The organism is Gluconobacter sp. P1C6_b (assembly GCF_018811945.1).
Lineage (GTDB): Bacteria > Pseudomonadota > Alphaproteobacteria > Acetobacterales > Acetobacteraceae > Gluconobacter.
Window position 1 is genome coordinate 1 of sequence record NZ_JACRVU010000017.1, and the last position, 54,516, is coordinate 54,516.

Genomic DNA, 54,516 nt, shown 5'->3' on the forward strand with positions numbered 1-54,516 from the left:
CGTCTTCCCGGAAAAGGTCGCCGCCATCCCCTCGATCGCCTGCCGTTTCCACTGGGCGATCATCGTCTGATGTACCCCATGTTTCGAAGCCAGTTCCGCCAGCGTCAGTTCCCCACGGATCGCCTCCAGCGCAACCCGTGACTTGAACTCTGCCGCATACCGTTTCCGCGTAACCTTGCCCATAAAACCCGTCCTCGTTCAGGCCAGATGATAGCTTATCGCCCTGTCCGAAAAATGGGGACCACCTCTGACTTCGACGATGCACGACACAAGGAAGAGCATATCGCCAAGCTCGGCGAGACGACACATGCTCCTCCCGAGCAGATCGTATCCTCCGTCAATGCGCCCTACCTTTTGGGAGAGCAGCTTCGTGATCGTGAGACCACGCCGGAGATCCTGAGGGCTCCCGCTTCGATCCTTATCGCGCGCCCCATTGGGCTGCGTGACGCGGCCATTCTCGCCAGCCGTGTTACGCATATTCCGGTTAGCGTGGCACCGGACGCGGAAGACAGCGACGATGACGAAGGCGCGTCTCTGCCGAGCGCGAGCGGAAGCTTCAGTGGCCTAAACCTTCCTCCTCCTCCATCCCTGACCACGGCGGCGGCCTCATATCCGAGCCGCCATCGCAGCTCCTCCCCTGCGAATTGGCATGGGCCAAGCGCCTGGCTCAGCTATGACGGCACCCGGGAAGGACTGTTTCAGGCCATCGCGACGCGCTTCGGGATCTGGCAGCGTTTCGAGGATGGGCAGATACGGTTTTTCCGTAACGAGACGAAAACATTTGTCGTGCCAACCTTTCCCGGTTCGACAAACATCAACACGTCAATCACGGCCTACACTGGCGGCGGCGGCTCAGGCGGCGGCTCAGGCGGCGGAGGCGGAGGCTCGGGCGGCGGAGGAATGAGCGGTGGCGGAAGTGGCGGCTCCTCCGGCGGTAGCTCAAGTAGCGGCTCCTCCTCCGGAATGACGTCCATCTCCCGCGAAAGCAAAACAGACCGCTGGAAGAATTTGGAGAAGACCGCTCAAACCGTTGCCAATGGTGGACAGGTTATTGCCGACCAAGGCTTAGGGACGTTGTCTGTGACGGGTAATCCGGATCAGGTTGCCCGTGTATCGGACTGGATCCACGGCCTGTCAGAAAGCCTCATGCAGCAGGTCGCTATCGAGGTTCATGTCTATACCCTCAAAATCACCCATGAGACGAACTACGGTTTCAGTCCGCAGATAGCCCTGAAAAATTACGGCAAGGTTTACGGTCTCAGCATGGCACCTGCGGCCATTCCGGGTCTGCAGACCAATGATATTCCCTTCTCCTTTGGCGCGTCTATTCTCGATAGCGCGAAGGGCGCTGCCGGACAGTTCTCCGGTTCTCAGCTCGCGGTACAGGCGTTGTCAGAGCTCGGTAACGTCACCGAAATGTACAGCCGCTCCGCCGTTGCAACGAACGGAATGTCCGCGCCCTTCCAGAATGGAATCAATACGACGTACCTTGCGAGTTCCTCAACGGTGCTCGCATCCAACGCCGGCTCGTCGGCCACGCTGTCTCCAGGTGTGGTCATGAGCGGCTTCATGGGAGAAGTCACGCCACGCATCGTTGATCAGCGGATCATGTTGCACATCAATTTCCTGCTTCAGACCCTCCTGAGCATTCAGAATTTCAGTGCGAGCGGTTCCTCGATCCAGGAACCCAAAACGTCGAGCACCTCGCTTGACGATACCGTCGTCCTGCATTCCGGCTCCACGCTGATGCTGTCGGGTTATATCGATGACGCCTCATCACGCGACCGCACCGGCGCCGGTTCTCCTCTTCTCTGGCTGCTCGGAGGAGGCGGGGATGCCCAGACCCAGAAAACGCAGGTGATTGTTACGGTGGAGGCTCACACGCTATGAACGCGCCGTTCTTTCTCTATCCGTGCATGGCGGCCGCTATTGTGGTGGCCTCATCCTCGCTGGCGCAGGCCGACATCCCGGAGTGCGCGTATCATCTTGAGCGTGCTGCCCCGGGCCAGGTGCTAACGGCGGATCAGATCGATGCGAACAACAACTGTTTGAAGGAGCTTCAGCAGGAAAGCCTTGCTACTGAGTTCCGAGCCAAGATTGCTGACTCCGAGCGCAAAATGAAGGAAAAGCCGCCGGCCGCCCAAGCCGGCCCGACGGGTGGCATGCTTCCTCTTCCCGGCTTCCCGACGCTTACGCCGCCACCCTCGTTGTCTGCGCCATCTCAGCCGAGTGGCCCTCCGCCATACGTGCCGCCCCGGATTGCAATGATCGTGTCAGACGGGGGGAAGCTGACCGCAACCCTGAAGATGAATGACGGCGCCATGCTCGACGCAGTCAAAGGAACAACGCTGCCGGACGGCGCGGTAGTCATTAGTTTGCGGTCCGATGCGGTCTATGTCCGGCATGGCAAGGACATGATCCCTCTCTCTAATGATGATGGTTCGTCCGTGAGCGCGCCAGTTGCGACAGAGCAGTCTGCGTCCCGCTTCCCGGGAGTTCAGATGACAGGCTTGCCGGGCACGCGGCGATGAGCATCGATCTTCGTACCCGCGATCATCAATGGTGCCTGGATGCAAGCTGGAGTGCCTATGGTCGACGCCCTCCCGCGCGTGAGATCCACGCTCGTGCGCGAGCAATCGGGGCTACCAATTATATAATCGTTCCCGGCAACCCCGTGATGGTCGGCTTCTTTACCTTTGCCGACGGGTCACGCCGCAAGTCTCTTTCGCCTGCAGCTATTGCAGCAGCTCGGCACCTGGGACCGAATGCGTACGCAGAATACGAGCCCGAGCCGGGCAAGGTCTGGATTATCGCCACCGGCCCTGACGGGCTGCTGACACCCTTTGCCGATACCCTGATCAGCGCTGATGATCGCGAAGCATTCGAGCAGCGGCTGGATCCTGCGATGATCGCGCGGCGGCAGCGCTTCGACCTCGACAGGGTCGAAGATGAGTTCGCCACGTTTGCGCCGATATCGTTTCCCCTACGGGAAGTATCATCGCGGCGCACTATGGTCGTTCTTGGCGCCGCGGCGGCAATTCTCAGCCTCGGCGCGCTCGGTGCAGATGCGTGGCATGTCCACAACGCCCATGTTGCTGCCGCAGAACGCAAAAAAATGATGGAACAAGAAGCAGCGCGGAGACGCCTCGCGGAAGAGCGCAGAACCGTTGTCGCACCTGACGACTGGCTGGCGGCATGTATGAATACCGCCAAGGCTACACCCCTTTTTGTGGACGGGTGGGAGCTACAGGACTGGACATGTCATGAACAGACAATCGATCTGACTTGGACCCGGGCGGGTGGTACGCTCGCACAGGCACCAGCGGGCAAATATGACGACCAAGGCAATGTAATCCGCCAGGTAATGGCTCTGCAGCCAAAGCGGACACGACCAACGCTGGCGCCCAAAGGCGACGCCCGCCGGATGCTTCTCGCGCTCTTGCAGCGGGTCGGAGTGCAAAGCCAGCTTCACGCGGCACCGGTCGCCGTGAGTCCGGGCCAGCCGGTGGTTCCTTCAGGGGTTCTCGCCAGCACAAGCGCGATCTTTACCTGGCCCACAGATCCTCGCTCAACGCAATGGGGCCTCATTCCGACCCTCCATTTCATTCAACTCCACCATGAGACCGGCCTGACGCGCGATTCCAGTAGCAGCAACGAGAGTGCCGGGTCTTACGCCATCAACGTTCAAATCACGTCAGGAGATCCCGCGTGAGCTTCTTGTCACTAGGTCGCGGCAAGGCGCGGCCTAAGTCTTCCGGCGTCCGCCTGAGCCCTAATGACGCGCAGCATGCTGCGGTCGATGATCTGACGAAGACAATTTACATTGATCGGACGAAGCGCTCGAGTGATGTCTTTCAGGCATGGCTGAATAGTCATCTCAATACTACGGGCGTCGTCTATCACGTTGTTTGGGAAGCCTTCAGCGACATCACTCGGCGCCGGGAAGAGATCCGTCAACGCGGCGCAGCACACCATAAGCCGGGCGAAGCCTCAAACACTGCCCGTAACCAGGCGATCTCAGTTCTAAAAATTGCCGCAACATGCCGGGCGAGCGACGTGCACATCCTGCGCCGGCGCGAGCACACGGAGATTCAGTTTCGGATCAAGAAAAGTCTCATGGTGTACCGTGAGCTGAATAATACAGATGGCGACGCCCTCCTCGTCGCCTTGTATCGGCTGTGCTCCAGTCAGGACAACACCATCAAGCCGCAGGAAACGCAGGACGGCGGTATCACTGGCCATCTTCTCGATGGGACCGGCCTTGAGAACGTCCGCTTGGTGCGCGGGCCGGCCTATCCGGCAAATGATGGCGGCGGCCACATGGAGCTCCGTCTGCAATATCGGGAGAAAAGTGAGGGATCCGGCGCCCTCCCGAACAATGTACTCTTAACCCTACCGCGTCGACCGGATGGTCAGCTGAAACTTGTTCAATATGGTTTCACCGAAGATCAGGTCGACCGCCTGAAGTATATTGCAACGCAACCTTCAGGGGTTCTGATGCTAACCGGGCCGACGGGATCCGGAAAGACAACAACCATCTTCGAGCTCGCGAAATGGCAAGCCCGCACGGATCCCGGAAAGCGTCTTGTCGCGATTGAGCAGCCGGTCGAATATCCCATGCCCTGGGCTGTCCAGCTGGAAATCTCTAATGCCCTGGACGCTGCTGCAGCAGGCAAGAGGTTCCAGGACAATCTGCGCTACAGCCTTCGAATGGATCCAGACCGGCTGATCATCGGCGAAATCCGCGATGCCGAGGTCGCTCTCACCGCATTCGACGCTGCGCAAACCGGACATAGTGTCCTCACGACCCTTCATATCGAAGACCCCTTTGAGTTTGCCACACGCCTGCAGAACATGAACTTCGAGCGTCTTTCGTTTCGTGTCACCTGCAATAGTTCGGTCATCCGGGGGATCGTTGCCCAACGCCTGCTTCCGATCCTATGCGACAGCTGCAAGGAACCATGGACGCCCGGGGACGACCGTATGCCTCACCGCGCGGCAGCCGCGTTAGCGAGCTGGGGCGACACGTCAATGACATTCAAGATGCACGCTGGCGGTTGCGCGCACTGCCAGTTTACGGGCATCGGTTCCGTTACCTCCGTGGCAGAGGTGGTCGAAACCGACGAAGAGCTGATGAACGACCTCATCACGAAGGGCATCGCCATTGCGAGGCGTCGCTTCCGCTCCCGTCCAGACGTTGACACACCCATGGTAGAAAAGGCGATTGCACTCGCCCTGCAAGGGAAAGTCGATCCCTGGACGATCCTTCGCGAGGTCGACAAGATCCCGTCCAAAGAACAGGTTGATCGCGATCGCCGCATCGGCCGAGCGGAACGTGCACGGGCTGCCGAAGAAGCTGACCGCGTTAACAATGACGAGGAGGCAGCCTGATGCCTTTCGAGGTCATCTACCACGACGAGCGGCGCACCTATGGGCTCGAGGGTGCTTCTCCATTCCGCCTGCTTCTACATCGCCTGAACTTCGGCTGGGATGCGCGCGCAAAGCTCTACCAGATGATGATTCCCCGGCTCAGAGACGCTAACGGCTCAACCCCTGAGCGGCTCTTCCAGCAATATGTGCGTCGGCTCCGACGCCGCGGGATGCTCGCCCGCTCGACCGCAGAGGTGGTCGAGGTACTGCTTGAAGAGATGAGCGAACACGGCCGCAAGATGGCCCCCGCAATGAAGCCGCTGATCCCGGCCGACGAGTTTGCGATCATTGACGCGGGGGAAAAAGGTGGGGACCTAGCTCAGGCGCTCGAAAACCTCCTCGAGCAGCGCCGGCGAGCGGCGCATATCATCAAGGCAAACCGCAAAGTCGTGCTCCTGATCGTCTCGTTTTGCGCGATCCTGTCCGCCACGCTCTGGGTCATGGCGAAGTTTGCGATCCCGAAGCTCCTGCCTTTTGCTCAATCCATGTCGCACCGGCAGAGCGCTTCCGAAACAGTTATCCTTACGACGACAAACTGGATCACCGGGACAGGCCCGCTTTGGACCATCGCAGTGGTCGTTGCCATAGCGCTCGCAGTCGTCGCCAGCCTGAAGCGGCTGACTGGCCCGCTTAGGCTCTTTTTGGAAAAGATCCCGCCATGGTCCACCTACCGGGCGATCGAAGGCTATGTGTGGCTTTCGACCTATATCATCCTCGTGCGCGCTGGAACGCCCGAAACCCAGGTCCTTGAGGAACAGGCTAAGACCGCTTCACCCTGGTTGCGCGAGCGCCTTAACGGTCTTGCCGACCTCATGGGGCAGCACGCTCTCCTCTTCCCGCTCGCGCTCGAAGAAAGCGGCTTTCAGTTTCCGTCGCCAGATATGATCGATGACATCGCCAACTCCTGGGGCGGCTCAAAAGACGGTTACGACCGGCTGCTCGCCTCATCGAAGCTATGGGCAGACGACATTGAAATGGCAGCCGTGCAGCGCGCCGAGAGACTGCGCATCGCGGGCTTTGCCCTCATGTGGCTCATCACGGGCGCACTCACATTGGCCACTGATACATTCGTTCCGCTGGACAGCATGTAAGCCTCCAGCGCGGTGAACACTCCCATCTGAGTCTACGAAAGGACTGATTTCATGGAACGCCTTGTTGCCTATATCGCAGGCGCGATCATTGCGATGCTCGCCCTCGGGGGCGTCGGTATATACGCGATGCGTGCCTACCACGGCTCCGGCACAACTACGGCTATCGCGGAAGCAACGGACATCTGGCATTCGGCGCGTTCGGTATACGGCGCAACCGTGGCCGGTGGCATTGAAAACTACAGCGGAGTCAACAATTACAACAGCATTCGAGCGGGCGTTGTTCCAAGCGCCATGTCCAACGGCGACAGCCAGACCATTGCCGGTCCGTGGCAGGGTTCGACCGTAACGCTCTCCGGTACGAACAATACTTTCTATGAGGACTGGAACGGAATTCCGTCGTCATCCTGTGCTCAGTTTGCGCTGTCTCAGCCCACAAACTTCGTCATGGTCAACGGCACGGGCGTCTGGGTCGACAATTCAAACTCCAGCGTTGGCTCAAACATCGCCGCTGCCTGTAATCAGGGCAACACCAGCGTAAGTGAGATCAAGTTCAGCTACGTCGATACGGCCGGCCAATAAGATCTGATGGGCGCATTCCTCCTCTTCGGGCTTCTCATGGTCTCGCTTTTGACCGGCATGATTATGGAGCAGCGCGCCGTCAACAGCCAGCAGCCGGAGCGATCCTCTACAGCGGCCTCCGGCGCTGCGGCGTTCCTGTCCTACAAGCGAGCGGTGCAGGCGTACGTGTATGCCCATCCGTCTGTCTCTGGTTCAATCGACATCGCGTCGCTTCCGGCAACAGAAACGCAAACTGCAACTTCGGCCATGAAGAACGTCGTCCTGCGCACTGGCTCAGGCTCAGAAGTCGTAACGTGGTGGGATGTGAACAGCGGGGCGCTTAACGACGTTCTTTCCCTGGCTGACGGCGACCGTGCGATAGGCGTGTCTACCGGACAGCACTGGACCACACCGGCTGGCGGCGACATGGGACCACTCCCTGTCACTGTGCCGTCAGGTGATGTCGTCTCCTTCGTGATATTTACAGGATCCGGCTACTGAAATGGAAACTCTGCTCTCGATCCTCGCGGGTACTGCGATTGCTGCGATCCTCATCCCGACGGTCGGTCTCATGATCCAAAAAGGCCAGGACCGGCAGGTCCAGGCCATAACAGCAGGGGAGTTCCAAGATCTTCTCTCTGCGTCGCGTAATTACGTCGATGGCCACTACAGCGATTTGGCCTCAACTGTAGCCGTCGGCGGTGCGCTCGAAATCCCTCTAAATGTTCTTCCTCTTCTCCCAAACTTTAGTCAGCAAAACCCTTACGGACAAACCTGGCACGTCTACGTCGAGCAGACGTCGTCTAACGAACTTAATGCAGTAGTGACCTCATGGGGAGGGCAGTCCCTTGGCTTATCGACGCTCACGCGCATAGCGGCACTGGGTGGCAGTCATGCGGGCTTCATTGGAGCTGACAATATTGTTCCAAACGTCAATAGCCAAACAGCCATCGGCGCAAATGGTGGATGGAGAATGGCTCTCGGTGGCACCCCCGTTAACCCAGGCGCAGGACACTTGTTCGGCCTCGCAAGCGGTACTGCTGGCTCTCAATACAACAGCGACACGCTGTATCGGGACAATGTTCCGAACCATCCTGAGCTGAACACAATGAACGCAAACCTAAATATGGGCGGAAACGACATAACCAATACGAATGCAATCCACGCCACGACCGGCCGTTTTGCGGACAGAGTCGGCACCAACGGCCTTGATCCAAATTCTGGATATCCAAGTGGATGGTACGGCGGCGTTCATGCGAATGATGTTTACGCAAATGCAAATATCGGAGCTGGCCCCGTAAATGGGCCTGCCGCAGCCTGGATGAACGCAAACGGGGATGCCGGGTTCGGGAACAACGTTACCGTCGGTCAAACAGTAACAGCAAACAAAGTATTACTTCCATCAGGAAACTCGCTTCAAATCGGTGGTCAATACTTTTACGGAGATGGTTCCAATGCTGCGCTGCGCACGCCAGGCGCTTTCTATCTACAGCATTCGGATGGCTCCGCTGCTGATGAGCATCTTGCAACTTTATATACTGAGCAAGGCGTTCGCCTTAGCGGAACGGGAGCGCCTGGCGGTGCATGCGTAACCGGATCTATTACCGCGCAGAATGACGGGAGCGGCGCACTTCTAAGCTGCGTGAACGGAATCTGGAAGTCCACGACCCGCCCGCCCATCGGATATTATGTCCCGAAAACCAGCGATGGGAATGACGAATACGACGTCATTAATCCCTATACGGGCGGCTTTTCATGTCAGGCGGGAAGCACCGACATGCAATCGGCGACCCTCTGGTACGGCAACTACGGCTACTCAGCTCTACATCTTTGTATCGCACAATGAGTGAACTGCGTCTCCTGGCGCGCCGCGCCGCGCCGCAAAGCGGCATCAAACCTGGAACCTACGATTTTACGCCGGAGTTTCTCATTTCCTTACGTATTAACTTGCGTCGCTACAAACATCGACGCTCCTCCAAAATGCCGAATTACGGTGTCAGAACGATCGGGGGGCACCGGGTGAAGCATGTGATTCCTCTGGGAACACACTGTCTGCCAGCAACCATTCTCCGGAACGCAGACCTGCGCATGGGCGCGCTGCCTTTCGACTGGGTCCATGCGACCCCGGGAATGATCCAACACTGCCTCGAGACGGACTTTTCGGATTTCCTCCCGAAACCTGGCGAAAACGGCCACGCTGCGTTCCGTGATCGCTTTGGGGTGAAGGATATGTTCCCCCATAAGGATCCGCAGACCCCTGAACATCGCCACTACTATACACGGTGTATCGACCGGCACCGACGTTTGATGAAATCCAGGAGCGGCAAGCTATTTGTCATGGTCTCCCGGCCTTCCAATCCCATTGGCTGGCATTTCAGCGAGCTGGTTGACCTCATCAACCGCCTCACGCCCAACGCCGAGCTTCTGGCGATTCAACTCCTGCCGCAGCGCGACAACGGCGAGAGCGTTGGACTTGAACTCTCTCAGGAACGGAATGGATCGAGGCTGTATGACTTCAGGCCCGTGTCCGACGAAGGCGCTCTTGGCTATTTCCCGGACGTCCTAGACGAACTCATGATCCTACGACTGATCTATCAGTATCACCTCCATCCGGTCGCTCTCCCATGACCGCGCTTCCGCCCTGTGTTGCACTGGCCGCCCAAGCCTATAGCGTGCCCGTCGCATCCATTGAGCGTGTCATAGATCATGCATCGGGGCCGGGCCTTGGTGTGATGAAAATCGACCTTCGGTGGTTACCGATCCTCCAACGCGCCGGATTTGATCCTGAGGAGGTCAGGTCCAACGCCTGCATGAACATTGCGGCCGGAGCATGGATCCTTGCATGGGCTGGCGCAGCCCGCTCGTCGCCCAGGGGGCCGGAGCAGGACAAGCCGGTGTCACCCCCTGCCACCGGTTTTACGGGCTCTCTTGGGGCCTGCGTGGCGCATGCTGCCAGGCAGTATCATCTGCCCGAACTCCTCTACCGGGCCATTCTGCTCACTGAGGGTGGTCGGATCGGACATATCAGCCGGAACACAAACGGCACCTATGACATGGGTCCTGCCCAGGTCAATTCGATGCACCTGCCAGAACTCGCCCGCATGGGGATTACGCGCGAGCAGATCATCAACGATGGTTGCCTGAATATTCATATTGGCGCCTGGGTTCTCGCTGGCGCTCTTGGGGGGCACACCCCAGACAACGCCGCAGAATTCTGGAGGCGGGTCGGCAATTACAATTCCAGTACCCCCAAGTACAACGTCGCTTATCAACGTAAGGTTTGGAAAAACGTCCAGATCGCTGCGCACTCACAAACGTCTCCGCCATCATAGGCGACATGTGGCAAATCCCTCTCTGCCGACCCTTCGGCCTTACCCTTCTGCTGCTGTCAGGACTCTGTGCCTGCAGCGAACAGACCCAGCCGCCTGTGCATCCATACGATCAGGACATGAATCACATTCTGTCCGCACTCGACCAGATTGGTGCCGTCCGTTTTCCTTTGGTACGGGCGGGCTCTGTTCTTCCGGCCGAGATGAACCGACCCGTCAGATGGCACTGGCAGGGACCACTCGATGAAGGCGTCCGGCTGGTCGCTACACAGGTCGGCTACCAGACCGATATCCCGCCATGCGCTTCACCGCCGATCATAGAAGTGGATCAGAAGACGACCACGCTCGGTCGCCTTCTGGACGAGATGGCTGCCGCATCATCCGGTCATGCCGACATCTGGGTTGATATCCCTCACCACGTCATAAGGATTTCCTGGAATGCGTAAGCCTCGGCACTCTGCCTGTCGGGCAGCCCTTCTTGCGGCATCACTCTGTGCGTACAACGCCTCTGCACACGCCGAGCCCCCTCAGGATCTTCCTGTCCCGGAGATACCCGACGGCAACCCGGAAGCGGGCAATGCAATCGACACGCCTGTCACCGGTGCAGCCGAAGCCCCGGACATCCCTGACGTGGACAGGCCGTCATCGCTCGAAGCGATGATGACCGTGCGTCCCGGCTACTCTCCCAAACAGGAAAGCGGGAATGGGCGCGACAGTGCCGTGCGCAGTGCGGCGTGGGCCTATGGCGCCCAGGGCGGACGGGCCGCAGAGTCCTACGCGATCAATGAACTCCTGCGCCGATATTCCCATGTTCTGGACCAAAAGGTGGATTTCCGCACTCTGGTGCTTCCCGCCGGCAACGGTCAGACCCTTATCCGGCCGCCCGTTGTCACAGAGGCGCAAATGGCGGTCGCTCTCGATCCAAGTGGCCAGACAGCTCGTGAAACAGGCACGATTTATCAGATTACGCGCCGCGCGCAGCTTGTGACGGCAGTACCGCAATGGCGCACATGGCTTGTACGCACTGTCTCCCCCCCTTCCCCGCCAGCCGACGCGGTCCGGCCACGCACACCGCATGAAGTTGAGGTGTGGAGATCCGGGGTGGCTTATGGCTGGGCAGCCGGACAACGGCAGGCAGTCGAGATCTTTCTCGATGATCTGTCGCGCATGGAACGCGATGTCATGGGCATGGCCCGTTACAGGGTTCTGTTAAGGGCCGGAAAGGTGGCAGCCCCGGAGGTTTCCCAGCTGCACCGCGACGTACAGGGCGGAGCAGATCTGATGCGTCTTGATGACCGGGAGCTTCGCATCCGCAGTCAGCCTGGTCTCGATGCGAACCGCGCGCACTGGCACGTTTCAGAAGGAGGCCAGTAATGCCAGTTAACCCGGCTCCCAACACGCGATCCCACGATCCCGAGCGCATTGCCAGCCTGCTGATCGGCGTCTGCGTCGGAATCGCTCTGTTTTCGTTCCTGCTCTGGTTGAAGTTCCATACCCAGATCGTCGAAGCCGTCCTCTTCGTGCAGGGCTATGAGCTGAGGCTGATTGGACTGTTCACGCACCGTTATGATGCGGTTCTTGTCAATCTTGGGGACGCCGTCCCTGAGCGTGTCTCTGCATCGACACTTTGGGAACTCTGCACGCTGACAGGGTCAGTGCTCCGATGGCCCGCTCTTGTTCTGCTTGTCATTCTCGCCGCCCTCTGTCTGACCCGCGCGCCGCTGGAACGTCACCGCAAACGGTTCGGTCTCGAGGGCATGCAGAAAGCACTCGCGGAGATCCATCCCTTGGGCGCAGCGTGGCTTGGCAAAGGACTAAAGCTGGTGCGCCCCTCACCTCCGGAAGCGCCATTGGCACCTCTCGATCCTGCGCTGAACCTTGAAGAATGGCGCGCACGATACGTGCGAGGCAACTCTCCTGAAGAACTGCGAGATGCTGCGTTTCAAGCCCTGGAGGCGCAGCTTGGCAACACGTGGGATGGCCCCACAAATGCCACGCCAGCAGAAAAGTGTCTCTTTGTGGCCTTTTCTCTTTTTATACAAAGGAAGAAAAATCAAGCTCAGGCTGTTCTGGAAGAGCTGTCGCTGGAACTTAAAGGCACCCTGAAAAATGGTCCTCCCACGTCTTCAAAACGTGTCTCAGCCCGGTTCCTGCGAAAGCTGGATCGACAGCTAAGCCGCAGCGATTTCAACGCGACGTTGCAGTTGACGGGTCGGCATGCATTCAGTCGACCAGCACTCCTTACGCTATTGCAGGAAGCACGGCTCAAAGCCGGCGTCGTCAACCCAGGGCTTTTCGCAGCCATCCAGTTCCTGGACCGCGACCTCTGGCTCGTTCTCTCCGCAGCGTCCTATCCGCGTGACGGACTCCCACCTTATGTCATGGCGATTGCCGCCTGCCCGGAAGCGGCAGCAGCACTGGCACACTGGAAAGCAGAGTGCCTTGCCGGACGCCCGCTGACGACACCCCAGATCTCCAGCCTTCTCAAGACCTTCGGCACACCATGACTGATTCCGTAATTTTTAGCCTTATGCCTGATTTCATCCGTGCGCGCATTGCGGCTTACACCCTCCGGGACTGGGTCGCAGAGCATTATGCCGTACCAGCCCTTCAGCTCGATCGTGCGATGACACTGACGCTTGTCCAGCTCGAACATGCAGCGTCTCGCAAGACCTTTTACGGGTATGACGTGTCCACGGCTCCTGTGTCCCTTCTTGAACCAATTTCGCGTTACATGGACGCGCTGCTGGGTGGGGTGTCACCCGGAGAAGACCGCGAGCGCTTTCCCAAGGATCTGGTCCGGACCCACCAGAGAGTGATCCATGAGTTCGAAACACTGAACCGTCTTGGGAACAAGGCACGATGAGCATGTTCTGGCCGCACGATGGTGAGCCTTTACGGGGCAATACGCTGGACCAGTTCCTGATCTGGTGTTCCGAAGCCGAATGCTCCCGGGTCGAAATCCAGTCAGACATGCCCGTCATGGTGCGCATCCACGGTGAAAACCATCAGGTCACACGTGATGCCAGTCTGCCGGGGGAAGTCGAGGACGCCGTCAACTATATCTTTCGCTCCGCGACGGGAGTGACCAACCTCAAAAACGGCGATCCGATCGATGTCGGGCATACAATCTGGCCTGATCGCAAAAAAAGACGTTACCCCTTTCGCCTGAATGCACTCAGTTCTCAGGTCGGTGCGGATTCAGGCATTTCGGTGACCTTCCGACCTCTGGTTGATATCCCGCGCCCATTAGAGGATCAGCAGGTCGAGCCGCAACTCCTGGACGCGCTCCATGGAGAGTACGGCATTTTCCTGATCTGTGGCGCCACAGGCTCGGGAAAATCGACGCTGATTGGCGGCATTAACAGGGCCCGGCTTGAAAACCCGGATATTCACTGCAACCTGATCGAAGCTTCAGCCCCCCTTGAGATCCTCTATGATCGCGTCGAACGACGCAATTCCGCGGTCACGCAACTTGAGATTCCCCGCAACCTCCGGAGTTTTTCCGAATTTGTCCGCGCGTCCATGCGTCGGGAGCCAACCGACATCGTCGTGGGCGAGTGCCGGGACCCCGAAACCATGGAGGCCTCGATCCAGGCCGGGATCTCCGGCCATCGCCTCCTGAGTTCTATTCATACGAACAGCTGCTCTTCCACTGTCCGACGTGTTCAGGCGCTCTGCCCCGCTGATCAGCGGGACAGCCTGACAATTTCGTTCGTCGAGAACCTCCGTCTTCTGGTGAACCAGAGGCTGCTGAAGTCGACCGACGGCAAAAGGACACCCATTCGGGAGTTCCTGCCTGTGACCCGTGCCATTCGCACCCGCCTTCTGGACGCACCCCGGGATCGCTGGCCAAACATCACGCAGGCCGCTGTCGAAGAGCACGGACAGACTTTCGCTCAATCCATCGCTGCGGCTGTGAAGCAGGGCAGAATCACAGAAGCTGTCGCCGCCGCTGCCATGAAGGAAGAAAACTGATGTGGCGCTTTACCGCAGACCCGGTCCGCCTTCTCATTATCGACGCCCGTGCGCTTGCGCCATTCGCTCTATGGATCGCTCACATGCGCGAATGGACGTTTATCCTCGCCATTATCGGGGTTCTGTTCTTCAGCGTGCTGGCATGGCTCGGACTGACGCTTCCCGTAGCCGTGCGCATGCTCCGGGTCATCCTGTGTGGCCCGGTTCGCCCTCGTCTTCCCTCCTGGAAAAAGCGTGATTACGCATGAGCGATCTTGATGACCTGGTGCGGTGCTGCACGACCCTGATTGAGACGCAGGGATACCGCTTCGAGACGGGCATCCCAGGTGTGGGTGCTCTGCCGGCGTGGCGTGTTGCCCAGACAAACGTGCTTCTGCCGGTATTGCTCCGGCTCGCTGAGGAGTTCTGGAGATCTGAAGCAAGAGGAGCCGGCTTCGGCCTCAAGCTCGAGCCAGACACACTAAGCGTGACGGGCTACACACTGACCGGGCTCTACCATGTCCCGCTGTCGATCACTCTTCTGGCACTCAACGCTGTGCTCAGAACCATTGCCGATGCTGAAGGACGCATCACCCTCGAAGCTCTGACGACCTACACACAAACGGTCACGGGCTGATCCGCACTCACAAACGCCTGTCAGATACTGCACAGGCGTCTAACTTGCTGAGGTCCGCGATGATCATTTCCGTTCCACCTGAGACACAGTCTGTTTCTATTCGTCGTGAAGGGGAACGGACCATCATCGTTCTCGACCACGACACGCTTTCAGAGGGGGCTGACAGTCCGCGCCCCCTCCCGGCAGAAGAGATCGCCACTGAACGGCAACCACAAAGAGCCAGACGCATCCCCCTCCCGATGATCGCTGGCGTCTGTCTGATTGTTGTCGGTACCGTCGTTGGCCACCGGCTGTGGTCGCCCGCGAAAAGCAGTGGTCCCCATACAGCCGACACCTTGCAGATGCCGCTACTCCGCGCCCCTGAATCCGCGGCACGCCGTTCCATCCCCGCCGCGCCTGAAGCCGCCCCGGTACCCAACACAGCGTTCGGGCTGGAATAATCATGGCGACGATCAGACGCCGTATAGACGGTCCGCAGGATTTTCACGAACAAAAGGGTGGGCTGGCATTCCGCGACACCCGAAGCGTCCCTCACAAGGTCGCGGAAATCCTGCGATCCGGGTTCTCGTCCATCGGGCTCGTTGCAATAGCCGGCGTGGCCGTCACTGTTCCCGCACTGACAACCGCCATCGTACCATTGGCCGTCGCCTATGCCGGCTATGTCCTGACCCGGCCGGTGACGTTGCCTCTGCGCTTGCCGGCCAACGCGAAGGGAAAGGACTACGGCAATCCTCAGCCGGACCCAAAGCGGCCTGGCGTCGAAATCCCGGGCAACCCTTCTGGAGACTGGCTGATAGGCTGGGATGAAGTCACGGCCCAACAGGTCTGGCTGTCCGGCAATGATATGACGATGCATGCCATTCTGCCCGGCTCAACCGGGTCCGGCAAAACGCAGTTCATTTATAGTCTTCTGTGCAATGCCCTGGCACAGGGCGGCGGGTTTACGATTGTCGACGGCAAAGCCTCAAACAACCTTGCCTTCTCCGTTGCAGCCATGGCGAGACGGTGGGGCCGAGAGGCAGACCTGCGCTTCATCAATATGATGGTGTCAGCCGGCGACAGGAAGACCAACACCTGGAACCCCTTTTCCTCTGTCAATGCTGAGGGCATGACCGAGCTTCTGCTCACGCTCTTTCTGCCGGAAGACAAAAAAGGCGGAGGGGGTAACTCCGCGCATTTCCGCGACAGGGCCGAAGCGCTTATTCGCGGCATGTCCTATGTCTTCGTCTGGGTCCGGGACAACCTTGGCATTCCGATCATGTCCGAGACGATCCGCACGATGTTCTCTGACATCGTGAAACTGCGCGATCTCTACCAGGATCAGATCTTCACCTACTATGATGCGGATGCAGCTGAGACGCGAACAATCGAGCTTCCGCCAGAATTTGACCGGACCCTGCTGAACCCGGTCCGCGACTACGTGACGGAGACGGGCGGCTTTTCGAACACCAAAAGCGTGGGAGACCAGGACAAGGTTCGCGAGCAGCATTCCTATGTGGTGGGTGGCTTCGGCAAAACCTTTACCCAGATGAGTTCCACGCTGGGGCATATCTTCCGGTGCAATATCGGTGATGTGGACTTCCGGGACGTCATCTTCAATCGGCGCATCCTGGTCGTTCTTCTCCCCTCGCTCGAAAACCACCCGGACACGAACGCCGCCCTGGGCAAGGCCGTCATCACGGCGCTGCGTTACGCGCTGGCAGCAGCACTCGGCACCTCGATTGAGGGCGACTATGAGGACCGCGTCGTGAATCGCGCGTCGTCCTCGACGGTGCCTTATCCTCTGGTTCTGGACGAAGTCGGTCAGTTCGCGACACGCGGGATCGACGCAATGATGGCGTTGGGTCGCGAGCTGAACATTTCCCTGCTGATCTCGTTTCAGGAAGTGGGCACTCTCTACGCCACGCTCGGTAAGGATTTGACCGTTCCGCTTCTTGGCAACCCCAAGCTGAAGATCTTTGAAAATATCGAGGATTCTGGTCCAACCCGGGAGTGGATCGAACAGTCAGGTGGAACGATGCCTGTCAGCGTCCTCCCCGGCTTCGACAGTTCCAACCCTCTGGGCGTCTATGCAGACCAGCAGCGCGCAGACATCCGGGACGTGAAGCGGATCTCCTGGAGCGATGTGCAGAACCTTCGACAGGGGCAGGCCATCATTCTCTTCCGAGGAAAGCGCATCTACACGCGATTGTTCTATGCCGGCATCAAGCCAGAGGGCGTGAACAGGGTGTTCCCCACAGTTTCGGCGGCTCCCGCTCTTGAAGCCCCTGTATCGAAGGAACCGGCTACAGAAGCAGATGACGTGGCTCGGCGTCTTCAGGAAGGGCGCGATCGGATCGAAAAGGGTGATCTCCGGCCGTTAACCGGAGTCTTGGGAGAGCTGTATCAGCGGCTCGGCGTCGTTCTCAATACGGAAGGCACGCCCCTACAGGACGCCCAGGAACTCCTGAACCTGCTCTTCCCCAATGAGACATCGGCAGAAGAAAAGCCGTTCGCAAAGCTGTTTGAGACCCTCGTTCCTCCGTCCGCTCAGTTGCCCCGTACAACGGAACCGCTTCATGCGGATCTGGACAAAGCACTCCTGACCGAGCTGGTGACGTTCGAGACGGCCCTTGGACTGGATGAGCGTGCGGCCGTCGAGGCAGTCACGCACGCCCTGAATCTCTATGCGCGTGGCAAAGAACTCGCATAGCACCTGAGGCGGCATGTCCCATGCCGCCTCCGTCTTCGAACCTACATCCCGCGTCCTGTGCCACGAACCCGCGTGCGATCGCGCTCCCGCTCTTCTGCCTGTGCAGCCGCGCGAGCTTGCTGCAGCCGGTCTTCGGCCTGCTGCGCCCGCCGCCGTTCCTGCAGGTCCTCAACCCTCCGCGCTGCATTCAGGGCATCCTGCGCGGCATAGCCGGCCTTGCGCAGTTTGCGACTGACATCATCCCACTGCGCACGCGGGACATCCCGGATCGGGGCTTCCTCAATATGTCGGCGCACCTGACCACCCGGTGACTGCCCCTTCTGCCGGTTGCGCTCATTGACGTGGTTCTGCCGGATCCAGCGCGTATTGGCTTCTTCGTGCGCCAGGCGGGCTTTTGCCAGATCGACGGCCAGCGACTTGTAGGGATGTCGCCCCATGTCAGATGCCAGACGGTCATACAGATCGTTGACCGTCACCGGCCGGATATCACCCAAAGCCCGCGAAAACGTCTCGGCCTCCCGGAGAGATCCTTCCGACACAGCTGTCCAACACCGATGAACATGCCGGCTTTCAGCGACATAGGACGTAAAGCCGGTCATGGCCGAAGATCCACGCGGCATGGCGTTGATATGCTCATCGGACGTCACACCCTGCGCCGCATCGACCGTCATGGCATGACCAAAGCCCAGTCGAACGCGTCCGGTCTTCGGGTCGGCCAGCCGGGTCCAGGGTACGAGCCCTTCCCGTCCCTTCGCATTCTGTAACACCAGCCCCTCATCGGACCAGCCTTTGACGGTCGTGAAGTCGCCATTCGAACCCAGATCACGCCAGCGACGCCCATGCGCAGTCTCCACCCGGACGCTGGTTTTCGAAAACAACCGAACCCGGTCGCCAACAGCGAGAGGCAGCTCATAGGTGACGCCACGCTGATCGATGGCCGCCTTGACGATCTCCGCCTGCCCGATCTCGCCACGCTTGCGCAGCCGGTCGCGAACGGCACGGCTGAGATCCATGACGTCTTCGTTTGTCGGCGCGGACATGGTGATACCCCGCTCCGATCCGGCCTGCGTCAGCATGTCGCGACGTCGAAGATACAGGTCAGCGATCTGCTCAACGACCTGGTCATGGTCGCCCCCCACAAGTCGGATCGTGCCGTCCTTGCGCTTCATGTCGATGGCTTCACGCGCCCGGGCAATGTCGGCTTTCTTCTGTTCGTCCTCGGTCTGGCTCAGGTCGCGGCCGGGACTGCGGAACATGCTGGCGATCTGCCGACCACGCGCGGACTTCTGGCGGATCGTGCTCAACAGCTCCGGGCGCGCTTCTTTGGGCATAACCCGCAAAAGCAGTTCCACAGCGTCACCAGCCTCAATCGCCTGGGCCTGTTCCCGGTCGCCCACCACCCGAAGGGCAAAACCTTTTTCCTGCTGAAGCTGAAGGATCTCAAGCAGCTGACGCGGGGAGACCTGACTGACTTCATCAAGGACAAGAACAGACTGGCGATCGAGGACAATCTTTCCCTGCGCCAGACCGTCCAGAAGGGGAGTCATCGCGTAGGTCTGGGAAATGCCCGCATCCTTCAGCGCATCGGCCTGACGCCAGGCAATGGCCGCGCCAATGACGGTGCGACCATCCTCCTGCCAGGCGTCGACCAGAGGCTTCAGAAGTGTCGTTTTGCCGGAGCCAGCAACACCGATCAGAAAGCCCAGACCGCCCGCCTGACCAAGCGCGTTGATAGCCGCAAGCTGCGCCGCGCCGTGTGCGGGCTCGCGCGTGAAGTCGAGACCCGACCGGGCGACGGCTGCGGCGATCTGCTCGTCACTGAGCGCGCCGTCTCGCGTTCGCGACGACAACCCGGCAAGACGGGCCATGTCCTTTTCGAGCGCGATCTGGGCGCTTGTCGCGACCCGGAGGCGGCCGTCCTGCTCGCGCTCCAGAAAGCGGACCTGTTGACCGTCGATCTCAATGCCACGCTCCTGGATCAGATCGGCGATCCGCTCGACGTCCTGCGTGCCTTCAATGCCAGCCGCAATGAGACCCCGTGCGGCATGGGTCCGGAACGTGTCCCGGTCGAGAACAGCAGCTGTCCGAAATTCCTCAGCCAATTTCTTCGCCGCAATCGCATAAGCCAGTTCGTAGCGCTCAGCGCGCCCTAATGGCTGGACCTTCTCATTGGTCAGGACAGTATCGTGATACCACCCGATGTCGTGAGCCTGCTCAAGCCAGAACTCCCTGTCGTTGCTGCCATTGTACTTCTTTGAGCGGTAAGCGAGATTTGCGTTGTGAAGGATTGAAAACTTCCGCTCGGCCGACAGATCGTTCCAGTCCAGGCCCTGCCGTTTGGCATAGGCTTTTCCCATTTTCTCCGCCTGGGAATGCCGCTTTGAAAAAAGCTCACAGGCTTCTCGCGGCACACTATCAATCGCGATTGCGCGGCCGCTCTCGTCGACATGCACCGCGATACCGAGCTTGCGAAGTTCGCTTGCAAGTTCCGCCTGGAAATACGCCCCGAACATGAAAGACGTCGCACTGGTAATGCGAGCACTGTCCAGCGAACCCAAATGGCCGCTTTCGGTCGCTACGGCATTCAAAAGCAGATTGTGAATATGCGCCTGTGGATCCCCCGGCACCGGAACTTCCACCGCCGCCGTGGGGCCTTTTGCGCCATCCTGAATCTTCATGACCGGTCGTGCCGTGTAGTGCCGGAACGATACCCACGCGACTTCCCCCCGTTCCAGCGTGGCTGTCTTTCCTGACCCTCTGCGCGCCACGCCAACCTCTTTGGCAATAAACGCCATAGCCTTGTCGTTGGCCTTGTGAATTGCGCTCCAGATGAGAGCCCGCTCGGCAGCCGTCGACGCAAATTCAGCGGCAAGCGTCACTGATTTATCGGGGGACGCTGTGAAGTCGATGGCTGAGTGCTCACGTTTCCGGCCGGTGTTGGCCCATTTCTCACCCGTGTCAGCACGCTTCGCTTCGAACAGATTGGCCAGCGCCTGGTCTGTCGGCACCTTCATGACGTCAATGCCTAGCGCATCAGCGATCCGGGGGCCCATATCTGGCGACCACATTCCCCGCCCATCACGTCCGGTATAGTAGGTTGTCAGCCTGTCACCTGTATCACGGGTCGGATCACTCCGCTCCCGTTCAAAGCGGGCATCCTTCTCCGGCTCGGACTGATTCTCTCTCAGATAGGCGACGATCAGCTTGCCGGCACCTGCCGCAGAAATCTTCCGGTAAGTGATCATCTTCCAACCGGCGCAGAGAAGGTGGAAGCTTCAAGCCGGCCAAGCTGCGCCGAGATTGTCTCAAGGGCGGCACCCTGCTGTTCCATGGCCTGGGCCATGCGCGCGACGACCTCGACCAGGCCCTCGCCTTCTTCTGCTTTCTCTGGAGGGCTGACCATCTGGTGGATTTGGGCGAGCGTCTCCCCGATCTGATCCAGCCGTTGCAAAACGAGGAGCTGAAACGGCGCTTCGCGATCTACCGGTTGCGGGAGGTCAAATACGTTTTCGTCTGGCATGCATCGTCTCCGTGGGCAAAGGAGACATTTTGCTCGAGGTGGTTGTGAGTGCTCGCCGACAAAAACTGTCGCTCTGAGCCCACATCGTCTCAGAGACTATCTGCCTAGCCGTCGCATCCCACCAGAAGCGCAATCTGACGTCTGATGGCAGCAAGCTGATCGGATCTCACCTTGCTGCCTGTCACGGTGACACGTTGCTTGGATGTGGTGGTAAGCAGAGCACTGACTGCCCAACAAGGTTTGGTGCAGCCGTTATCAGCTGTTGGGTCGATCCGTACCGCCAGATCCGGAATGACGAGGTTCTCATCGTCGGTCAGCGGCACGAGCATCACGTTCGGCCACTCAGGCGGAAAGAGGTCGTCTTCGACAACAACAGCCGGCCGACGCTTGTTGGGCTCCTTCGGCAGCGCATCTCCGCGCCAGTCCGCCAGAACAATGTCTCCAGGCGAGAAAATCGCTGCCATAGCGACCGGCCGATCAGGCGCCATGGGTTCCGCCAGCCTCTTCAAAAAGTGCTTGGGCGGAAGGCGTTGCAGCGACGTAGCGGGCAACACGCGCACTGTCCCTGCGGATACGGTCTCGGCGCGCACTCTTTGCCCCTGTCTCCAGAAGATCACGAATGAGCTGGCTCAGAGGGATACCGCGCGCCGTTGCTTCCTGCTCCAGGTCAGTGCGCAGCCGCTCGTCCAGACGGATCGAAAGGGGGGATGCCATGACACACTCCATACATTCAGAACGTCGTTAACGTAGCGCAGTTCTGTAGTGCAAAACAACATATTTGGCAGGGCAGAATGCGCCGAGATGTCTTCGGCTTCGGCCCGCCCCGGCTCCGCCGGATGTAACACCCGCAGGGTGGCGCGAAGCGCAAACTGAAAGTTTGCATTTGTGTATGGAAAAAGAAAAAGACTGATACTCTTGTGATACTCTCTTGATACCGACGCGATAGCGAAGCGATATCTGTTGATACCGAGGCGATATCGTTCTAGAGTGCAACTCAGACGCCAGTAGAAGCGTCAGCAAGCCCCTGTGAGGACACACATGACTGCCGCCAGCATCGGAATTGAGGGAGCACTCGGAGCGCTTGAAAGCGCGTCTGGTGCGACGTCTCTGCGTGTCTGGATGGAAGCGCACCGCGATGAGCTTCTGACGACTCTCGATGGTCGGCGTCTGAACTGGAAGGCTCTATGCACGTGGTTTGCCGAAGTCGGCCTGACGAACGCGAAGGGTGAAGCGCCGTCTGTAGGATGCGCCAAGTTGCTCTGGAACCGGGTCGGCAAGACGCTCGAGGCCCGCAGACAGCGTCATGCCGATGCAGCCGCGGCCGCAGAGCGACTGGCTGACGAAAAGAAAGCAGCCCGCGAGGCTGCGAAGGCGAGCCGGGATGCCGAAGCGGTTGAGGCTGGAGCATTGTCCCAGAGGATGCAGGAGGCAGACCGGGCTCAGAGCTATGCCACAGCCCAACGGATTGAAGTGCAGGAGGCTCATGCCAGGGCGGCAGTCCAGCGTCAGGAGCGCGCCCAGCAACTCGCCGCGAGCGCACAGCAGAGCGAGATTGAGCCCTCTGATCCATCAGAGTTCATCACGCTGGACCTTCCGGTGCTCGAAGGCGTTTCGCGTCGTGCTTACCTGCCAGTCGATCCCAAGCTTCCGCCTGTTCGCAAAGGGGATATCAATCGTGCGACAGGCAATGCATGGCAGTATGGCGGCGATCTGCCGGGATATCCCAGCAAGCGAAACTACGAATACGAGAAAAACTGGCTGCGGGACGTGGGCCTTCTTCTGCGTCATCGTCATCCGACAAACCTGACGATGACGCCGGAAGAAAAGTTCGTCATGCGTGGCGCCAAAAGCTGCATTCCGAACCTGTACTGATCCGGATGAACCGCACTCACATAGACCTGTGAGACTCTTCTGGGACGGGAGACTTCCCCGCAACATCAGGAGACACAGGCACCATGGCAGAAAAGCCCACAACGCCACCGGTTAAGAAAGAGCCCCCACGGCGGCGCGCCGTCTGGCGTATCGCTCGGGGCCGAAGCGGTGGGAGCCTCGCGCTCGCCATTTTCATCTTTTGGGCCATTCAGGCAGGCCGGGACGTTTTGGCAGCGGATGGCGATCCGAATAACCCGATGCTGTCCAAGCTGTTTCCACCCGAAGGCAAGCACGGCGTCAAACGCCCGGCCAACGCGGAACTGGAAGGGAGCAAGCTCTGGCTGGCCAACACACTCGCGCAGGCACTCGAACACAATGCTTCCCTCGCGATCGATATGGGCGGCGGTGACCGGGTCAGTGAAGAGCTGGCAGCAGAATCCCATCTGGCGGACTTTCTGAAAGCCAATGGCGTCAATCCGACTTTCGCATATTTCACCGGTCCGGAGCGGGACGATTTCGATCACGTCTATCGCATCTGGGAGTCTGGGGCTTTCAGGGGCGGCGATTCAATCCTCTTCCTGAACGAGGGTCTTTTCCGTTCGTCGTCCCGATCTATCGATCCCTTTCTGTGGCTCAAAGAAGATCCGCGACTGGCAGAAATGGAGGCAGCAGGTGTGCGCCCGATCGTCTTCCCTGCTCTGACATGCATGAAGTATCTGGAGGGTGATGACATGAACGTCTTTGACGTGGTGGCGGACAAGCCGAAGGCTGACGGCACCATGGTCAATCCGCTCTGGAAGCACATGACCGTCAAATGGCTTGAAGCATTCGAGCACAATATCAAGGAAGAAGGCGTGGCCGAATGGCTGCCGTAAGCAGCCTCCCCCCCTCGACCACACAGGAGGCGCGTGAGCGCCTTCTGGCAAGCCTGCATGATGCGGGGATAGAGCCCTCCAGCCCTCTGGGTCTGATCATGATTTCCCAGTCTGAGGGCATCAGTCTGGCCAGTGCACGGTTCGACCGGGCGGCTGAGGCACTGTCTGCGGCCTCGCGGACTGCTGAGACGGGACTGGCGGACCTCCGGGAGCAGCTGACACGCGGGGTCGAACAGGTTGAAAGCCTCAAGGCGTCTGGAGAGAGCCGGATCCGCACACAGGAAATTTTCCTCGAGCGGGAACAGACGGCGGCCGTGGCGCAGATTGTCAAAAACATCGAGCAGGCGCTGACGAAGAATGTCGTGGCGCAGCAAGAGGATCTGTTCAAGGCTCTCAAGAAGCGCCTTCCTGAGAACGAGGAACTGTTCTACCGCCAGATCCGCTGGAACCGGATTTTCATGGCCTTTGTTATCGCGGCCGGTCTGGTGACACTGGGCTACTGGAGCGGGAGCCGCGTTTCCTCGGAGGAGACCGTGAGAGGTCATTTCTGCTCCGAGCACCTTCAATATGACAAGCCGACCGGGATGCAGTGGTGCCCCCTGACGCTGCCCTCTCAGGGCACCGGGACCAGTCGGTCATGACGTTCGGGCGCGTCTGGAAAGGCTTTGCGTCATTCAGGGGTCATGCGATCGGCGCGATCCGCTTGCGGATTGCGCCGATCGCACGATTTGTTTCCGGGTCGAACGCGTTGCGGGAGATTTACGCCAGCCCGCTCCGGTTGGTGCTCTGGGGAAGTGGGTGCCTCTCAATCCTCGGCGGCGCGTGTGCCCATATGATTTTCAGTTCATCACTGGGCTTTGCTGCGTTTCCTGTTGGCGCTTTTGGAGTGCTGCCCATTTCCTGCGTCGGCCTTTATCTTTTCGTGTACTTTGAGGCCCATGCGGGCTTGTTTTGGTCTGTCGTAGGATTGACCGTTCTGGCGATCTTCGTGCCGCTAGCCGAACCATTGTTTTTTGGGCGGTGACCTATCGTGCTGGCACCGCCAGGGCGAAGCCCTGACGCAATATACTTCACAGCCGCGCTTGCGCGGTTGTGTCCATTTTGGCGCGGTCTGACCGAACAACAAAAAAGGCGGCTCCCAGGGGAACCGCCTTTTGCGTGTGTGGACCTGGCCGAGGCCGATCAGGCGAGGCCGTTCGAGGCGGCCCGGATCTCCTCGGGGGTGGCACCTGCGGCGCGCGCGTCTTCTGCGGCCTTCTCGATGCTGGAATCGAAGCGGGTATTTTCCAGAAAGGTCATGAGGGCGTCCGCGATGGCAAAGCCACGCGCAAGGTGCTCCAGCCTTCTCAGGGGGAGGCTCTTGGCGCTGGCGTCGGGGACATATTGGGCGAGTTCGTGAGACATGGGAGAGGCTCCACGACCGGGCGGGGCCGGTCGCTCTTCGAAGTGCAGAGAGACAGGAAGAGGCCGCGCCCTGTGGGCGCGGCGGGCTTGACTTAGAAGCCCATGGCGTCGGCCTGAACGGCGGCGACGTCACGGGAGAGGCTGCGGCCATTGTCGCGGGTGTAGGGCTTCCAAGCCTGACCCATGAGTTCTTCATAGGCGGCACATGCGCCAGAAGCGACGCAGGACAGCGCGTAAGCCTTCGCGCCGTTTTCGGCGGCGATGCGGCGCAAGCCGTCTACGCGGTTTTCGCCACCGTCCACGCCCATGCGGTCTTCGTCACGGTCGCCGTTTGCGAAACTGTCTGCGGCATCCTTGGCGATTGTGCGGCGGTTCTCATAGAAGTTTGCGGCGCCGTAGGCGGAACGGATCAGACCATCCACCACGCGGTCGAGGTGCATCCGCAGACCGTTGAAATTCTGCTCGCCCCGGATGCGGGTCACGAGGATGGGAAACATCAGGTCGTATTGCTCGCGCACCATGTTGGACCCTGCCCCGGTCAGTTCGTCAACGTCACCGGCTTCGACACCGAACGCGAGCACGATCTTGGACATCTGGTCATCAGAAGGAACGAGACGGAGAATGTCTGCGAGACCCGGAGAGGCAAGAGCCTTGGTGCGGCGCTGTGCTTCACTGAAGCGGCGAACAGCGGCGGGGGAATAGTTGCCCTGAGAAGCGTTCTGGGACATGGTGTTGGATGCGTCGGACATGAAAATTACCTTTCTAGTCTAGCGAAGTCCCGTTCGGTGGTCGAAACACCGTTCGGGGCGCTTTGTCTTGAGGGCCAATCCCTCTCGACAAGTAAAAGATAGCCTTTTCGGCCTTTCGTGACAAGAGAAAAAGCGCARAAAACCGCCATAAAGCGCGATTTATTTTTGTTCGGCAAGTAAAAAGATTTCTTGATTACTTTATGAATACCTGTCGTTTTCCTAGACCCATCCTGCCCGTGCGGCGAGCACACTGACGGCGACGAGAGTGGAACGACTGTGGCGTTTTCCTGAGCCCATCCTGCCATCGGCCAAGACGGTCGACGGGACAGGCCGTCAAGCCCGGAGCGTCCTGAGCAAGGGTGGCTGGTCTGCGGCTGATGCGGGGTCGCGTGCGGCCCTGCAGCAGATGCGGGCCTGACACCTGCCGCCGAGGGTCGCGGAGAGGCTTTACGGACTGGCACGGCGACTGTCAGACTGAATGCTGGATGCGAGGACGCTGTCGTGGAACGGCCCTCCCGGGCGGTCCTTCAGGACCGTTCGGGAGGGACGAGGAGCCGTCTCACGCACCGAGCACCCAGTCCGGGACCATTCGTTCAGAGGAAAGAATGCGGGTGAACCGTTACCCGGAAGGGCCGAGCCACAGGGTCCAGACGCCCGGTTGAGGGCGGCTGGACCCTGTGGCTCGGTCGAACTTGGCGACGCAGGAGCCTAGTGAGATAGAGTGAGCGAACCCTTCAGGGCCGCCCCGATCTCTCTTTTGCTTTTTTTACCTATGACCCTGATTTTTGCCCGAAGACTCCCGCGTGAGCAAAAACGCTACAAACCCGACGGCAAGCACGAGCAGACCTCCCCGGGTGGGATGCAGAAAGCCCTTCCAGATCATGATGAGAATGGCTGCCTGAAAGACCAGAGCCCCAATGCGGATAACGGTTTGTCGTGACATGGGGGTAGTCTAGCCTTCTTCGCTGTCCTGGCGCAGCCCCCCTGTGGGGGGCGAGCAGTCGGGGGCATCAAAACTCGCGCCGACGAGGCGCGTCCGCCTGAGTAAACTGGACGAGCGAACAAAAAAGCGGCTCGGAGGCCGCTGGATGTTTCAGAGAGAGGCGCTTTAGGAGGCCGGAAAAACTCAGGCGATATTGCGATCCTCCTGAACGCTCTATCTGGTGGCCTTAAAAGATGAGCCCCGGAGTGCGGACCAGATAGAAAACCCCGTATCCACCTGCTCCGAGCGCGAGAGCGACAGCGGCCGCGCTCGCAGCAGTCACGTAACCCTTGCTTATGGCATACAGAAGAAAGCCTGCAACAAAATACACCAAAAGGAGGCCTGCGGTCTCCCCGGCAAGGACCAGATGGCGGCTGGCGTGAAACGCGGCGGGCACGGCTGGCGGATAGCTGGCCAGTGAGGCGTAAAGACCGATAGTCAGACCGGTCATCAGGAGCACGAAAAGAAAGATGATAGCGGTGCGGTCCACTGTGATGCCTCCTGAATCAGTAAGGAGATGAATACCAGAGGTTAACGGAGTAACGGAAGGACAGGGCGGCGCAATCGGCTCCCTGTCCTTCCCGGCGCGCTCTAGAACGGGATTTCGTTATCGAGGTCGTCCCCGCCCGGTGCGTCCCAGCCCGCATTGCGGTTTGCGTTGCCAGACGATCCCCCGGACCGGCCGCCACTGCTACCACCACCAAAGCCGCCCTCGCCCCGGTTGCTGTCGATCAGCACCAGCTCGCCCCGGAAACGGTCAATAACTACCTCTGTAGTGTAGTGCTCCTGACCGCCCTGATCTGTCCATTTACGGGTGCGGAGTTCGCCTTCGATATAGACTTTGCGGCCTTTGCGGAGGAAGCGCTCTGCGACGTCACCAGCCCGCTCATTGAAGATGACGACACGGTGCCATTCGGTGCGCTCACGGCGTTCGCCGCTCTGGCGGTCGTTCCATGTGTCAGACGTGGCGAGGGTAAAGCTCACGATCTTGGACCCGGACTGCGTATGACGAACTTCCGGGTCTATACCAAGGTTTCCAACGAGAATGACTTTGTTAACGGAACCAGCCATGAGAGCCTCCAAGACTTAGGGAACGTATCGACTGGACTTGTTCGGCGTCATTGCCTCTGTCCATGAATAGATATTAGGTTTTTACTTGGTGAACGTCAACGAAAAACGGCAGAAAACTGCCGTTTTCAAAGAAATAAAGCCGTAAAAATGTGATAGTTACTTGTTGATTACTGAAATTATATTTGATGTTTTCCTAGACCTATCCTGCCCGTGCGGCGAGCACACTGACGACGACGAGAGTGGAAGGGAGGTGGCGTTTTCCTGAGCCCATCCTGCCACCGGCCAAGACGGTCGACGGGACAGGCCGTCAAGCCCGGAGCGTCCTGAGCAAAGGAGGCGGTCTGCGACTGATGCGGGGTCGCGTGCGGCCCTGCAGCAGATGCGGGCCTGACACCTGCCGCCGAGGGTCGCGGAGAGGCTTTACGGACTGGCACGGCGACTGTCAGACTGAACGCTGGATGCGAGGCCGCCTCCCTGTAACGTGCCTCCCCGGGCGGTCCGCAGGACTGGCCGGGGAGGTTGAGAAGCCGTCGCACGAACAGATCCCCCAGACCAGGACCGTTCGTTCAGGGAAAAGAACGCGGGTGAACCGTTACCCGGAAGGGCCGAGACGCAGAGGCCAGACGCCCGACCGAGGGCGGCTGGATCCTGTGGCTCGGTCGAACTTGGCGACGCAGGAGCCTCGTGAGATAGGGTGAACGACCCCTTCAGGGCCGCCCCGATCCTGCTTTTCTTCTGCCCTTCAAACCACCCACGGGTCAGTATCGAAAAGATGGAAAAGACTGGCCTTTCCCTCCTTGCTCGCCTTCCTTTTCAAAACCCTGCGTTCCTGACGGGCCTTGCGCCTTTTCTTCTCGTCAGCCTTCCAGCACTCTCGCAGGACAGCACGCAGTTCGGGACACTGTGCGCTTATCTGTCCATAAGCTTGACGCCTAAACAGGGCCACGCCGCCGAAACGGTCGATACCTGTCAGCAGGGTGCTCCTTCCGATCCCCGGATAGAAGATCACGCCGAGGCCATCCTGCGCATCGGGTGGTGAGGGCAGCCGGAGGAAATGAGTGGCGAAGCCATCTGAGGTCTGAACCCATCCGGGCGCTGGCCCTGCCAGTTGCCGCAATGGCATCAGGTCAAAGTCCGGACAGTTCTCAGCTATGGCCGCCGAGAGAGGCTGAGACCTGTGCCAGAAGCTGGCGCTACAGCCCGCCCAGTCTCTCGAAGGATCCGTTGGAAACAGGATTGAGAAAACGGTGATGAGTTCTGCCTCATAGACAAGCTGGCCGCCCTGCCATTTGGCGAAGCTCGGATCATCGAAGCAGTCGAAATATTCCATCCCCCGGATACTGACGTCGGGATACTCGTCTGACAGTCCGTCTCCATGATGAAGGAAGGGCGTGCCGGTGCCGTTTTCGAGGGTCATCACCAGTGTGGTGTCGTCTTCCCAAGTCATCTGATCCGCTGCGCAGGTCCGGTAAGCGCGCTCTTCGGCGATCTGGCGCAGACGATCCTGCGGCCCGGTGAGCGTGAAGACTGTTGTGACGGAAGTAGCCACGGAAAACATCCTTTTATCTTTTCAGATGCTTTCCCGCAGGCGCAGACGGCTGGACGGGACAATGGCGCGCCCTCCAGGGCGCGGGCCGCGTGCGGCCGAACCATTGTGGCGGCCGGACGGCCTGTGGCTGACCCTGTCTCTCTCCTGTCCCACGCTCTACTCTTCACGTCCCGACCCGCCCCCGGCTTCTCTCGTGCCAGCTTGCTGCGCGGTTGTCAGAAGGCACGCAGATGCTGGCCACCCCACGGCCCGCTCTCACATCGCGCGATGACAGAGTGCAGGGATCCATTGTCATGACCCGGGATAGCCATGCACCATCGCATTTCCAAGTCAGCCCGTTCTGGCTGTCATCCCCACGACGAGCTTCGGCTGATCGTCTGCCTGCTTTTTGAAGATGGAACCGTCTTTGTCGGACAGAGCCTTGTCCGCACGTTGCAAACCTACCTCAAGCGCACGGGGACCCTTTTCCGCTCCGTAGGATCGTTTCAGCGTTACGACCTGCACGCCTTCACGATCGGGGATGCGCCCCCGAATGATATGGTTTTTCTCTGGGCCTACCACCTGTCCCGACACGGCGTGCGCCTTCGAACCCTGAGCGACCCCGAAGCCATCGTTGATCCGCTTGCGCCGCTGGCGTTACAGAAGCGCGAATGGAGCAGTTACAGCGCCCGTACCCGGAAAGTGCTGTTCCCTGCCGTCCTGAAGCAGGCTCTCGCTTTGCGGGGAGAATGGCGCGGCACCCGTATTGTTGCCTATTGCTGCATCCTGTCTCAGGGCGCATTCGTCCTTGGCAGTACACCTCTTCTCGATGAGGAATCTTTCAGACTGAACGACTGGCTTCCCGGGGTTGGAACCCATCATCTGTGGAGCCACGTTTATGAGGCGGAGGTCAACAGTCAGGCGGCATATCAGGAGGCGGAGGCCGCTTTGGGCCTCTGGCGTGAAACACTCGAAAACATGGGCGGCCGGGAGACGTGGTACCGTGAGCACATGTTTTATACCGGCTTTCCGGAAACGGGAGAGCTTCACCTTCCAGATACCGAACTGCTTCTGTCCCTGCCACCCTCTCTGCTGGCGGGGATCTCATTCTGCCTTGAGCACTGGCCCATGGGTCTCAAAGACACACGACTGCCGCTCGACAACCAGTCTGCACCCCTCGTCTTCCCAGGATTCCTCAAGTGCGAAAACGAGAACCCGAGTGACTGGGAGAGTGTGGCCCGCTCCCAGCAGGATACTCTGGAACTCATACAGACATATGTCGAGGATATGGGGGCGATGTTTGAAGGGACACTCGCCAGACAAAAGGCGCTTCATGACCAGATGAAAGTGTTATCCAGAACTGTTCTCGAGGCCACAGCGCTGATGGTCAAGCTCCACGCGGCCTCCCGCCCTGATGATATCTGATCAGCCATCCCGCACGAAGAAATTGACCTTCCCCAGCCACGCGCTACTCGAAAAGCGTGGCGAGGAGACGTTTTCAGGCGCGCGTGTTGGGCCTCTCTCCTTTTGAGAGGTTATACCCGACTTCCTCCTGTCTCACGCGCATCCCCCTCCTTTTGCCTCTCACTGCCTCCAAGAGCAGCATCTGCCTGAAGATAAAGGGCCTCAACCACACACAGCCCCTCTTCTCTCCGGTTTTCTGTAAAAAGCCTGTCTGCGACGTCGGCCAGAAGCTTCATAGGGGAAGTCTCAGACAGGGCGGCATGGGCTGCGGGCGGGAGCGGGAGAGGCATCATGGCAGAGTGTTCCGAAGATTAAGGTTACGGGATGTCATGGGTGACCGGCCGGGCATGGGCTGATATCCCTGAACCGGCTGCGCAACGGTGCGGCGAATGGCGAGCAGATCATCAAAATAGGTGATCGCGTGCCGCACCAGGTCAGGATCAAACGCGCCACCCGCCTGCTCCTGAAGACAGGCTTTCACCTGCCGCGGAGACCGCCCTGTTTTATAGGCCCGGGCGGAGAGCAAGGCGTCGATCACGTCGGCGAGGCCGATGATGCGGGCGGCCAGGGGAATGGCCTGACCCTTCATTCCGAACGGATAGCCGTCACCGTCATAGCGTTCGTGATGCAGAAGCACGGCCTCATAAACGAGGGTCGGGATATCGGCTGACAGATGAAACAGCGCTCCGAGACCAAGCGACGGATGCTGTCGCATCACCAGCATCTGACGGGCGTTAAACCGACCCGGATAATTCAGGAGACTGTCGGGCAGGAGCAGTTTGCCTGCATCGTGCAATCGGCCCGCCAGTTCAAGCGCGCTCGACGATAATCCGCTCCCCGTCAGATGGCCGAGCAGGCCGGCGAGGCGCCCGACCCTCTGGCCGTGTCCGTCATCTCCTTGGGCAATCTGTGCCAGGAGAGAAACAAGAGGCGGGCCCTGCCGCCGATAGGACGCAGGCAGTTTCACCACCTCTTTCAGGAGTGTCTGCAGTTCAGGCATCTTTCCTCTACCGGTTGTGTAAGATCACTCTAAGCGCGGCCAATGTGAGTCCGGTTATCCCGGATGGATCAGACCGCGGGCGAGGCCGCCAAGAGCCAGAGCGACGCAGGTGAAGAGGAACTTGATCCCGGTCGCGCGGCGCGGCCCACGTCCGGACAGGATCCCGGCCGTCCTTTCGGCGAGTTTCACAAGACCCAGGGTGACGCAGGCCAGAAGCATCCATTGCCAGAGCGACAGCGTGACGACCGGCTGGCCCAGTCCGGACAGATGCCAGTCCCCCTGCCCTGCAAACTGGTCCAGACCGAGAAATCCATCCGCCGCATTCGTCAGAAGAAACAGACTGACCCCAGCCAGACACCTGGCGCCACAGACCCGACGCGGCACCGTCCCAACAGCGCGAGCCGGTCCCAGAGTGGAGATGTAACGGACACTGGTGACGCACGTTGGGGTCCAGTCCGTAAACAACGGTACGGGCACGATCAGAACCGATCCAGCAAAAGTCTGGAGAGAGAAAGCAGGCAGAGCACCAGACCGAGACTGGCAAAGACCACTCCCCGCCTCCGCTCAAGCCCGTAGTCGCGTCCATCCTCGCCGATATCGGGAACACCCGGTCCCATCATGGTTGCAACGCAGCCACCGAACATAAAAACGGGTCCCATGACAGCGCCAAGCCGGGGAACCACAAAGGCAAACAGAAGCAGGCCCACACTTGGCCAGCAGACCAGAATCTCTCCTGCGGCTTCGGCGACGCGGCGGCGCGGTGGGGCATCTTGCATCAGGTCACATTCCCAGGGCACGGCGGTAGATCTGCAACAGGGTTTCCTGAGCCTCGAGCTCTCCGGGCTCCTGCTTGCGCAGGCGGATGATCGTTCGGATGACCTTGACGTCAAACCCGGCCGACCTGGCTTCGGCAAAGATGTCCTTGATGTCACCACTCAGCGCCTTGCGCTCTTCTTCCAGGCGCTCGACCCGCTCGATAATGGAGCGCAGCCGGTCGGCGGCGATGCCGCCTGCGACGACAGCCTGATTGTCCTGAGAGTGCTCAGGAGGCGAAACGCGTTGCAACATGGGTCAACCTTTCAGGGATCGGATGAGTAACAGATGGGTGAAAGGGGGCGGGGCAGATCGCGATGACCGTCTGCCAGCGCTTCGAGCCAGCGGGACTGCCTTTCCGGAAGATGTCCCTGTTCTTCGATAAGGCGGCGAAGGGCGGTCCGGTGTTCGCCGAGGCGCTCTGCAAGCGTGCGTTCAGACCAGCCAATGGTCATGAGAGCACTGGTCATCGCGTAACCATTCAGTGGAGGCCGGTTGCCCGCGGGAGGCACAGCCCGGGCCAGTGGGTGGCTCAGTCGACGATGCAACATCCCAAGGGCCGCAAGCCACCTGAGGAAGTCCGGATCAGGAATGCTATGCCCCGATTGCCAGCGCAGGATCCGGTCCTTTGAAACGCCGGATCGGCGGGACGCCTGACGCACGCCCCAGCCGATAGCGGAGAGCTCGCCTGCGATGGACAGCGCCGCGCGCCTGTGCCCTGGACGAACGGACCGTGAATCCACATGTCCTGCCTTCGGTTGCCCACAGTGCTGTCCACTGCTTTGGGGGATAACCCGAAAACGCAACGCCTCAGCCATGCCGGGCGATGTCAGTAAAGGTCCGGTCCTGTGCACCCCGGCGAATGTGTTTGGCCATATGAGGCGAGACAATCCGGTAACGGTTGGGGCGACGCGGATCCAGTCGCTCCTCGATCAGCCCCGCCCGCTCCAGAGCCGCAAGTGACTCACGCACCTCACCGACGGAGAGGCCGAGCCATGTCGCGATTTCGCTGGCGGTTTCATGTTCGGTCAGGGACGCAAAGACAAGATCCTCGATGGGCGAGGTTTTCACCGTTCGCGTGGCCGGCATCCACGGCACCCGGGCATAAACACTATGACCCAAAGCCGCGATTTCGCCAGCCTGGGCGAGCGTCGTCAAAGCCATCGGCAGAGCACCCGCCTGCTCGGGCGTCAGGTTCGCGCGGAGTTCAAGGACATTATACGGCCCGCGGTTCAGACAGGTCCGGACGTGCTGGAGAACCGACTGATAGACTTCACGCTGCATCTCTGCCTTGAGCTTGCGAAAGACCCGCGCTTTCGGTTGATGACCGCCAAATTTCACTGTGATGCCCCGTCGTCTGTAGCCGTCGGGATATTCTGCCGGAGACTGTTGTGAGTGCAGTCACGCAACGTCACCATTGGCCTGCCGCCTTCATGCAGTCATAGGCGTTCCGGAGGTTGAACAGGCCGACAGCCACCCAGACCGGAACGAAGACAAGGACATGCCAGCGCGGCATGAAGGCTTTCGTCTTCCACACGCGCATGACGTCCATCACAAGAACGGAGATAGCCAGAGAGAAAAGGATCGCCTGTGCAAGCATGGTCCAGACCATCCGGACGTCCAGCGGGAAAAAGAGCCAGCCGAACCCGAGGAGCATGGTCGCCGAAAGAACCATGCTGCCAAGCATCCAAGAGGAAGACAGTGGGAGAGAAAGTGTTGATTCGGGCAGATCTGGCTGCCCAAGAGAAAGAGAGTGCTCGGTCATACCCGGCAGTATGACGACAGCGTTTGTGAGTGCAGTTCAGCGAAGGGACCGGATGAGGTTGAAACAACAGACCCTACTGGCAGGCCTCAGACCTCCAGTCCGAGACCTGACGCTTTGTAACGCTGTGTTGGAAGAAGCCGCACCACAGCATTTCCCTCAGCATCCGAAAGTTACAGAAAGTTTCGGACGACAAAGCCACAGACGCCGTAATGGCACTGCCGGTTCCAAATCCCAAAGCCATGCTGGCCAACCGGCGCTATGACAGCGACAGCTTCCGCCTCATGTCAGACATTGGGTGGCTAGAAGAGCTTCCCAGAAGCCGACATAAAAAATCGAGCACTCAAATGGAAACTCCTGATGGCCAACTTCCGCACGCACACTTACTAGCTCGAGATTCGAAACTCATCAGGTGATGAGCGGGTAACGGCAGTGGCGTTCGCTTCCGTACTGCTTCCCTGAGTGCTCACACTGTTAAGTTTCTCTCTGAACGTGTCTGTAAAACGCATCAGAATAAGGGGCGAGAGAAAGCGGCGTACCTCCTTGATTCGGGGCAAGATTTCATCCCAAATCGCCACAATTTTTTGGAGATATTGCATATTTGCTGGACTGGATTGACCGCCTCGCAGCGTGAAGCTAACGTCGAAGTCGTCGCCATTGGTCCATGACCAATACATAGTGGTCGAAAAAACAGCCTTTGTGCAAAGCACTTCAAGTAGCTCTTGATTGAAAGAGTGACCTGTCTCCGTCTCCACCATACCCAAATACTCGCAGATTTGGGATAAAAGAAGTTCCAGTCGGGTCAAGGGCTTCGGATGAGAGCCTTCAACAGCCGCTATCGGAACAATAGGCTTACTTCCGTTGAAACGGAAAAAGACCAAAGAGAGGCCGCACACCATTAGGTAAAGTGTCCCGCATAAAACTTCGGGCTGCTCCTCAGCGTCGGCGAAGCTGGGATCCTCTATATGTCGAAGCAAATCCGTGGCGTAGAAGATCGTCGCCGCGAAGTCGGCGGCAAGTTCCGTACCATGAGAGACCAGTGCTTCTCGATCATTGATAGGTTTATGATGTGAAACCTCGAAATCGTGGACGTCAGTCGTTTGCATGGCTTCATTTCCCCTCGGCCCGAACTCGTGGCGTATGATGCCATGCTCTTGCAGGAGGTGGCCGAGCTCATGGAAATACACCCACGTGATCGCCGCGATGAACATGTTCCTGACGTGTTGGTCTTCGTTAAAGCATTCAGGGAGTTTCGTGCGATTGTCATAAATCTCGTAGGGGGTAAAATCTCCTTCTGGCCTGCTTCGCAGGAACTCGCAAAAATTTTCGATGTCACGCCACACCTGTCGCACAAACTCGTAGTATATCGTGATGCTGTGCTGCGGCGGTTTGTCGCTTTGACTTAGAGAGGACGCGTAGGCGCCATAAATTTCCCTCTCACTCCAATAAATCGATAATTTTCCGCCCAGAGGGGCGTATATTATGTCATTTGTTTCATTAGTGATGCGGCCTAAAATATCACCTGCCAACTCATAGATCTCGGCATCCTCCATCGCGCACGTTCCTATTTCTTAGAGGCTGTTTCTTAACTCTGTTGTAATGGAGATAGCTGGCTGTGACGAGATCTGCCTCTCGCAATCTTACGAGACGGAGTTGGAGCATTAGCGCTGGGACTCATATCCGATTACTTTATACTGCTGGCTATGAGTAAATGCTCAAAGAATGATTTGCCCGATCCGTTCACTTTGTGTCTATTCTGGCAGTTCTTATCTTATAAGCAGACTTTCCACTTTCCCCCCCTAAACCGCCTGTTCGCTCAATATGAGCGGACAGGCGGCACTCGCCTACATAAGGGAAATAAAATTGCCAAATGCTGCAATTCTCAGATGGCGATAGACCTCTTAATATTAGGGCTCGCTTCGTCCGCACGTACTCATTCTAGATCTTATTATGGTTCAAAATTAGCGTTCCAAAGACAACTAGACTCCGGAAAAGTCATCGTAACGATCAAGGCCTCGCCGAGGAAACACCGTCTCTAATTGGCCTGGATCGAATGGCACTTTAATTAGCTCGAACCCGTGAGGCGGCATGGTAATTTCTGAGAACTCGATTTTCCTACTGCGCGTTTTCAGCACCGTACAGATCGCATAACGAACGTGGTCCGGGCAGCGATGGCCGAAAACAATCTCCTCTAACTCTAAAGGGCTGCCTTGTTCCCCTGCTGGACCGAGAATTCGCCACTCATTCTCATATTTCCACGCTTCAGCCTTGGCTTGATAAGCTGTCTGGTCCACCTTATTTTTCGCATTTATATCACCGGAAAGCATTTTTTGAATGATACTGGTGCTTAGAAGACGTGAACCGCCGTAATCCATTGGCACAAGTTTAAAGCGGCAATCTTCGGGGAAAGTGTCAGGTATTGAATATCCAAGAGCTACTCCCTGATGTTGATTTCCGTAATGGCTCCACATTAAGATAGAAACTGAACAGAAAGTGAGCGAAAATACTCCTCGATCTTCTCGAATTAAAAGTTCCTGCTGAATGGCCTGTTCTAGAGCTTTTATGTGGGAGTGTTCCGACGTTTCTCCCACATCACGATTATAATTAGCATAGTCAAGAAGGCCTCGTACTTTCCGGCTGACTTCTTTTTCGAAGTCTCCTACTGATGCCATTGATCCCAAGGCACCAGCGTGGAGTAAACTAGATGGAGCCCGCGGCTCAGCCCACATGCGCTGGCGGAGAAGCATTCTATACAGAGCACATAGTGCTGCGACGGGAAGGTCATTTTCGACAATGGGTTGACTATCGAGGGGATCATTAAAAGTGGCCGGTTTCGCTAAATATATAGTATCAGAAATTATCGAATCTAAAGACAATGCAGAAAAGCTCCTAAATTTGTAGAGCCTTTCTGGGGTCGGGGTCGGGTTACGCACCTTAGTAATTATCCTCGGTATTATTGACGATATAGTAGAAGCTAACGATCGCACGGAGCTTAGTGTTTTCATATCATCCCCGATCGGACTCTGTCTTGAGGAGCGGACACGTGTAATTAACTTTTGGGGAACAATTGGGGATGCTGCCGTGAGAGGCAATCAATGGCCGATTTACGATGGCGCAGGCGGATAGCGGACCGACTGCTTCCCCCCCAAGTCAGTCGCAGGACGTGAGTGGTCAGAAGCCCATCGCCTCTCTCTGAGCCTGCCGATTGGAACCCGTTCCCCGTTGAAACGCGGGACGGCAGGTGAGATTTCGCCCCCAACCGTCCCGCCGCGCCTGGAGCGGGATCTCGTCGATGAAACAGCTCGGACTGGCCTGCTCGCCCCGACGAAACTCGCACCAGGACACGCTAACGCGCTGGCGGCCTCGGGTGAGTGCGACATAGGCCAGTCGTCGCTCTTCCGCCGGATCGATGTTCGTGCGCGATGGAAACAGCGTGTCTTCCCAACCGATCAGAAAGACATGCCCGAACTCCAGACCCTTTGATCCGTGAATGGTCATCAGCTTGACCCGGCCGACACTCTCATCGCCGCTGCTTTCCGAGCCAAGGGCAGCGTGGTCGAACAGCTCTTCCACCGAGCTGAACTCGTTGGCGAGCGATAGAAGCTCGTGCAGGTTTTCCAGCGCCGTGCGGCCATCGTCCCCGGCTGCCTGGTGCATCGCGAGATACCCGCTCTCTTCTACAAGAACCCTCAGACGCTCTCCCAAACTGGGCTCGCCACTGCGGGCGCCTTTCAGGATCACGTCCAGAAAGCAGCGCAGCTTGTCAGCAGCCTTGCCGGTGCGTCCCTGCACCGTGCGCTCCGCTGCCTCGTACAGCGAGATCGCCTCCTCATCCGCGACCTGTTCGAATGTCGCCATGGCCTTGGCCCCGATCCCCCGGGCGGGCTGATTGACGATCCGGCGGAATGCCTCATCTGACTGCCGCTCATACGGAAAACATGTCAGACGCAGGAAGGCCAGCGCATCCTTGACCACGCCGCGCTGCCAGAAGGCGGTGTCATTGACCAGCTCGTAAGGGATCTTTGCGCGCAGCAGAGACTCTTCCAGCAGCCGGGAGAGATGGTTGAAGCGATAGAGCACCGCCATGTCCTCGTAAGGCACGCCTTCCAGGGCACGACGTCCGATCTCCGCGGCAATCCCGGAAGCTTCGTCCTGGCTGCCGGTGTGTCGCAGAATATCCACTGGCTCCCCATCTCCGGACGCGGTATACAGTGTTTTCTCCAGCCGGTTGGCGTCGTGAGAAATCACTGCGTTGGCCGCTGACAGGATGTGACCGGTCGAACGGAAGTTCTGCTCCAGAGCAATCATGCGTCCGGTCGGAAACTCCTTGAGAAAGCTTCGGATAATCCGGACATTGGCCCCACGCCAGCCGTAAATCGACTGCGCATCGTCGCCCACAACGAAGAGCTCGTTGTGGTCTTTGGACAGGCATTTCAGCCAGAGAAACTGGAGCCGGTTGACGTCCTGAAACTCATCGGCAAGCACGCAGTCAAACCGGCCCGACCAGTCCTGTCTGTAGCGTTCGTCGCGGAGCATGGTCACGGTGGGCCATAGCAGCAGGTCTGCAAAATCCGCGCGATTGCTTTCGCGCAACATCGCCTGATAGGCTGGATAGAGCGCGGCCGCATCTCGCCAGACCATGATGTCATCGCCTTCGGTGATGGCATCCGTCGCAATCCGTCCCTCGACCCAGGTCACGGCATCCGGGGGAAGCACCATGTTTTCCTTGAGCATGGCGATGCGCGAGCTGACGGATTTCACACGCTTGCGAAACGTCTCTCCGTCATCGGCATTCATGACGCCCGCTTCAATCGCCTTTTCCAGAAGCCTGCGCACGATCTTCGTGCTGTCTTCGCTGTCACAGACGTCGAAGCCCGGACGCAGCCCGGCAATGTCAGGATCGGTCCGCAGCTGACGGCGTCCGTGCGCATGGAAGGTGCCCACCCAGTACGGGGCCTGCGCGATGTTCAGGGCCGCTGCGATCCGCGTCTTCATCTCCCCGGCCGCCTTGTTGGTAAAGGTCACGGCCAGAATGCGATCGGGCGACATCCGGCGCTTGACGACACGGTCGACAATACCGGCCACAAGCGTCTTGGTCTTTCCGGTCCCGGCACCCGCCAGAACAACAACCGGTCCTGTCTGACGCGCGGCGTCTGCCTGGGAGGGGGTCAAGCCTAAGAGATGATTATCCACGACCACGTCCCTGCTCCCGGGTGCCATGAAGAACATCGCACCGCGTCGCACGGCGGCCATCAAGGCTGAGAATCATGTCCGGCTCGACCATCAGGTCGAACTCCTGCCCGAAGTCCCATGTCCCGTCCGCCAGAACCGTCCCTCCGACCACGAGACCGCGCAGCACATCATCGCCGAACGCAATCTTGGCGTAGGTCTGCGGGAAGGGCGGCTGATTGTGCAGCAGAGCCCAGGTATGCCAGGCGCGGGTTGTCTCTACATCGGCATGCCAGGCGGCGGTCAGTTCTGCGACATGCCCCAGAAGTGTGACGGCTTCCGGACGGTCAGGATGACGCGTGCTTCCGGGAACGGTGCCAATCTGGACAAGCTGCTGCTCCCCCGCCTGACAGGTCAGGAACCCATTGTCTCCGGTCGGGGACTGAACAAACAGGACGATGCGCCCGGAGAGATCCCAGCCTGCCGCGCTCCAGCGCCCCCCAACCACAAGACCCAGACCCCGCCCCGTCTCAGGACCGTATTCTACCAGCGCCCAGGGAATACGACATCCGAGGTCTGGCATCCGGCGCAGATAATGGTCCGCATCCGGGTGCGCCAGAAAGGCCGTTCTCAGAGCGTCATTCTTCTCATGTCCGGGAAACAGCGCCTCCATTTCCCGTCGTGCCTTGTCATTCGTCATCAGTCTCTCCTCAGGCGGCGCGGGCGGCGGCCACAACAGTCTTCAGGGCGTCGTTGAAATCTTTGCAGCCACCGTGGGGAATACGGCGGATCACGCGGACACCGGCTTCGCGGCCCAGTTCTGCAAGGCGCGCGGCATAGCGGTTGCCGGCGTCGTCATTATCGGTTGCGGCTACCAGAACGGCAGCCGGATCATTTGCCATTTCAGCCAGCTCGGCCGTCAGGGCTTCGACCGTCTCCGGCCCCATGCCACCTGCGGTCGAACAGTACAGGGTTTCGCGCGTACGCTCGCTGTCGAGGGCGGCGTAGGACAGGGCATCAATGGCGGATTCACTCACCACCAGGCGACGAACCGTGCGAGCCAGACCGGGCTGGAAGCGGAACAGCGTTTTGACCGTACCCGACAGACAGATACCCTTGGTGTCCGGACCACGCAGTTCCGCGCCACAGATGGCTCCCACGGCATCCCGGTGGCAGAACCAGGCGGCGTGATAACCGTCCCGGATGCAGCCGGTCATAATGGCCCGACGCAGAACCCATTCCGGAAGGCAGCGCTCCTCGGTGAGATACGCCCAGACCTTCGTGCCGGATTTGAGCTCCTTCTTGCCCTGCCAGCGCTCAGCCGGGGCGCCGTCTGGCGTTTTGGCCTGACGCTCGCGGACATACTCTGCCCCCTTTGGTTCAATACCTACCAGTTGACCCAGCTCCCGACAGGCATCGCGAAACTTCAGACCGGGCGTCAGGCGCTGGATCAGGGAGAACACATCCCCCTTTTCGTCCGATCCCGTATCCCACCAGCCACGGCCTTCATGGTTGACGATAATCGTCTCGCCCTTTCCCGCACGGTATTTCAGAGCGTTCCGCGTGCTTTCGGGCTTGTCGAGAAGATAGCCATGGCGCTCAAGCAGCAGAGCACAGGAGACGCCTTTGACAATGTCGGTCCGGTCGTCATCAGACAGTCTGAACGGCTCAAAGCGTGCCATGATCGTCATCCTTTCTCGCTTCGGGGCGGCGCAACGGTCAGAACCGGCTTCAACGCCCCTGTAATGTGGGTTTAATTTAGGGAAAATCCGCAGGTATTGCAAGAAAAAATGACTATTTACTGCGGTTTTCATGGTTTTTATTTGTCGTGACTTACCAATATACAAACATCATCGACACCAACTTAACGAATACTTAAACGAGCCTTTCGTTCGACCCGTGCCGGAGGCAAAAGGGGCGAAAGCAAGCGCAGCGACGCCTTTCGTCCCGACACTTTCAGGTCCGTCACAAACGTAGCGCAGGACACGATGCCTTCTCAGGGGACCCGGCTGCACGGAGCAACCGAAGGGCGCGGAGGAAGCTGGGGTGGAAGGTCGTCTTGTCCGGAGCGAGGCTTGTGGCACTCCAGACCTTCAGGCACAGTCCCGGTCCGAAAAAGGATTTGGAATCACCCTGTCCTCTCGAGCAACGCGCGCGCGATCCGGAAGATGGGCCGATCCTTCAAGCTCGCGGGCAATGGCGTCGATCTGAGCCTTCAGGGCCTGAATATCCTGCAGGCCGATCCGGTCCCTTCGAATTTCGAGGCGTCCGTACAGGGCGATCCGCTCAGTGCCGTTCTCAATCGTCAGGTCATCGATCTGAACACTTTCGCCTGCGTCAAGGAAAGGAATGAAGCTCATGGCATGGTCTCCAGCACAGGACTGCCAGAGGCAGGCCGGATGCGATCAGCATAAGGACTTTTAAGGGGGCGAGGCAGCGTCATGGCCGTCTGACGGATCTCATCGGGAAGAGACGGGAAAGGATCTACACCCGTCGCCTGGGTTAACGCGCCGATGCTGATGATCGTACAGGTTGGTTGGCTGCTATTTTGACAGAAATACGCGCCTGCTTCGTCCTCGACAGGATCGTAAACAGCCTTCCAGGTCGCAGAGGGCACAAAAACCCGATGCGATCCGATGGTCTTGACCGACGCTTCAAATGCGGGACCGGTCACGACGTAAAGCTCGCCTTCGCGCTGTGCGAGACGACGCACCGCCATTTCCACGCCCGTCCAGATGCCTTCATTCAGTTCCGGGGTCTGGGGAACAACATTGGCGAGCGAAAAACTCTGCTCCTGCGCCTGAAGACTGTCTTCGTCCGCCGAACAGGCCATATGGCCGCGGTCATAATCCGACGCGCGGTAGTCGCTCAGCTCGGCCCTGTCCTCAAAGGACAGACGTGGATCGGCATGAAAGAACCGGACGACCCGGCCGATCTGCATGCTGCGCTCCAGGCCTTCCTCGGTCAGATGCTCTGCCGTCCACAGGGGGCCATGACTGATCCCCGAGTGCAGGACAGCAAAGCCGTCATTGCACAGAAGCACGATCTTCTGCCCAAGCGCTGCGTGAGTCAGAACCGGGAGCTGACCGTCTCCACCGAAAGTGGAGCACGCTGCCGCGGTCGCGTGGGTTATGCCTGCCCATAGCAGGCTTGCCAGGGTCAACCCTGTCATCGGAAGCCGCATGGCCCATCCTTTTCTTCCTCGGAGCGTCTGTCTCAGGTCGCAGGATCGCACGGCCTGTTGTGAGTGCAGATGCGCGGCTCTCAATGGGAGACACTCAGAAGCGTGCGCTGTGCCGAGCGGTGTGCGGTGCTGGCGTCCCGCCTCAATGCAGCCCGTAGCGCCGCTCCGAGACGGACATCATTCGCGTCGTCAGCCAGAAGATCGGCTTCCGCGTAAAAGCGCCGTGCGCGGCCAATGGTCTTGCCTGCCGAGACGGCGCGGTGAAAGACGGGCGCCTCAAGAGCGGGAAGAAAACTGGACGTAGGGGTGAGCATCTGGATCTGCACGATGCGGTTCCTTTCTTGTGTTTATTGACCGGATGTGGGCCGCGCTGCGGCCCTGATGTCAGTGGAGGAAGGAGAGGATCGGGAGAGTGGTCTCAGTCTTCCGTCCCAGGCAGGGAAGCGCGCTTGACGGCCCGACCGTCGCTCGCAAGGCATCGCTTTCCGTCGTGCATGTAGTGGTTGCGGCGAACCTTTCGATACACGGCTCCCAGCTCTGCCCCAGCCATGCGGAAGGCTTCTCCGAGTTCAAGATCTGCAAAGAGAACCGTATCCGGCCCAAAGACCTCTGCCTTTTTACGGGCTGCTGTCAGATCTGTTTTCCTGCGCTTGGACATGTTCTGCCTCTCTCGGAATATTTCGTTCCCGATTGGCAGCCTCATGGGGCGGGTGGCGTGGCATGGGCGGCGCTGTGCGCCGGGAGCGGAGCGACGCACCCTTGCTGCGACACCTGCCCCATGAGAGCCCCTTCCCTCCCACCTCTTTCTCGTTCCCGCGCTTCTCTTTTCTGCCCCCGGAGGTTTTCTCGAGGGCCGAATAGTGCCGGTATCTTATTGTTTTTATTGACTTTTATTTGTGGCGCGCTTTACGCTTACCGCACAACGACAGGAGGACACCGATGAGTGCACAGACAGATCAGACCGCCACGGTGATCCGCTTTCCGCAGGAGCGGCGTCGTGCGCCGACCCTGGACGCGCTCACCGACGCAATCCTGCCCGAGACGCAGTTGCGGTCGCTTGCCGAAATCCGGGCCGTGACACCGCCCCGACAGGTTGAGCGCCTCCGCGCGTTCGGACGCGAGAGGGCGCGACAGATTTTCGAAGCCACGCCTTTGCCCGACACACGCGAGGGTCGTCAGCTCATGGCGTCTGACTGGCTGTCGCAGCTTGTTTCTCGGGCACTGGCTCGGGTTTCCGACGCACGGTCTCTCACGGAGGAGGCGGAGCGCCGTGAGATCGAAGATCCGCAGCGCGACGGCATCTATGACGATCTTGCGCAGGCGCTTCGCGCCGAGATCGTCGCCTGGGAGACGGCCCAGAATATTCTCGGCGGATGGGAGATCGTTCAGGGCCTGATCGACGATCCGGACTCCTGCGCCGTCACGGACAGCGCAACGTGTCAGAGCAGACCCATCTGAACAGGCTGCTGCCGGGACAGCGGTGCAGCCAACGCCGGAGCCAGTGAGATGCGGCCGGCATGATCGGCCGGCACGCCGTGGCGGTCGATCAGTCTGCGCAACAGCGCCTGTTCGCCTCGGAGCGTTTCCTGCCGCAGTTCAGCGCGGTACAGGTCGAGCACCTGATGCTCGACCAGAAGAGCCGCGATCCGGCTTTCCACGTCTGACCAGGTCCAGGCGGGATCGCCGATCCCGCCACGCGCAGTGATCTGATCGAGGAAGGCGATGCGCCCCTGCGTTGTGCTGAAATACCGGCCCGCAAAGCCGTTCCGGTTAAAGCAGGCGATAAACCCCCACATCTGGCTGACGCGCTGGTACAGCGCCTTGCTGAACCCCTCCTCCGGCAATCCTTTCGCAACAAAGGCGAGGATTGCATTGGCCAGTTTCGCTTTGTCCTGCGCTGAGCTCCACTGGGTGGCCGTCAGGCCCTCGGCCTCAATGCGGACGCGCCGCAGGTGTGGCAACAGCAGGCTCATGCGTAAGCCTCCTGGACGAGCGCGGACAGAGCCTCCGCGACAGCGCCCGCAAGATCGGGCCGCTGCGCGATCAGCCAGCCTGTCAGCGCGCTGCGATCCGCCGCGTCAACAAGGGAGACGACGCGGTCGACATCGCAGCGTCTCAGCTGCTCCACGCTGTCAGCGGCCACCGCCACGGCCGAGGCCCAGATCTGCTCGTGGGGAACAGGCATAAGATCGGACATTCTTTCACTCCTGAAGGATTGCAAGGAAGGCCAGTCAGACCAGAATTTCGAGGGTTTCAGGCGTAATGTTCAACCGCAGTGTGTCACCGGACACCTTGCTGAGGGCCCGTCGTACAAGCGCAGCTTCCAGGAACTCGCATCCGTCATCCCCGCCAAAAGCCTGTCGCTTGACGTCATGAGCCCTGCCCGCGTTCTGTGCCGGGTCAGCCTCGCGCGCATACGCGCACAAATTGGGCTTCTGACCGTCATCGGACGGCAGAAGGGGAAGCCCGTTCGACATCATGTAGATCCCGTGGTCTCCAACCAACCACAGACCAGCAGGGATCTTGGCGGGATCAATGTCTTCCGGACGGCCCCATTCGCGCGCGCCATGCCCAGGCTTGCGCAGGCTCTTGTCAAAAAGCTGCGTCAGCGTGGCACGTCGTTCCGACGCAACCTCGGCATGGGCAAGAAGGCGCGCGATCAGCGTGCGGTCGAAGGTGACGATCATGGGATATTTTCCTGGGATCAGAAATGGAAAAACCCCGCACGATGGCGGGGCGTGGGAGCGTTCGGAAACGTGAAAACTCAGCCGCGGGGGTGAGCGCTGTGCGATGCCGAGGCGAGATAGTGATGGGGCACCGGTCCCGCCAGAAAGCTCGGCAGGCACGTAAACGCGAAGACCAGGGCGAGAAAACCGAAGACCCCACCGGCCAGTCCGGCAACGTCCTTGATGTCCTGAAGGGTCTGCTGGGAAATCTGCATGAAAGGTCACTCCTGTTGCCGTCATCTCTTTTCTCTGATGACCTCTCCGGCACAGGCACAGGCTGTCTGCGCTGGCACAGGCGCCGCGTAGCGGCGGGATCTCCACGACCCGGAGCCCGTCAGGGCGAGGACGCGTGGAGACCCACCCTTTGCCAGCGCAGACAGCCTGTGCTGCCCCTCTCTCCTTCTGCTTCTTTCCCTCTTTCCTCTTCCTACTCTCCTCCTTCCTCAGCTTGAGCGGGTGTCGACCGATGTTCAATTGTGTCCATTTTGGCGCGCGACCTGCATCACGCCGGTGTCCTCCACGAGGCGGTAAGGCGTCAGGGTTAGTTGCCCCGTCCAGCGATGCTTCATTACGATCATAGGGACGCCGTCGACCGTTCCATGCTCGCCGCGACGGCTGGCGTCAGAGATCTCTGCTCGCGTGACGCATGGCGGCTGCGTGCGGGCCAGGAAATCCGTCTCAGCCTCTTTTCGGTCTGAGTATGGTCCGTGCCAGTGCTGCGCGGCTTCTTTTGGCCAGAACGACGTTACACGCAGATAGACGCGCCCATCCGGCGCAATGCCAAGATGAACCTTGCGACGTTCCAGAAGACAGGTCTCAATCTGGAGAAGGCTTTCATCGACCATGGAAAACTCGCTCTTTTTTAAACTTCAGGATCTGGCAGGGGAGACATTATCCGCTCCCCTGCATTGGCCTCAGGCGGCCAGATGCTCGGCCATTGAGGACGCAGTCAGGACAGCGGCGGCCAGGGCGGGATGCTGGTGGGCGCGATAGCGCGACACCAGAGCGTCCCGGGTCTCGCTGCCCAAAGCGGTCGCAGGCGCGCCAATGGTGTCGAGAATGGCCGCGACTTCCGCGGCCCATCCCTTGAAGCCAAGATGGCCGTCGTCAGACAGGCGTTCGGCCTCGGTGAGCGAAGCTTCGCGCGGCTCTGCACCGTCCATGCGGAATGGCGTGTACCGTCTTCCCCATGAGGCCACACCTGCCATGCCGTCGTGGGGAACCGGGTCTGCAACCGTGGTTTCCAGCCATTCAGATGTGCCAAGTGCTTCTGAATCATAAGCTGCGTCGAAACCGCGCGGCTTGCGGCTGCCACGATTGACAGTGACCATGATCTTGAACGACTTGCCGGGGTGCTGAAGCGCAGTGTCGCGGCCAAAGCTCAGAATGAGCAGCTTGAGGCCATCTACCGACTTCGCCTCGACGATGCGGCGCTCACCAAGCTGGGACATGAGCGCCATCGTGGTGCTGGTAAAATAGCCCTCACGTTTTGCGGTAGCGGGCGTCGCACTGAGCGTAAAGAAAGCCATGTCGGTCTCCGGATATGACAAAGGCCGCCTCGCGGCGGCCTGGAAGAACTGTGACGAAACGAGGTGGGGTCAGAAGACGTATTCGGCGCTGCCAAAGACTTCCTGCCAGGGGCTCCGGCTCGTGGAGTGACAATCGGACACCGGATCATAAGACCCCGATCTGAACTGCTTTCGGATGTTGTCGACAGTCTTCTGCGCGGCATCATCCAGCGGATTGTCGCAGTTGACCGATACGGACCCGTAAGAGGATTTGCGCACACGGAACGTGTGCTTTGGCAGCGCAGCTTTCAGGAGACGGCGGATGTTCTTTCCTGCCAGCACGCCGCTCTGGTCCGACCCCTGCTCCAGATGGGCGTATTCGGGATCGGTGCGCAGACGCTCGATTTCAGCCGCATGGGCCGCCGCAGCCTGATCTTTCCGCGCCTGTTTTTCAGCACGGCATGCTTCGGCATGAGCATGCAGCTGCGCAATTTCCTCCGGGCCAGCCTTGGGCTCGTCGTGGAAGATCGTCCACTGCACGCCGTGCAGAATGCTCTCGGGCAGCTTCTTGCTGATACTTCCGCAGGCAAAGACGATATCAAAGCTGGCACTGCCTCCCGCCGCGATGAAGCCACCAGCAAGGCGTCTGATTGTCTCTGGGCGAGGCGTGCCATGGACCGCAGACACGACACCCCGGCCTCTGTTGTACAGGATGGTGCTGACGCGGGTGCCTACGGTGACAGTCGGGTGTTCGGACATGCTGATCTCCTTCTCTTCATGTCTCTTCAACTGTCCTCTCCGGGGTCAGGGCCTGACTGGCGGGGCAAGGGCGACGCGTCAGCGGCGGTCCCGCAGGCGTCAGCCGAGGACACCACCCCTTGCGGCGACAGACAGGCTCTGGCACCCCGCCCCTCTCTCCTCCTTCTTTTTCTTTTTTCTTCGCTTCTCGCCCTCGCGCGGGCAGGCTCTTCCCCTGTGAACCCAGGCACCGTCTCACCGCACGAAAAAGGGCGGAGCCATGCTGACTCCGCCCTTGAAAATCGTAACCGGTTCGTCCAAGTTCAGAGGTGAGCCGTGAGGGGCTTCGGGAAAAAACACCTCACGGCCCGGTTTACCTTAAGTGATTTACTCGGAGAGGCTCTTCAGTGCGGTGGCAACCGCCTGAAGGGTCTTCTTCGTTTTACGAAGGACCTTCGTAAACCACTTACGGTCCACCACGATCACGAAGATCATGGTTTCCCCTTTCACTCTGACGCCTGTGGGCAAAGCGACCCCCGACCCACATCCGATTACGATTTTCGGGGGCCGCGACGTCTGAACCGTAACCTGAACAGACGTTTCGTCACGCGGACTCATCAGGCGGCCCCGATCTCCTGTTGTGCCAGATCAGGCGTTCCACGCAAGTCTGTCGCGAAACGCTCTGTCATTACGCGGCCTCAGACCCGAAGGATCTCCAGCCGCCCTCCCATGGCGGCCTGCATGGCCACCAGTTCCTGCGGCACCACGAGGTCCGGTTTTTCTGCTGGCTCATCCTCCATGACGTCTGGCTCGCTAACCTCTTCCCCGCCTTCGTTGTCCATCACGTCTTCCAGACCCTCCGGATCAGCACACTCCAGGTCGTCTTCATCCTCGTCCTGCAGTCTGCTTTCAGCTGCATCCCATTTCGCGCGGCGGGCCTGCCTGTTTCGAACTTCCTCGGTCCAGACGCCAGTCGCCTGCGCAAAGCCTGCGGCCTCCGGAACCCAATGCCCGTCTCCCACGGCGTTCAGCAAAGCGGCCCGCATCTCTTTGCCTGTGTTGAGTGGTGCGAGCCCATGTGCCTGAACCGCCTTGGTGATCCCGGGCTTGCTGTAGGTCTTCAGGAAGTCCTCATCGGCCATGCTCGGCATGTGGGTATCCGCGTCGAACAGACAGCCCAGCAGTTCCGCTGCCATGCCCGAACCGGAGTGCATGCTCACTTCGCAGTTCATGAAACCACCGAGGCTTTCCAGCGCGTGGCGGCGGATGAGCGCCTCATCACGCACCAGCTCCCCCTCCGGGAACAGCTCTTCCATAGCGGTTTTCACCGCGTTCTCATAAGGCGACCGGCCTGATGAACCGTAAATATGGACGTTATTGGCATTCAGTGCGAGCAGCAGGCCAGCCACCAGATCCCACGGATCGGCATCTTCACTTTTCGCTTCCAGCGCCTTCTTCAGCGCGAGAGTCCGCACGGAGCCGATCATCTTCAGACCCGTGCCGGAGATGTCCGCGCGCTCTTTCTTTGGGGGAGGCGTCTGCTCCACCACACGCGCTTCAGAGCGAGCGGTTTCTTCACCCGTGTAGCGGAACTTCCGCTCTTCGATTTTCAGGGTACTCCGATTGAGCCAGTAGCCGACAACATCGGTCTCCTGCTCGCTCATCCAGTTCGTGACGAAGTTGTAGCCCTGAGGGCGCAGAGGCGATCCGTACTCGTCCGCCTCGATCGCAAGAGTGCCTTCAGGGCGATGCTCGGCAATCCAGTCTTCCTGCGCCGCCCGGAACGCCGTGGCATCCGTGACGTAGCGATTATCCTCACTGCCCTGCCCGAACAGATCTTCGGTCCAGACGACGCCATGCTTTTGCGCCAGCGCATCGTCAAACCGGGCGTCCCGCGCATACCACTCGTCCTGACGCAGGTGCCAGGTGAAGTCACGCCAGTTCACGGTATCATCCGGATCTTCGGCGTTAAGACAATACCCGGCCGGGTCCTCTCCCTCCTCCACGCTCTCGGCAAACATCTCAGCCCAGGCAGCCGCCTGCTCCTCCAGAGACGACAGCGCCAGCGTCCGCCGCTCTTTGTGGTCCGGGCCACGGCCAATTTCGATAGCGTGGAGGATTGGCGGATGCAGCTTCGCGAGCAGGGTCAGTCCACGGAGATAGGCAGGCGTGATCATCAGCGCCATGCACAGCTGCTGATCCGTATAGCCAAGCTCTTCACGCATCCGGGTTACGGCACGCCACTGGTCCGGCTCGGTCATGCCCTCACGGATCATGTTCTCACTGGCTGCCGCCAGATCCTCCAGACCATTATCGATCTTCGTCACATGGACCTGAATTTCGGTCAGACCCGCATAGATCGCCGCTTCCGTCCGTCGATGGCCCGCAATGATCATCAGGCTGCCGTCACCGAGCTCACGCACGCGCGGCGGATGGACAAGCCCGACTGCACGGATATTCAGCGCAAGCTGGCGAATGCTCGCCTGGCCGGATGTCGTCTGGCGGGGATTGTTCGGATTTGCGATCAGGATGTTGGGATCGACAAGGCGCAGTTCGTCCATGATGGGCTCCAGTGATGTCGTAAGGGTGTCGAAAAGGTATCGTGAGGGGGGAGACGTCAGGCGGTCAGGCTGTGCGCGAGGTGGGAGACCACACGCTCGATATGCTCGACCTCAAGCTGCCGTGTTTCCAGCGTCAGCGTGACCGTGCCGTAAGACCCGTCTTCATCGTTGTCGTAATCGGCCTGCACGCGCCGGATAACGGTTTCGACGCAGTGCCAGACCACAAGGTCAAAGCTGTTCGGAAACAGAGGGGCAATCGTCTGGTCAGGTCCAAGCGCTGCAACGGCCTTCTCAAGGGACAGGTCTTCGAACAGATCCGGACTGTCGTCCGCTGTCACATGAAGCGTTGTCCACCAGCCTTCCTTGGCCTCGTACTCAACTTTGACCACCTTCACGCCATGCGCCTGCATCGCATCAAAGATCAGCGTCAGGTTTGCTCTGAGCGCCACTTCGGCCGCGGGTTGTCCTGTCGGGTCTGACACGCCTGTCTCCTTTTTTCTGTCGTGATGATCTCGGCGCGGGCACGGGGCGTGGCTTCGCGCAAGGCCGCGCGTCAGCGCGCCCGGCCTGAGCCTTGCGCGGAGCCGCGACCTGTGGCGGCTCCATCTCTCTTTTCTTCTTGTTTTCCCGCCCCCTTCTCTTCTTCCTGAGGCAGGCAAGGCGCTGTCGGCTCAGTCGTAAAAAGGCAGCGTCTCGTCGATCGACCCGTCCCGATCGAAGTGGATGTAGTGGCAGTCCTGCTCCCGCGCCTGAGCCATCAGAGCGGCCAGTTCGGGAGATACGTCCTGCGGGACGTCCTCCGCCTCAGTGGGCACATGGATCATCCAGCCATAAGGCCCGCCAAGACAACTTCGCCCTGCCGTGCCCCCGCTGCTGAGATAAAGCTCGCACGCATCGCGCTCTGCGAGCGGAAGATGCCCGGTGCTGAGATCCAGGTGTCGGCAGACGAAGCCTGCGGACGTCGGAAGAACTTCACTCATGTCCGGGCCTCCGGCCGGACAATGAACGACGTCAGACAACTGCCCCCTGTCCAGCGATCCAAGGTCAGCATCATCTCGACGCCCTCAAGCGTTTGGGCAATAGTCCCATTCAGGCGGCCCCGTTGCAGATCCTCCGGGGTAATTACGGGCGGCGCGTTGCGGTCCACGAAATCGGCTTCCGCGCAGGTCGCATCCTTGTATGGCCCGTGCCAGTCATTCCCGTTGACGGGATAGGTGTCCACGGTGCGCAGAAGAGCCTCACCATTCGGATAGGTGAAAATCTCCACGTTCACACCGCATAGAACCTTGGAAATGATGGCCTTGTCCGTCCGGCTCATGCCGCGCACTCCACAAATGGGGTCAGACCTTTCATGATGGAGTGGCGCTCGTGACATGGTCCATAAACTGTCGCCCGGTTATAGACAGGCGCGTCGTCCAGATTGGAGTATGCCAGAAAGATGGCCGCATCCTTTGGATCACGCAGCAGGTTCAGCCAGGACCACACCGGGGTCTCGCCTGTCATCTCCGGGGCCTTGATAGCGGACAGCTCGTCCACACGCTTCTGGAGCCACGCTGAAACCGGCCCCTTGCGGAGCGCGAATTTTCCCGTGCAGGTCATGCCTCGATCAAGAAGCGCCTGCGCGGCTACGGCATCCCGCAAAACAGTCCGGCACTTGCGAATATAGGTTTCTGCCTGCGTCTCACTGGCACCGGAGAAGCGCATTCCGCCGCCCTCACAAGAGGCAGCGTACTGCACCACCTGACGCATGATCTCCCAGTTCTGCCCCGCCCCAATCAGGGACCAGCTTCTCGCGCGGAGCGAGCCCCGCCCCTCATAGACATTATTATCGCCACCCAGCTCCATCAGCAGATACTGATCGGCATAAAAGCTGCTATCCGCGACATGAGGGCGCAGGGTCGCTGCCGGAAGTCGCACGGCGGCGAGGTCATAGACGATACGATAGGACATGCTCTCTTCCTCTGATCTCTCTTTCAACCTCTTCGCGGATGCAGGGGCTGTCCGGTGCGGCAAGGCCGCGCGTCAGCGCGCCCGGCCTGAGCCTTGCCGCACCGGGCGGGCCATGCCCGTCCCTTCTCCTCTCCCTATGCTGCCGTCTCTGCTTCTTCGTCTTCTTCCCCATTGTCGTTGACCGTCAGGCTTTCCATCGCGGCCAGAGCCTCGGCAGCCTCGGCCTCCCGCCGCGCTGTATCCTCGGCCAGATCCGCCTCCAGAGACGCCATTTCCTCCTCCTTCTCCTCCAGGAGTGCGGCCTCGCGGAACGGCATCCCGTCACGGGCGCGATAGCCGGGCAGTTTGCGCTCCGTTTCGGCCAGCAGCCGCTGCGCATCCGCAAGCTCGCTATCGAAACGCAGCAGGGTGTTCTCGATGCGGGCAATAAAGCCGAGCGGCGCAGTGTCGTGATCAAAGTCGATGCCGATCATCCGGCCCTCGGCCGCGATCGCAATCGTCGCCTCCCATTGCGTCTCATCCATGAAGGTCGAATCCCAGGTCTCGCACACCAGCTCGAAACCGCCGATCTCGCCAAGCGTCCACCGACCTTTCGCCTCTGCCCTCTCGGCTGTGCGTGCCTGTCCCATCAGCCACTTGCCAGCGTCCTGGCGGTCGGTCATTACATCCGACTTGCGTACAAGCTCGAACGCCTCGCCCCGTGTCGACTGACGCTTTGCAATATCGGCCCCGACTTTCGGGATAAACGCTTCCGCAGTCCTCTGATCGCGCTCCGTCCGTTCGATCGCGCGACGCACGTTGAACTGGTCGTCGTAATGGGCAGCCTTGAGACGACGCAGGCGGGCAAGCTCCGCTTCCAGTCCCGCCTTTTTCATGAGGCGTTCGTCGCCCGAGGCCAGTGCCTTCGCCATGGCGAACTGGTTCGCACTCTCGCCAATATCCTCCAGACGGCGGATCGACCGGTCCCCCGACATGGCCAGACACAGGAAGCGCTGCTTGCGCTCCAGAAGCTGCCAGTTCGTGGCATCCACCGAGCCTTTCAGGGCGTAGGCGTAAATCTGGATGACCGGGTTCTGGTTGCCCTGGCGTTCGATCCGTCCCTCACGCTGGATAATGTCGGCCACCAGCCAGGGCACATCCAGATGGTGCAGGGCAATCAGACGCTGCTGTGCGTTCACGCCCGTGCCCATTGTCGCACTCGAGCCGATCAGGATGCGTTTGCGTCCGGAATTGAGATCCCGGAACAGTCCCTGCTTGGCAGCACTTTTCTTGTAGTGCTGCATGAAGGCGATCTGCTCGCGCGGCACACCCATCCGCATCAGCTCGTCGCGGATCCACAGATAGGCCGAGAAGCCCCGTTTCTCCAGCGCCGTTTCCGTGCCCAGATCCGAGAAGATCATCTGCACGGCCCCGGGCAGGTCATACGGCTTGCCGGTATCGGGATCGGTGTAGCGGTTGTCGCGCGTCTCCTTCCAGATGTCGAAGACCTTCGCGATCATGACGTTCAGCTTGTTGCTGTTGTCATTCGCCTCCCAGGGCCGGACAAAGCGCAGATCGATCGCGGCATGACGCGCATCGTTGATCACGGACAGGATGATATCCTCACCCTTCTGCGGCTTGCCCTTGCGCTCCTCGATCACCTTGATCCGGGCTTCCAGTTCCTTCTGGTAATCGCGGAAGGCGGGTCCGCTGTCTGCGACGATGATCTGTCGACTGCCCGTGGCGATTTCAGGCAGTTTCACGTACTGGCGCAGGTCGTCCTGCTGCACGACGTCCGCGAAATGCCGGTACATGGCCATCAGATCGGCCACGTTCACGAACTCCGCAAACCGCGTCACAGGCTTGTACAGCCCGCTCGGCTGAAGCTCGAGTTCCGTGCGGGTCTCCCCGAAATTGGCGGCCCACGCGTCGAACTCATGCAGGCCACGCTCGATCAGGGCGTCGAT

The 54,516-nt window shown here is 59.5% G+C and carries 68 protein-coding genes (1 of these 68 only partly in view); 27 read left to right on the forward strand and 41 right to left on the reverse strand.

The window, feature by feature from the left end; all coding sequences use genetic code 11:
- On the reverse strand, positions 1 to 183 hold a 183-nt coding region (locus KP701_RS11530; protein WP_215747293.1), incomplete at its 3' end, for a transposase.
- Between the two features lie 51 nt (positions 184 to 234).
- Between KP701_RS11530 and KP701_RS11535 the strand changes: the two genes are divergently transcribed.
- Genes KP701_RS11535 through KP701_RS11625 form a run of 19 tightly spaced genes read left to right on the forward strand, consistent with a single transcriptional unit; the run spans position 235 to position 17,694 of the window.
- Positions 235 to 1,890 (forward strand): secretin N-terminal domain-containing protein, encoded by a 1,656-nt coding sequence (locus tag KP701_RS11535; protein ID WP_252345580.1) that lies wholly within the window; start codon positions 235 to 237, stop codon positions 1,888 to 1,890.
- Positions 1,887 to 2,531 (forward strand): type IV pilus biogenesis protein PilP, encoded by a 645-nt coding sequence (gene pilP / locus KP701_RS11540; RefSeq protein ID WP_252345581.1) that lies wholly within the window; start codon positions 1,887 to 1,889, stop codon positions 2,529 to 2,531. Before KP701_RS11535 ends, pilP begins: the two co-directional genes overlap by 4 nt.
- Positions 2,528 to 3,712 carry a type 4b pilus protein PilO2 gene (gene pilO2, locus KP701_RS11545; RefSeq protein ID WP_215747295.1) on the forward strand — a complete coding sequence of 395 codons (1,185 nt, stop codon included), beginning with the start codon at positions 2,528 to 2,530 and terminating at the stop codon, positions 3,710 to 3,712. Before pilP ends, pilO2 begins: the two co-directional genes overlap by 4 nt.
- A complete protein-coding gene (locus KP701_RS11550; RefSeq protein WP_215747296.1) occupies positions 3,709 to 5,391 on the forward strand; it encodes an ATPase, T2SS/T4P/T4SS family in 1,683 nt (560 codons plus the stop codon). The genes pilO2 and KP701_RS11550 overlap by 4 nt, the downstream gene beginning before the upstream one ends.
- The gene (locus tag KP701_RS11555; RefSeq protein WP_215747297.1) at positions 5,391 to 6,521 is read left to right on the forward strand and encodes a pilus biosynthesis protein PilR; all 1,131 of its coding nucleotides are present in this window, start codon (positions 5,391 to 5,393) and stop codon (positions 6,519 to 6,521) included. The genes KP701_RS11550 and KP701_RS11555 overlap by 1 nt, the downstream gene beginning before the upstream one ends.
- A 51-nt stretch (positions 6,522 to 6,572) precedes the next feature.
- Positions 6,573 to 7,100 (forward strand): type 4 pilus major pilin, encoded by a 528-nt coding sequence (locus KP701_RS11560; protein ID WP_215747298.1) that lies wholly within the window; start codon positions 6,573 to 6,575, stop codon positions 7,098 to 7,100.
- Between the two features lie 6 nt (positions 7,101 to 7,106).
- On the forward strand, positions 7,107 to 7,580 hold the full coding sequence (gene pilM, locus KP701_RS11565; protein WP_215747299.1) for a type IV pilus biogenesis protein PilM: 474 nt from the start codon (positions 7,107 to 7,109) through the stop codon (positions 7,578 to 7,580).
- A gap of 1 nt (position 7,581) precedes the next feature.
- Entirely contained in the window at positions 7,582 to 8,925 is a 1,344-nt protein-coding gene (pilV, locus tag KP701_RS11570) for a shufflon system plasmid conjugative transfer pilus tip adhesin PilV (protein ID WP_215747300.1), read from the forward strand.
- Positions 8,922 to 9,707: a DUF1796 family putative cysteine peptidase gene (locus KP701_RS11575; RefSeq protein ID WP_252345582.1), complete on the forward strand. Its 786-nt coding sequence runs from the start codon at positions 8,922 to 8,924 to the stop codon at positions 9,705 to 9,707. The genes pilV and KP701_RS11575 overlap by 4 nt, the downstream gene beginning before the upstream one ends.
- Complete coding sequence (locus KP701_RS11580) at positions 9,704 to 10,411, forward strand: transglycosylase SLT domain-containing protein (protein WP_215747302.1); 708 nt, start codon at positions 9,704 to 9,706, stop codon at positions 10,409 to 10,411. Before KP701_RS11575 ends, KP701_RS11580 begins: the two co-directional genes overlap by 4 nt.
- Positions 10,412 to 10,416: 5 nt before the next feature.
- Positions 10,417 to 10,854: a DotD/TraH family lipoprotein gene (locus KP701_RS11585; RefSeq protein ID WP_215747303.1), complete on the forward strand. Its 438-nt coding sequence runs from the start codon at positions 10,417 to 10,419 to the stop codon at positions 10,852 to 10,854.
- A complete protein-coding gene (locus KP701_RS11590) occupies positions 10,847 to 11,782 on the forward strand; it encodes a type IV secretion system DotC family protein (RefSeq protein WP_215747304.1) in 936 nt (311 codons plus the stop codon). The genes KP701_RS11585 and KP701_RS11590 overlap by 8 nt, the downstream gene beginning before the upstream one ends.
- On the forward strand, positions 11,782 to 12,915 hold the full coding sequence (locus KP701_RS11595) for a hypothetical protein (protein WP_215747305.1): 1,134 nt from the start codon (positions 11,782 to 11,784) through the stop codon (positions 12,913 to 12,915). Before KP701_RS11590 ends, KP701_RS11595 begins: the two co-directional genes overlap by 1 nt.
- Positions 12,912 to 13,274, forward strand: coding sequence for a hypothetical protein (locus KP701_RS11600; RefSeq protein WP_252345584.1), 363 nt, complete (start codon positions 12,912 to 12,914; stop codon positions 13,272 to 13,274). The genes KP701_RS11595 and KP701_RS11600 overlap by 4 nt, the downstream gene beginning before the upstream one ends.
- Entirely contained in the window at positions 13,271 to 14,386 is a 1,116-nt protein-coding gene (locus KP701_RS11605) for a type IV pilus twitching motility protein PilT (RefSeq protein WP_211591026.1), read from the forward strand. Before KP701_RS11600 ends, KP701_RS11605 begins: the two co-directional genes overlap by 4 nt.
- A complete protein-coding gene (gene icmT, locus KP701_RS11610; RefSeq protein ID WP_010504824.1) occupies positions 14,386 to 14,634 on the forward strand; it encodes an IcmT/TraK family protein in 249 nt (82 codons plus the stop codon). Before KP701_RS11605 ends, icmT begins: the two co-directional genes overlap by 1 nt.
- Entirely contained in the window at positions 14,631 to 15,002 is a 372-nt protein-coding gene (locus tag KP701_RS11615) for a hypothetical protein (protein WP_215747307.1), read from the forward strand. The genes icmT and KP701_RS11615 overlap by 4 nt, the downstream gene beginning before the upstream one ends.
- A 59-nt stretch (positions 15,003 to 15,061) precedes the next feature.
- A complete protein-coding gene (locus KP701_RS11620; RefSeq protein ID WP_215747308.1) occupies positions 15,062 to 15,442 on the forward strand; it encodes a hypothetical protein in 381 nt (126 codons plus the stop codon).
- A gap of 2 nt (positions 15,443 to 15,444) precedes the next feature.
- Positions 15,445 to 17,694, forward strand: coding sequence for a type IV secretion system DNA-binding domain-containing protein (locus KP701_RS11625; RefSeq protein WP_215747309.1), 2,250 nt, complete (start codon positions 15,445 to 15,447; stop codon positions 17,692 to 17,694).
- A 41-nt stretch (positions 17,695 to 17,735) separates the two neighbouring features.
- On the opposite strand, the gene mobF is transcribed toward KP701_RS11625, so the two are convergent.
- The 4 genes from mobF to KP701_RS11645 all read right to left on the reverse strand — a co-directional run bounded on the left by mobF (position 17,736) and on the right by KP701_RS11645 (position 21,928).
- Entirely contained in the window at positions 17,736 to 20,939 is a 3,204-nt protein-coding gene (gene mobF, locus KP701_RS11630; RefSeq protein WP_215747310.1) for a MobF family relaxase, read from the reverse strand.
- Positions 20,936 to 21,214 carry a hypothetical protein gene (locus KP701_RS11635; protein WP_215747311.1) on the reverse strand — a complete coding sequence of 93 codons (279 nt, stop codon included), beginning with the start codon at positions 21,212 to 21,214 and terminating at the stop codon, positions 20,936 to 20,938. Before KP701_RS11635 ends, mobF begins: the two co-directional genes overlap by 4 nt.
- A gap of 104 nt (positions 21,215 to 21,318) precedes the next feature.
- A complete protein-coding gene (locus KP701_RS11640; protein ID WP_215747312.1) occupies positions 21,319 to 21,702 on the reverse strand; it encodes a type II toxin-antitoxin system PemK/MazF family toxin in 384 nt (127 codons plus the stop codon).
- Positions 21,692 to 21,928, reverse strand: coding sequence for a BrnA antitoxin family protein (locus KP701_RS11645; protein ID WP_228123965.1), 237 nt, complete (start codon positions 21,926 to 21,928; stop codon positions 21,692 to 21,694). Before KP701_RS11645 ends, KP701_RS11640 begins: the two co-directional genes overlap by 11 nt.
- Before the next feature lie 324 nt (positions 21,929 to 22,252).
- Here KP701_RS11645 and KP701_RS11650 point away from each other — a divergent pair, with 324 nt between their 5' ends.
- The 4 genes from KP701_RS11650 (at position 22,253) to KP701_RS11665 (ending at position 24,985) form a co-directional block, all read left to right on the forward strand.
- Positions 22,253 to 23,086 carry a hypothetical protein gene (locus tag KP701_RS11650; protein ID WP_215747313.1) on the forward strand — a complete coding sequence of 278 codons (834 nt, stop codon included), beginning with the start codon at positions 22,253 to 22,255 and terminating at the stop codon, positions 23,084 to 23,086.
- An 83-nt stretch (positions 23,087 to 23,169) separates the two neighbouring features.
- Entirely contained in the window at positions 23,170 to 23,961 is a 792-nt protein-coding gene (locus KP701_RS11655; RefSeq protein ID WP_215747314.1) for a hypothetical protein, read from the forward strand.
- A complete protein-coding gene (locus KP701_RS11660) occupies positions 23,949 to 24,602 on the forward strand; it encodes a hypothetical protein (protein WP_215747315.1) in 654 nt (217 codons plus the stop codon). Before KP701_RS11655 ends, KP701_RS11660 begins: the two co-directional genes overlap by 13 nt.
- Positions 24,599 to 24,985, forward strand: a complete 387-nt coding sequence (locus KP701_RS11665) for a hypothetical protein (RefSeq protein WP_215747316.1) — start codon at positions 24,599 to 24,601, stop codon at positions 24,983 to 24,985. The genes KP701_RS11660 and KP701_RS11665 overlap by 4 nt, the downstream gene beginning before the upstream one ends.
- 158 nt (positions 24,986 to 25,143) lie before the next feature.
- Here KP701_RS11665 and KP701_RS11670 read toward each other — a convergent pair whose 3' ends face one another.
- Positions 25,144 to 25,365, reverse strand: a complete 222-nt coding sequence (locus tag KP701_RS11670; RefSeq protein WP_141354304.1) for a hypothetical protein — start codon at positions 25,363 to 25,365, stop codon at positions 25,144 to 25,146.
- Positions 25,366 to 25,457: 92 nt separating this feature from the next.
- Positions 25,458 to 26,114, reverse strand: a complete 657-nt coding sequence (locus KP701_RS11675) for a hypothetical protein (protein ID WP_215747317.1) — start codon at positions 26,112 to 26,114, stop codon at positions 25,458 to 25,460.
- Between the two features lie 265 nt (positions 26,115 to 26,379).
- Between KP701_RS11675 and KP701_RS11680 the strand changes: the two genes are divergently transcribed.
- Together KP701_RS11680 and KP701_RS11685 are read left to right on the forward strand one after the other, a co-directional pair.
- Positions 26,380 to 26,532 carry a hypothetical protein gene (locus KP701_RS11680; protein WP_215747318.1) on the forward strand — a complete coding sequence of 51 codons (153 nt, stop codon included), beginning with the start codon at positions 26,380 to 26,382 and terminating at the stop codon, positions 26,530 to 26,532.
- Positions 26,533 to 26,835: 303 nt separating this feature from the next.
- Positions 26,836 to 27,054, forward strand: coding sequence for a hypothetical protein (locus KP701_RS11685; RefSeq protein ID WP_215747319.1), 219 nt, complete (start codon positions 26,836 to 26,838; stop codon positions 27,052 to 27,054).
- A gap of 229 nt (positions 27,055 to 27,283) precedes the next feature.
- Here the strand turns inward: KP701_RS11685 and KP701_RS11690 are convergent, their stop codons facing one another.
- The 4 genes from KP701_RS11690 to KP701_RS16495 all read right to left on the reverse strand — a co-directional run bounded on the left by KP701_RS11690 (position 27,284) and on the right by KP701_RS16495 (position 29,869).
- Positions 27,284 to 27,586, reverse strand: a complete 303-nt coding sequence (locus tag KP701_RS11690) for a hypothetical protein (RefSeq protein WP_141354671.1) — start codon at positions 27,584 to 27,586, stop codon at positions 27,284 to 27,286.
- 101 nt (positions 27,587 to 27,687) lie between these two features.
- Positions 27,688 to 28,167, reverse strand: a complete 480-nt coding sequence (ssb, locus tag KP701_RS11695; protein WP_141354669.1) for a single-stranded DNA-binding protein — start codon at positions 28,165 to 28,167, stop codon at positions 27,688 to 27,690.
- A gap of 742 nt (positions 28,168 to 28,909) precedes the next feature.
- Positions 28,910 to 29,725, reverse strand: a complete 816-nt coding sequence (locus KP701_RS11700) for a hypothetical protein (RefSeq protein ID WP_215747320.1) — start codon at positions 29,723 to 29,725, stop codon at positions 28,910 to 28,912.
- Between the two features lie 12 nt (positions 29,726 to 29,737).
- Complete coding sequence (locus KP701_RS16495; RefSeq protein WP_256445019.1) at positions 29,738 to 29,869, reverse strand: hypothetical protein; 132 nt, start codon at positions 29,867 to 29,869, stop codon at positions 29,738 to 29,740.
- Positions 29,870 to 30,025: 156 nt separating this feature from the next.
- On the opposite strand from KP701_RS16495, the gene KP701_RS11705 reads away from it, so the two are divergent.
- A complete protein-coding gene (locus KP701_RS11705; protein ID WP_215747321.1) occupies positions 30,026 to 31,120 on the forward strand; it encodes a hypothetical protein in 1,095 nt (364 codons plus the stop codon).
- 328 nt (positions 31,121 to 31,448) lie between these two features.
- Here KP701_RS11705 and KP701_RS11710 read toward each other — a convergent pair whose 3' ends face one another.
- The 16 genes from KP701_RS11710 to KP701_RS11785 all read right to left on the reverse strand — a co-directional run bounded on the left by KP701_RS11710 (position 31,449) and on the right by KP701_RS11785 (position 43,745).
- Positions 31,449 to 32,159, reverse strand: coding sequence for an HD-GYP domain-containing protein (locus KP701_RS11710; protein WP_141354550.1), 711 nt, complete (start codon positions 32,157 to 32,159; stop codon positions 31,449 to 31,451).
- A 54-nt stretch (positions 32,160 to 32,213) separates the two neighbouring features.
- Positions 32,214 to 32,636, reverse strand: a complete 423-nt coding sequence (locus KP701_RS11715) for a hypothetical protein (protein ID WP_167495576.1) — start codon at positions 32,634 to 32,636, stop codon at positions 32,214 to 32,216.
- Positions 32,637 to 32,638: 2 nt separating this feature from the next.
- Positions 32,639 to 32,935, reverse strand: a complete 297-nt coding sequence (locus KP701_RS11720) for a hypothetical protein (protein ID WP_141354544.1) — start codon at positions 32,933 to 32,935, stop codon at positions 32,639 to 32,641.
- Between the two features lie 4 nt (positions 32,936 to 32,939).
- Entirely contained in the window at positions 32,940 to 33,227 is a 288-nt protein-coding gene (locus KP701_RS11725) for a DUF2312 domain-containing protein (RefSeq protein WP_141354542.1), read from the reverse strand.
- An 11-nt stretch (positions 33,228 to 33,238) separates the two neighbouring features.
- A complete protein-coding gene (locus KP701_RS11730) occupies positions 33,239 to 33,715 on the reverse strand; it encodes a transcriptional regulator (protein ID WP_141354540.1) in 477 nt (158 codons plus the stop codon).
- A 67-nt stretch (positions 33,716 to 33,782) separates the two neighbouring features.
- On the reverse strand, positions 33,783 to 34,313 hold the full coding sequence (locus KP701_RS11735) for an ArsR family transcriptional regulator (protein WP_141354538.1): 531 nt from the start codon (positions 34,311 to 34,313) through the stop codon (positions 33,783 to 33,785).
- 70 nt (positions 34,314 to 34,383) lie between these two features.
- Complete coding sequence (locus KP701_RS11740; protein ID WP_034953721.1) at positions 34,384 to 34,647, reverse strand: hypothetical protein; 264 nt, start codon at positions 34,645 to 34,647, stop codon at positions 34,384 to 34,386.
- Positions 34,648 to 35,120: 473 nt separating this feature from the next.
- On the reverse strand, positions 35,121 to 36,287 hold the full coding sequence (locus KP701_RS11745; protein ID WP_215747322.1) for a hypothetical protein: 1,167 nt from the start codon (positions 36,285 to 36,287) through the stop codon (positions 35,121 to 35,123).
- Between the two features lie 426 nt (positions 36,288 to 36,713).
- Positions 36,714 to 37,667, reverse strand: a complete 954-nt coding sequence (locus KP701_RS16570) for a DUF2971 domain-containing protein (RefSeq protein ID WP_215747323.1) — start codon at positions 37,665 to 37,667, stop codon at positions 36,714 to 36,716.
- Positions 37,668 to 37,905: 238 nt separating this feature from the next.
- A complete protein-coding gene (locus KP701_RS11755) occupies positions 37,906 to 39,906 on the reverse strand; it encodes an ATP-dependent helicase (RefSeq protein ID WP_249193431.1) in 2,001 nt (666 codons plus the stop codon).
- A 13-nt stretch (positions 39,907 to 39,919) separates the two neighbouring features.
- The gene (locus tag KP701_RS11760) at positions 39,920 to 40,603 is read right to left on the reverse strand and encodes a hypothetical protein (RefSeq protein WP_211556288.1); all 684 of its coding nucleotides are present in this window, start codon (positions 40,601 to 40,603) and stop codon (positions 39,920 to 39,922) included.
- A 10-nt stretch (positions 40,604 to 40,613) separates the two neighbouring features.
- On the reverse strand, positions 40,614 to 41,585 hold the full coding sequence (locus KP701_RS11765; protein WP_215747324.1) for a DUF3991 and toprim domain-containing protein: 972 nt from the start codon (positions 41,583 to 41,585) through the stop codon (positions 40,614 to 40,616).
- A 411-nt stretch (positions 41,586 to 41,996) separates the two neighbouring features.
- Positions 41,997 to 42,263 (reverse strand): hypothetical protein, encoded by a 267-nt coding sequence (locus KP701_RS11770; RefSeq protein ID WP_215747325.1) that lies wholly within the window; start codon positions 42,261 to 42,263, stop codon positions 41,997 to 41,999.
- Positions 42,260 to 43,087 (reverse strand): DNA/RNA non-specific endonuclease, encoded by an 828-nt coding sequence (locus tag KP701_RS11775; RefSeq protein WP_215747326.1) that lies wholly within the window; start codon positions 43,085 to 43,087, stop codon positions 42,260 to 42,262. The genes KP701_RS11770 and KP701_RS11775 overlap by 4 nt, the downstream gene beginning before the upstream one ends.
- 80 nt (positions 43,088 to 43,167) lie before the next feature.
- Positions 43,168 to 43,413, reverse strand: coding sequence for a hypothetical protein (locus tag KP701_RS11780; protein WP_062493445.1), 246 nt, complete (start codon positions 43,411 to 43,413; stop codon positions 43,168 to 43,170).
- A gap of 92 nt (positions 43,414 to 43,505) precedes the next feature.
- Positions 43,506 to 43,745: a hypothetical protein gene (locus KP701_RS11785; protein WP_062106941.1), complete on the reverse strand. Its 240-nt coding sequence runs from the start codon at positions 43,743 to 43,745 to the stop codon at positions 43,506 to 43,508.
- Between the two features lie 281 nt (positions 43,746 to 44,026).
- Between KP701_RS11785 and KP701_RS11790 the strand changes: the two genes are divergently transcribed.
- A complete protein-coding gene (locus KP701_RS11790; RefSeq protein ID WP_215747327.1) occupies positions 44,027 to 44,545 on the forward strand; it encodes a hypothetical protein in 519 nt (172 codons plus the stop codon).
- Here KP701_RS11790 and KP701_RS11795 read toward each other — a convergent pair.
- The 14 genes from KP701_RS11795 to KP701_RS11860 all read right to left on the reverse strand — a co-directional run.
- Positions 44,527 to 45,060 carry a hypothetical protein gene (locus KP701_RS11795; RefSeq protein WP_215747328.1) on the reverse strand — a complete coding sequence of 178 codons (534 nt, stop codon included), beginning with the start codon at positions 45,058 to 45,060 and terminating at the stop codon, positions 44,527 to 44,529. The two genes, KP701_RS11790 and KP701_RS11795, sit on opposite strands and share 19 nt — an antisense overlap.
- On the reverse strand, positions 45,057 to 45,284 hold the full coding sequence (locus KP701_RS11800; protein ID WP_011251416.1) for a hypothetical protein: 228 nt from the start codon (positions 45,282 to 45,284) through the stop codon (positions 45,057 to 45,059). The genes KP701_RS11795 and KP701_RS11800 overlap by 4 nt, the downstream gene beginning before the upstream one ends.
- 34 nt (positions 45,285 to 45,318) lie before the next feature.
- Positions 45,319 to 45,774: a DUF3085 domain-containing protein gene (locus KP701_RS11805; RefSeq protein ID WP_252345585.1), complete on the reverse strand. Its 456-nt coding sequence runs from the start codon at positions 45,772 to 45,774 to the stop codon at positions 45,319 to 45,321.
- A 77-nt stretch (positions 45,775 to 45,851) separates the two neighbouring features.
- Complete coding sequence (locus KP701_RS11810) at positions 45,852 to 46,028, reverse strand: hypothetical protein (protein ID WP_155721125.1); 177 nt, start codon at positions 46,026 to 46,028, stop codon at positions 45,852 to 45,854.
- Between the two features lie 255 nt (positions 46,029 to 46,283).
- Positions 46,284 to 46,658: a hypothetical protein gene (locus KP701_RS11815; RefSeq protein WP_062446986.1), complete on the reverse strand. Its 375-nt coding sequence runs from the start codon at positions 46,656 to 46,658 to the stop codon at positions 46,284 to 46,286.
- A gap of 69 nt (positions 46,659 to 46,727) precedes the next feature.
- Entirely contained in the window at positions 46,728 to 47,342 is a 615-nt protein-coding gene (locus KP701_RS11820) for a hypothetical protein (protein WP_215747329.1), read from the reverse strand.
- Positions 47,343 to 47,411: 69 nt separating this feature from the next.
- A complete protein-coding gene (locus KP701_RS11825) occupies positions 47,412 to 48,080 on the reverse strand; it encodes an LPD29 domain-containing protein (RefSeq protein WP_211561848.1) in 669 nt (222 codons plus the stop codon).
- Positions 48,081 to 48,446: 366 nt separating this feature from the next.
- Positions 48,447 to 48,677: a hypothetical protein gene (locus KP701_RS11830; RefSeq protein WP_215747330.1), complete on the reverse strand. Its 231-nt coding sequence runs from the start codon at positions 48,675 to 48,677 to the stop codon at positions 48,447 to 48,449.
- 80 nt (positions 48,678 to 48,757) lie between these two features.
- Positions 48,758 to 50,620, reverse strand: a complete 1,863-nt coding sequence (locus KP701_RS11835; protein WP_215747331.1) for a ParB/RepB/Spo0J family partition protein — start codon at positions 50,618 to 50,620, stop codon at positions 48,758 to 48,760.
- 56 nt (positions 50,621 to 50,676) lie between these two features.
- A complete protein-coding gene (locus KP701_RS11840; RefSeq protein WP_215747332.1) occupies positions 50,677 to 51,102 on the reverse strand; it encodes a hypothetical protein in 426 nt (141 codons plus the stop codon).
- A gap of 189 nt (positions 51,103 to 51,291) precedes the next feature.
- A complete protein-coding gene (locus tag KP701_RS11845; RefSeq protein WP_211556198.1) occupies positions 51,292 to 51,600 on the reverse strand; it encodes a hypothetical protein in 309 nt (102 codons plus the stop codon).
- Entirely contained in the window at positions 51,597 to 51,938 is a 342-nt protein-coding gene (locus tag KP701_RS11850) for a hypothetical protein (protein ID WP_215747333.1), read from the reverse strand. Before KP701_RS11850 ends, KP701_RS11845 begins: the two co-directional genes overlap by 4 nt.
- Positions 51,935 to 52,570: a hypothetical protein gene (locus KP701_RS11855; protein WP_215747334.1), complete on the reverse strand. Its 636-nt coding sequence runs from the start codon at positions 52,568 to 52,570 to the stop codon at positions 51,935 to 51,937. The genes KP701_RS11850 and KP701_RS11855 overlap by 4 nt, the downstream gene beginning before the upstream one ends.
- Positions 52,571 to 52,704: 134 nt before the next feature.
- A protein-coding gene (locus KP701_RS11860) for a DEAD/DEAH box helicase family protein (protein WP_215747335.1) crosses the window boundary here: on the reverse strand, positions 52,705 to 54,516 show its final stretch. The gene runs 3,330 nt beyond the window's last position; 1,812 of the gene's 5,142 nt are visible here — the last part of the coding sequence; its start codon lies beyond the right edge, outside the window; its stop codon occupies positions 52,705 to 52,707.

Coding starts and splice junctions, on each gene's coding strand:
- KP701_RS11825 (WP_211561848.1), bottom strand. CDS start 48,080: ATGTCCGAACACCCGACTGTCACCGTAGGCACCCGCGTCAGCACCATC.
- KP701_RS11790 (WP_215747327.1), top strand. CDS start 44,027: ATGAGTGCACAGACAGATCAGACCGCCACGGTGATCCGCTTTCCGCAG.
- KP701_RS11800 (WP_011251416.1), bottom strand. CDS start 45,284: ATGTCCGATCTTATGCCTGTTCCCCACGAGCAGATCTGGGCCTCGGCC.
- KP701_RS11770 (WP_215747325.1), bottom strand. CDS start 42,263: ATGAGCTTCATTCCTTTCCTTGACGCAGGCGAAAGTGTTCAGATCGAT.
- KP701_RS11775 (WP_215747326.1), bottom strand. CDS start 43,087: ATGCGGCTTCCGATGACAGGGTTGACCCTGGCAAGCCTGCTATGGGCA.
- KP701_RS11760 (WP_211556288.1), bottom strand. CDS start 40,603: ATGACGAATGACAAGGCACGACGGGAAATGGAGGCGCTGTTTCCCGGA.
- pilV (WP_215747300.1), top strand. CDS start 7,582: ATGGAAACTCTGCTCTCGATCCTCGCGGGTACTGCGATTGCTGCGATC.
- KP701_RS11670 (WP_141354304.1), bottom strand. CDS start 25,365: ATGTCTCACGAACTCGCCCAATATGTCCCCGACGCCAGCGCCAAGAGC.
- KP701_RS11575 (WP_252345582.1), top strand. CDS start 8,922: ATGAGTGAACTGCGTCTCCTGGCGCGCCGCGCCGCGCCGCAAAGCGGC.
- KP701_RS11580 (WP_215747302.1), top strand. CDS start 9,704: ATGACCGCGCTTCCGCCCTGTGTTGCACTGGCCGCCCAAGCCTATAGC.
- KP701_RS11815 (WP_062446986.1), bottom strand. CDS start 46,658: ATGGTCGATGAAAGCCTTCTCCAGATTGAGACCTGTCTTCTGGAACGT.
- KP701_RS11640 (WP_215747312.1), bottom strand. CDS start 21,702: ATGGCGCCTGATCGGCCGGTCGCTATGGCAGCGATTTTCTCGCCTGGA.
- KP701_RS11620 (WP_215747308.1), top strand. CDS start 15,062: ATGATCATTTCCGTTCCACCTGAGACACAGTCTGTTTCTATTCGTCGT.
- KP701_RS11625 (WP_215747309.1), top strand. CDS start 15,445: ATGGCGACGATCAGACGCCGTATAGACGGTCCGCAGGATTTTCACGAA.
- KP701_RS11745 (WP_215747322.1), bottom strand. CDS start 36,287: ATGGAGGATGCCGAGATCTATGAGTTGGCAGGTGATATTTTAGGCCGC.
- KP701_RS11740 (WP_034953721.1), bottom strand. CDS start 34,647: ATGGTTCTTTCGGCGACCATGCTCCTCGGGTTCGGCTGGCTCTTTTTC.
- KP701_RS11675 (WP_215747317.1), bottom strand. CDS start 26,114: ATGTCCGACGCATCCAACACCATGTCCCAGAACGCTTCTCAGGGCAAC.
- KP701_RS11665 (WP_215747316.1), top strand. CDS start 24,599: ATGACGTTCGGGCGCGTCTGGAAAGGCTTTGCGTCATTCAGGGGTCAT.
- KP701_RS11600 (WP_252345584.1), top strand. CDS start 12,912: ATGACTGATTCCGTAATTTTTAGCCTTATGCCTGATTTCATCCGTGCG.
- KP701_RS11535 (WP_252345580.1), top strand. CDS start 235: ATGGGGACCACCTCTGACTTCGACGATGCACGACACAAGGAAGAGCAT.
- KP701_RS11605 (WP_211591026.1), top strand. CDS start 13,271: ATGAGCATGTTCTGGCCGCACGATGGTGAGCCTTTACGGGGCAATACG.
- KP701_RS11700 (WP_215747320.1), bottom strand. CDS start 29,725: ATGTTTTCCGTGGCTACTTCCGTCACAACAGTCTTCACGCTCACCGGG.
- KP701_RS11785 (WP_062106941.1), bottom strand. CDS start 43,745: ATGTCCAAGCGCAGGAAAACAGATCTGACAGCAGCCCGTAAAAAGGCA.
- KP701_RS11725 (WP_141354542.1), bottom strand. CDS start 33,227: ATGTTGCAACGCGTTTCGCCTCCTGAGCACTCTCAGGACAATCAGGCT.
- mobF (WP_215747310.1), bottom strand. CDS start 20,939: ATGATCACTTACCGGAAGATTTCTGCGGCAGGTGCCGGCAAGCTGATC.
- pilO2 (WP_215747295.1), top strand. CDS start 2,528: ATGAGCATCGATCTTCGTACCCGCGATCATCAATGGTGCCTGGATGCA.
- KP701_RS11855 (WP_215747334.1), bottom strand. CDS start 52,570: ATGTCCTATCGTATCGTCTATGACCTCGCCGCCGTGCGACTTCCGGCA.
- KP701_RS11805 (WP_252345585.1), bottom strand. CDS start 45,774: ATGATCGTCACCTTCGACCGCACGCTGATCGCGCGCCTTCTTGCCCAT.
- KP701_RS11615 (WP_215747307.1), top strand. CDS start 14,631: ATGAGCGATCTTGATGACCTGGTGCGGTGCTGCACGACCCTGATTGAG.
- KP701_RS11845 (WP_211556198.1), bottom strand. CDS start 51,600: ATGAGTGAAGTTCTTCCGACGTCCGCAGGCTTCGTCTGCCGACACCTG.
- KP701_RS11850 (WP_215747333.1), bottom strand. CDS start 51,938: ATGAGCCGGACGGACAAGGCCATCATTTCCAAGGTTCTATGCGGTGTG.
- KP701_RS11710 (WP_141354550.1), bottom strand. CDS start 32,159: ATGCCTGAACTGCAGACACTCCTGAAAGAGGTGGTGAAACTGCCTGCG.
- KP701_RS11655 (WP_215747314.1), top strand. CDS start 23,170: ATGGCAGAAAAGCCCACAACGCCACCGGTTAAGAAAGAGCCCCCACGG.
- KP701_RS11650 (WP_215747313.1), top strand. CDS start 22,253: ATGACTGCCGCCAGCATCGGAATTGAGGGAGCACTCGGAGCGCTTGAA.
- KP701_RS11795 (WP_215747328.1), bottom strand. CDS start 45,060: ATGAGCCTGCTGTTGCCACACCTGCGGCGCGTCCGCATTGAGGCCGAG.
- icmT (WP_010504824.1), top strand. CDS start 14,386: ATGTGGCGCTTTACCGCAGACCCGGTCCGCCTTCTCATTATCGACGCC.
- KP701_RS11560 (WP_215747298.1), top strand. CDS start 6,573: ATGGAACGCCTTGTTGCCTATATCGCAGGCGCGATCATTGCGATGCTC.
- KP701_RS11635 (WP_215747311.1), bottom strand. CDS start 21,214: ATGCCAGACGAAAACGTATTTGACCTCCCGCAACCGGTAGATCGCGAA.
- KP701_RS11660 (WP_215747315.1), top strand. CDS start 23,949: ATGGCTGCCGTAAGCAGCCTCCCCCCCTCGACCACACAGGAGGCGCGT.
- KP701_RS11585 (WP_215747303.1), top strand. CDS start 10,417: ATGTGGCAAATCCCTCTCTGCCGACCCTTCGGCCTTACCCTTCTGCTG.
- KP701_RS11820 (WP_215747329.1), bottom strand. CDS start 47,342: ATGGCTTTCTTTACGCTCAGTGCGACGCCCGCTACCGCAAAACGTGAG.
- KP701_RS11810 (WP_155721125.1), bottom strand. CDS start 46,028: ATGCAGATTTCCCAGCAGACCCTTCAGGACATCAAGGACGTTGCCGGA.
- KP701_RS11590 (WP_215747304.1), top strand. CDS start 10,847: ATGCGTAAGCCTCGGCACTCTGCCTGTCGGGCAGCCCTTCTTGCGGCA.
- KP701_RS11720 (WP_141354544.1), bottom strand. CDS start 32,935: ATGCAAGATGCCCCACCGCGCCGCCGCGTCGCCGAAGCCGCAGGAGAG.
- KP701_RS11645 (WP_228123965.1), bottom strand. CDS start 21,928: ATGGCATCCCCCCTTTCGATCCGTCTGGACGAGCGGCTGCGCACTGAC.
- KP701_RS11835 (WP_215747331.1), bottom strand. CDS start 50,620: ATGGACGAACTGCGCCTTGTCGATCCCAACATCCTGATCGCAAATCCG.
- KP701_RS11830 (WP_215747330.1), bottom strand. CDS start 48,677: ATGAGTCCGCGTGACGAAACGTCTGTTCAGGTTACGGTTCAGACGTCG.
- KP701_RS11555 (WP_215747297.1), top strand. CDS start 5,391: ATGCCTTTCGAGGTCATCTACCACGACGAGCGGCGCACCTATGGGCTC.
- pilP (WP_252345581.1), top strand. CDS start 1,887: ATGAACGCGCCGTTCTTTCTCTATCCGTGCATGGCGGCCGCTATTGTG.
- KP701_RS11705 (WP_215747321.1), top strand. CDS start 30,026: ATGCACCATCGCATTTCCAAGTCAGCCCGTTCTGGCTGTCATCCCCAC.
- pilM (WP_215747299.1), top strand. CDS start 7,107: ATGGGCGCATTCCTCCTCTTCGGGCTTCTCATGGTCTCGCTTTTGACC.
- KP701_RS11765 (WP_215747324.1), bottom strand. CDS start 41,585: ATGGCACGCTTTGAGCCGTTCAGACTGTCTGATGACGACCGGACCGAC.
- KP701_RS11595 (WP_215747305.1), top strand. CDS start 11,782: ATGCCAGTTAACCCGGCTCCCAACACGCGATCCCACGATCCCGAGCGC.
- ssb (WP_141354669.1), bottom strand. CDS start 28,167: ATGGCTGGTTCCGTTAACAAAGTCATTCTCGTTGGAAACCTTGGTATA.